58 protein-coding genes are annotated in these 55410 nt (G+C 66.7%); 37 read left to right on the top strand and 21 right to left on the bottom strand.

The window, feature by feature from the left end; translation table 11 throughout:
* Nucleotides 1-118 precede the first annotated feature (118 nt).
* The 4 genes from RCH12_RS13560 to RCH12_RS13545 all read right to left on the bottom strand — a co-directional run bounded on the left by RCH12_RS13560 (nt 119) and on the right by RCH12_RS13545 (nt 2829).
* A complete protein-coding gene (locus tag RCH12_RS13560) occupies nt 119-895 on the bottom strand; it encodes a ribonuclease H-like domain-containing protein (RefSeq protein WP_327017202.1) in 777 nt (258 codons plus the stop codon).
* A complete protein-coding gene (locus RCH12_RS13555; RefSeq protein ID WP_327017201.1) occupies nt 896-1147 on the bottom strand; it encodes a hypothetical protein in 252 nt (83 codons plus the stop codon). It lies immediately after the preceding gene.
* 219 nt (nt 1148-1366) lie between these two features.
* Nucleotides 1367-2035, bottom strand: coding sequence for a hypothetical protein (locus RCH12_RS13550; protein WP_327017200.1), 669 nt, complete (start codon nt 2033-2035; stop codon nt 1367-1369).
* Nucleotides 2035-2829, bottom strand: a complete 795-nt coding sequence (locus RCH12_RS13545) for a hypothetical protein (RefSeq protein WP_327017199.1) — start codon at nt 2827-2829, stop codon at nt 2035-2037. Before RCH12_RS13545 ends, RCH12_RS13550 begins: the two co-directional genes overlap by 1 nt.
* A 621-nt stretch (nt 2830-3450) precedes the next feature.
* Between RCH12_RS13545 and RCH12_RS13540 the strand changes: the two genes are divergently transcribed.
* From RCH12_RS13540 to RCH12_RS13505, 8 genes are all read left to right on the top strand, one after another.
* Nucleotides 3451-6933, top strand: a complete 3483-nt coding sequence (locus RCH12_RS13540) for a hypothetical protein (RefSeq protein ID WP_327017198.1) — start codon at nt 3451-3453, stop codon at nt 6931-6933.
* A 249-nt stretch (nt 6934-7182) separates the two neighbouring features.
* The gene (locus RCH12_RS13535) at nt 7183-7935 is read left to right on the top strand and encodes an RNA polymerase sigma factor (protein WP_327017197.1); all 753 of its coding nucleotides are present in this window, start codon (nt 7183-7185) and stop codon (nt 7933-7935) included.
* Between the two features lie 83 nt (nt 7936-8018).
* Entirely contained in the window at nt 8019-8447 is a 429-nt protein-coding gene (locus tag RCH12_RS13530; protein WP_327017196.1) for a hypothetical protein, read from the top strand.
* A gap of 58 nt (nt 8448-8505) precedes the next feature.
* Complete coding sequence (locus RCH12_RS13525; RefSeq protein ID WP_327017195.1) at nt 8506-8730, top strand: hypothetical protein; 225 nt, start codon at nt 8506-8508, stop codon at nt 8728-8730.
* A 163-nt stretch (nt 8731-8893) separates the two neighbouring features.
* A complete protein-coding gene (locus tag RCH12_RS13520) occupies nt 8894-9037 on the top strand; it encodes a hypothetical protein (RefSeq protein ID WP_327017194.1) in 144 nt (47 codons plus the stop codon).
* A gap of 159 nt (nt 9038-9196) precedes the next feature.
* Nucleotides 9197-9502: a hypothetical protein gene (locus RCH12_RS13515; RefSeq protein WP_327017193.1), complete on the top strand. Its 306-nt coding sequence runs from the start codon at nt 9197-9199 to the stop codon at nt 9500-9502.
* A gap of 168 nt (nt 9503-9670) precedes the next feature.
* Nucleotides 9671-10312 (top strand): hypothetical protein, encoded by a 642-nt coding sequence (locus tag RCH12_RS13510; RefSeq protein WP_327017192.1) that lies wholly within the window; start codon nt 9671-9673, stop codon nt 10310-10312.
* Nucleotides 10313-10338: 26 nt separating this feature from the next.
* Nucleotides 10339-10905, top strand: coding sequence for a hypothetical protein (locus RCH12_RS13505; protein WP_327017191.1), 567 nt, complete (start codon nt 10339-10341; stop codon nt 10903-10905).
* On the opposite strand, the gene RCH12_RS13500 is transcribed toward RCH12_RS13505, so the two are convergent.
* Nucleotides 10902-11129, bottom strand: coding sequence for a hypothetical protein (locus tag RCH12_RS13500; protein WP_327017190.1), 228 nt, complete (start codon nt 11127-11129; stop codon nt 10902-10904). The genes RCH12_RS13505 and RCH12_RS13500 overlap by 4 nt on opposite strands.
* A 387-nt stretch (nt 11130-11516) precedes the next feature.
* Between RCH12_RS13500 and RCH12_RS13495 the strand changes: the two genes are divergently transcribed.
* Together RCH12_RS13495 and RCH12_RS13490 are read left to right on the top strand one after the other, a co-directional pair.
* Nucleotides 11517-12122, top strand: coding sequence for a recombinase family protein (locus RCH12_RS13495; RefSeq protein ID WP_327017189.1), 606 nt, complete (start codon nt 11517-11519; stop codon nt 12120-12122).
* Between the two features lie 9 nt (nt 12123-12131).
* On the top strand, nt 12132-12338 hold the full coding sequence (locus tag RCH12_RS13490) for a hypothetical protein (RefSeq protein WP_327017188.1): 207 nt from the start codon (nt 12132-12134) through the stop codon (nt 12336-12338).
* Here RCH12_RS13490 and RCH12_RS13485 read toward each other — a convergent pair.
* On the bottom strand, nt 12331-13764 hold the full coding sequence (locus RCH12_RS13485; RefSeq protein ID WP_327017187.1) for a recombinase family protein: 1434 nt from the start codon (nt 13762-13764) through the stop codon (nt 12331-12333). The two genes, RCH12_RS13490 and RCH12_RS13485, sit on opposite strands and share 8 nt — an antisense overlap.
* A gap of 183 nt (nt 13765-13947) precedes the next feature.
* Here RCH12_RS13485 and RCH12_RS13480 point away from each other — a divergent pair, with 183 nt between their 5' ends.
* The 7 genes from RCH12_RS13480 (at nt 13948) to RCH12_RS13450 (ending at nt 18863) form a co-directional block, all read left to right on the top strand.
* On the top strand, nt 13948-14133 hold the full coding sequence (locus RCH12_RS13480; protein WP_103432626.1) for a hypothetical protein: 186 nt from the start codon (nt 13948-13950) through the stop codon (nt 14131-14133).
* A gap of 19 nt (nt 14134-14152) precedes the next feature.
* A complete protein-coding gene (locus RCH12_RS13475) occupies nt 14153-14563 on the top strand; it encodes a TadE/TadG family type IV pilus assembly protein (protein ID WP_103432563.1) in 411 nt (136 codons plus the stop codon).
* Complete coding sequence (locus tag RCH12_RS13470; RefSeq protein WP_327017186.1) at nt 14556-15008, top strand: hypothetical protein; 453 nt, start codon at nt 14556-14558, stop codon at nt 15006-15008. The genes RCH12_RS13475 and RCH12_RS13470 overlap by 8 nt, the downstream gene beginning before the upstream one ends.
* A gap of 5 nt (nt 15009-15013) precedes the next feature.
* A complete protein-coding gene (locus tag RCH12_RS13465; RefSeq protein ID WP_327017185.1) occupies nt 15014-15475 on the top strand; it encodes a pilus assembly protein TadG-related protein in 462 nt (153 codons plus the stop codon).
* Nucleotides 15476-15647: 172 nt separating this feature from the next.
* The gene (gene phoA / locus RCH12_RS13460; protein ID WP_327017184.1) at nt 15648-17519 is read left to right on the top strand and encodes an alkaline phosphatase; all 1872 of its coding nucleotides are present in this window, start codon (nt 15648-15650) and stop codon (nt 17517-17519) included.
* Nucleotides 17520-17612: 93 nt separating this feature from the next.
* On the top strand, nt 17613-17897 hold the full coding sequence (locus tag RCH12_RS13455) for a hypothetical protein (protein WP_103432559.1): 285 nt from the start codon (nt 17613-17615) through the stop codon (nt 17895-17897).
* A gap of 81 nt (nt 17898-17978) precedes the next feature.
* A complete protein-coding gene (locus RCH12_RS13450) occupies nt 17979-18863 on the top strand; it encodes an EamA family transporter (RefSeq protein WP_327017183.1) in 885 nt (294 codons plus the stop codon).
* A gap of 328 nt (nt 18864-19191) precedes the next feature.
* Here the strand turns inward: RCH12_RS13450 and rmuC are convergent, their stop codons facing one another.
* Nucleotides 19192-20517, bottom strand: coding sequence for a DNA recombination protein RmuC (gene rmuC, locus RCH12_RS13445; RefSeq protein ID WP_327017182.1), 1326 nt, complete (start codon nt 20515-20517; stop codon nt 19192-19194).
* Nucleotides 20518-20604: 87 nt separating this feature from the next.
* Nucleotides 20605-21222, bottom strand: coding sequence for an exonuclease domain-containing protein (locus RCH12_RS13440; protein WP_134409504.1), 618 nt, complete (start codon nt 21220-21222; stop codon nt 20605-20607).
* A gap of 110 nt (nt 21223-21332) precedes the next feature.
* Here RCH12_RS13440 and ychF point away from each other — a divergent pair, with 110 nt between their 5' ends.
* From ychF to RCH12_RS13405, 7 genes are all read left to right on the top strand, one after another.
* The gene (gene ychF, locus RCH12_RS13435; RefSeq protein WP_088455577.1) at nt 21333-22406 is read left to right on the top strand and encodes a redox-regulated ATPase YchF; all 1074 of its coding nucleotides are present in this window, start codon (nt 21333-21335) and stop codon (nt 22404-22406) included.
* A gap of 194 nt (nt 22407-22600) precedes the next feature.
* A complete protein-coding gene (locus RCH12_RS13430) occupies nt 22601-23458 on the top strand; it encodes a hypothetical protein (protein WP_327017181.1) in 858 nt (285 codons plus the stop codon).
* An 817-nt stretch (nt 23459-24275) separates the two neighbouring features.
* A complete protein-coding gene (locus RCH12_RS13425; protein ID WP_327017180.1) occupies nt 24276-24917 on the top strand; it encodes a hypothetical protein in 642 nt (213 codons plus the stop codon).
* 152 nt (nt 24918-25069) lie between these two features.
* Entirely contained in the window at nt 25070-25564 is a 495-nt protein-coding gene (locus tag RCH12_RS13420) for a hypothetical protein (RefSeq protein ID WP_327017179.1), read from the top strand.
* Nucleotides 25564-26595 (top strand): DUF6545 domain-containing protein, encoded by a 1032-nt coding sequence (locus tag RCH12_RS13415; RefSeq protein WP_327017178.1) that lies wholly within the window; start codon nt 25564-25566, stop codon nt 26593-26595. The genes RCH12_RS13420 and RCH12_RS13415 overlap by 1 nt, the downstream gene beginning before the upstream one ends.
* Complete coding sequence (locus RCH12_RS13410) at nt 26576-27046, top strand: hypothetical protein (RefSeq protein WP_327017177.1); 471 nt, start codon at nt 26576-26578, stop codon at nt 27044-27046. The genes RCH12_RS13415 and RCH12_RS13410 overlap by 20 nt, the downstream gene beginning before the upstream one ends.
* Nucleotides 27047-27381: 335 nt before the next feature.
* Nucleotides 27382-28980, top strand: a complete 1599-nt coding sequence (locus tag RCH12_RS13405; RefSeq protein WP_327017176.1) for a cryptochrome/photolyase family protein — start codon at nt 27382-27384, stop codon at nt 28978-28980.
* A 42-nt stretch (nt 28981-29022) separates the two neighbouring features.
* On the opposite strand, the gene RCH12_RS13400 is transcribed toward RCH12_RS13405, so the two are convergent.
* Complete coding sequence (locus RCH12_RS13400; RefSeq protein ID WP_327017175.1) at nt 29023-29448, bottom strand: VOC family protein; 426 nt, start codon at nt 29446-29448, stop codon at nt 29023-29025.
* A gap of 106 nt (nt 29449-29554) precedes the next feature.
* Between RCH12_RS13400 and RCH12_RS13395 the strand changes: the two genes are divergently transcribed.
* Together RCH12_RS13395 and RCH12_RS13390 are read left to right on the top strand one after the other, a co-directional pair.
* Nucleotides 29555-30541 (top strand): helix-turn-helix transcriptional regulator, encoded by a 987-nt coding sequence (locus tag RCH12_RS13395; protein WP_327017174.1) that lies wholly within the window; start codon nt 29555-29557, stop codon nt 30539-30541.
* A gap of 84 nt (nt 30542-30625) precedes the next feature.
* Nucleotides 30626-31291, top strand: a complete 666-nt coding sequence (locus tag RCH12_RS13390) for a hypothetical protein (RefSeq protein ID WP_327017173.1) — start codon at nt 30626-30628, stop codon at nt 31289-31291.
* A gap of 21 nt (nt 31292-31312) precedes the next feature.
* On the opposite strand, the gene RCH12_RS13385 is transcribed toward RCH12_RS13390, so the two are convergent.
* The 3 genes from RCH12_RS13385 to RCH12_RS13375 all read right to left on the bottom strand — a co-directional run bounded on the left by RCH12_RS13385 (nt 31313) and on the right by RCH12_RS13375 (nt 34214).
* Entirely contained in the window at nt 31313-31888 is a 576-nt protein-coding gene (locus tag RCH12_RS13385; RefSeq protein ID WP_327017172.1) for a GNAT family N-acetyltransferase, read from the bottom strand.
* A 173-nt stretch (nt 31889-32061) separates the two neighbouring features.
* Complete coding sequence (locus RCH12_RS13380; protein WP_327017171.1) at nt 32062-33072, bottom strand: hypothetical protein; 1011 nt, start codon at nt 33070-33072, stop codon at nt 32062-32064.
* 263 nt (nt 33073-33335) lie between these two features.
* Complete coding sequence (locus RCH12_RS13375; RefSeq protein ID WP_327017170.1) at nt 33336-34214, bottom strand: LysR family transcriptional regulator; 879 nt, start codon at nt 34212-34214, stop codon at nt 33336-33338.
* Between the two features lie 141 nt (nt 34215-34355).
* On the opposite strand from RCH12_RS13375, the gene alsS reads away from it, so the two are divergent.
* The 3 genes from alsS to RCH12_RS13360 all read left to right on the top strand — a co-directional run bounded on the left by alsS (nt 34356) and on the right by RCH12_RS13360 (nt 37472).
* Nucleotides 34356-36086, top strand: coding sequence for an acetolactate synthase AlsS (alsS, locus tag RCH12_RS13370; protein WP_327017169.1), 1731 nt, complete (start codon nt 34356-34358; stop codon nt 36084-36086).
* Nucleotides 36083-36814: an acetolactate decarboxylase gene (budA, locus tag RCH12_RS13365; protein WP_240632405.1), complete on the top strand. Its 732-nt coding sequence runs from the start codon at nt 36083-36085 to the stop codon at nt 36812-36814. Before alsS ends, budA begins: the two co-directional genes overlap by 4 nt.
* A gap of 166 nt (nt 36815-36980) precedes the next feature.
* On the top strand, nt 36981-37472 hold the full coding sequence (locus RCH12_RS13360) for a DUF1801 domain-containing protein (RefSeq protein ID WP_327017168.1): 492 nt from the start codon (nt 36981-36983) through the stop codon (nt 37470-37472).
* Nucleotides 37473-37547: 75 nt separating this feature from the next.
* Here RCH12_RS13360 and RCH12_RS13355 read toward each other — a convergent pair whose 3' ends face one another.
* The 4 genes from RCH12_RS13355 to RCH12_RS13340 form a co-directional block, all read right to left on the bottom strand.
* Entirely contained in the window at nt 37548-38177 is a 630-nt protein-coding gene (locus RCH12_RS13355; RefSeq protein ID WP_327017167.1) for an MBL fold metallo-hydrolase, read from the bottom strand.
* Nucleotides 38177-39271, bottom strand: coding sequence for an S-(hydroxymethyl)mycothiol dehydrogenase (locus RCH12_RS13350; protein ID WP_327017166.1), 1095 nt, complete (start codon nt 39269-39271; stop codon nt 38177-38179). Before RCH12_RS13350 ends, RCH12_RS13355 begins: the two co-directional genes overlap by 1 nt.
* 88 nt (nt 39272-39359) lie before the next feature.
* Nucleotides 39360-40388 carry a PHP domain-containing protein gene (locus tag RCH12_RS13345; RefSeq protein ID WP_327017165.1) on the bottom strand — a complete coding sequence of 343 codons (1029 nt, stop codon included), beginning with the start codon at nt 40386-40388 and terminating at the stop codon, nt 39360-39362.
* 58 nt (nt 40389-40446) lie between these two features.
* A complete protein-coding gene (locus RCH12_RS13340; RefSeq protein ID WP_243399296.1) occupies nt 40447-40767 on the bottom strand; it encodes a hypothetical protein in 321 nt (106 codons plus the stop codon).
* A gap of 117 nt (nt 40768-40884) precedes the next feature.
* Between RCH12_RS13340 and RCH12_RS13335 the strand changes: the two genes are divergently transcribed.
* Nucleotides 40885-41478, top strand: coding sequence for an HhH-GPD-type base excision DNA repair protein (locus tag RCH12_RS13335; protein ID WP_327017164.1), 594 nt, complete (start codon nt 40885-40887; stop codon nt 41476-41478).
* A gap of 12 nt (nt 41479-41490) precedes the next feature.
* Here the strand turns inward: RCH12_RS13335 and RCH12_RS13330 are convergent, their stop codons facing one another.
* Nucleotides 41491-42336 carry an alpha/beta hydrolase gene (locus RCH12_RS13330; protein WP_103432538.1) on the bottom strand — a complete coding sequence of 282 codons (846 nt, stop codon included), beginning with the start codon at nt 42334-42336 and terminating at the stop codon, nt 41491-41493.
* Nucleotides 42337-42499: 163 nt separating this feature from the next.
* Between RCH12_RS13330 and RCH12_RS13325 the strand changes: the two genes are divergently transcribed.
* The 3 genes from RCH12_RS13325 (at nt 42500) to RCH12_RS13315 (ending at nt 45204) form a co-directional block, all read left to right on the top strand.
* Nucleotides 42500-43216, top strand: coding sequence for a DUF2461 domain-containing protein (locus RCH12_RS13325; RefSeq protein WP_327017163.1), 717 nt, complete (start codon nt 42500-42502; stop codon nt 43214-43216).
* 92 nt (nt 43217-43308) lie between these two features.
* Nucleotides 43309-43617 carry a hypothetical protein gene (locus RCH12_RS13320; protein ID WP_327017162.1) on the top strand — a complete coding sequence of 103 codons (309 nt, stop codon included), beginning with the start codon at nt 43309-43311 and terminating at the stop codon, nt 43615-43617.
* Nucleotides 43618-43677: 60 nt separating this feature from the next.
* Nucleotides 43678-45204, top strand: a complete 1527-nt coding sequence (locus RCH12_RS13315; RefSeq protein WP_327017161.1) for an AMP-binding protein — start codon at nt 43678-43680, stop codon at nt 45202-45204.
* Here RCH12_RS13315 and RCH12_RS13310 read toward each other — a convergent pair.
* Both RCH12_RS13310 and RCH12_RS13305 read right to left on the bottom strand, forming a co-directional pair.
* A complete protein-coding gene (locus RCH12_RS13310) occupies nt 45165-46838 on the bottom strand; it encodes an FAD-dependent monooxygenase (protein WP_327017160.1) in 1674 nt (557 codons plus the stop codon). The genes RCH12_RS13315 and RCH12_RS13310 overlap by 40 nt on opposite strands.
* 4 nt (nt 46839-46842) lie before the next feature.
* Entirely contained in the window at nt 46843-47139 is a 297-nt protein-coding gene (locus tag RCH12_RS13305) for a toxin-antitoxin system YwqK family antitoxin (RefSeq protein WP_327017159.1), read from the bottom strand.
* Between the two features lie 184 nt (nt 47140-47323).
* Between RCH12_RS13305 and RCH12_RS13300 the strand changes: the two genes are divergently transcribed.
* Complete coding sequence (locus RCH12_RS13300) at nt 47324-48106, top strand: ABC transporter ATP-binding protein (RefSeq protein WP_327017158.1); 783 nt, start codon at nt 47324-47326, stop codon at nt 48104-48106.
* Nucleotides 48103-50610, top strand: coding sequence for an ABC transporter permease (locus RCH12_RS13295; protein WP_327017157.1), 2508 nt, complete (start codon nt 48103-48105; stop codon nt 50608-50610). The genes RCH12_RS13300 and RCH12_RS13295 overlap by 4 nt, the downstream gene beginning before the upstream one ends.
* Nucleotides 50611-50649: 39 nt before the next feature.
* Here RCH12_RS13295 and RCH12_RS13290 read toward each other — a convergent pair whose 3' ends face one another.
* Nucleotides 50650-51375 carry an LON peptidase substrate-binding domain-containing protein gene (locus RCH12_RS13290; RefSeq protein ID WP_327017156.1) on the bottom strand — a complete coding sequence of 242 codons (726 nt, stop codon included), beginning with the start codon at nt 51373-51375 and terminating at the stop codon, nt 50650-50652.
* Between the two features lie 60 nt (nt 51376-51435).
* Nucleotides 51436-51846: a GNAT family acetyltransferase gene (locus RCH12_RS13285; protein ID WP_103432531.1), complete on the bottom strand. Its 411-nt coding sequence runs from the start codon at nt 51844-51846 to the stop codon at nt 51436-51438.
* Nucleotides 51847-52041: 195 nt separating this feature from the next.
* Here RCH12_RS13285 and RCH12_RS13280 point away from each other — a divergent pair, with 195 nt between their 5' ends.
* Together RCH12_RS13280 and RCH12_RS13275 are read left to right on the top strand one after the other, a co-directional pair.
* Complete coding sequence (locus tag RCH12_RS13280) at nt 52042-54666, top strand: hypothetical protein (RefSeq protein WP_327017155.1); 2625 nt, start codon at nt 52042-52044, stop codon at nt 54664-54666.
* A 119-nt stretch (nt 54667-54785) separates the two neighbouring features.
* Nucleotides 54786-55274: a GNAT family N-acetyltransferase gene (locus RCH12_RS13275; RefSeq protein ID WP_103480141.1), complete on the top strand. Its 489-nt coding sequence runs from the start codon at nt 54786-54788 to the stop codon at nt 55272-55274.
* Nucleotides 55275-55410: the final 136 nt, after the last annotated feature.

Raw genomic sequence — 55410 nt, 5'->3', positions numbered from 1 at the left:
TGGGCTGGACATGGTGGGACTTCCTGATTCTCGCCCTACGTCAAACGGCGGACTTGCTCTGAGCTACTGGCCTCAACTCACCCTGACACGTAGGGTGGCGATGCGGTGGGCTGGTGGCCTATGCGGCCTGGCGGTTCTTGATCGGATCGTGCAGCTTCGTGGTGCCGCGGATCGCCGTCCCGCAGTTGCGGCACTTGTACCAGTCGTACGCCTGGTGGAGTGTCCGGTAGAGGCCTGTGTACTCGTGCGGGCCGACCTGCCCACAGCCGGGGCAGGCATCCGGCTTACCGGTCCACATGCCGATGTGCGGGTGACTCCTGATCCAGGGGCGGAGCCGGTCGTAGAGCGCTTCGGTCAGCCTCACGTCCTGGCGGTTGTACCGCTCCATGAGGCGCCACGCTTTGGCGTCGCCGGCCATGCAATCAATCCAGAGCTGGAACCCGGTGTGTGATGTTTTGCCACCGAGGCCGAGCTGGGATGCAACGTGGTCGAGCTTGTTGCTCTGGAACCTGAACTGGCTGCGGGCGACCTGCAGCAGGTCGACCTGCTTGTACGGGCTGGGCGGTGTCAGGCCGGCGAGAACGAACTCGCGGTTGAGGTGCTTGACGTCGAAGTTCTTGCCGTTGTAGTGCACCACGATGTCGGCTTCGTCTAGCAGCTGCCAGGCGGCCAGCACCATGGCGGCATGGCCGTCGGTGTGATCGGAGTGGAAGCGAATCTTTCGCTCGTCGTACCACTTGGCTGCGAACGCGAACACGGAGCCGGGTTCGACCAGCTGGGCGAGCGAGATGTTCTGATCCCAGAGACCCCACGTGTACGCGAGGTTCGGGCGGGTCTCGATGTCGAAGGTCAGGATTTTCACCTGACGTGCAGCCTTGCCGATGATCTCGTACACTTACGCCGCCTTCCGGATTGGAAGTGCGGCGTCGTGTCGGTGCTGCCAGATCGTGGTCAGGCCGGCGCTGAACCCGTTCGCAAGGAGCGCGTCGCGGATGGCGAGTACCGGTGTGGCCGGGTCTGCCATGTAGGCACGCAGCCGGGCAGCTGACTTGGCATCGATCGAATCGATGTAAGCCTCGATTTTGCCTGCGGCCTTGCCTGCGGCCTTGTTGCGTTGGCCGGGTGAAGTAGAAAGGTTTTCGTACATGTCGCTGCCCCCTCCAGAGCGTAGTGCGGCTGGAAGTTCACATGGTGAACCGGCCGCAATTACTCCATGCGTCAGGTTTTTGGAAATGGCCCATGGCAGGTGAAAATAGTTCAAAATTCTCGATGATCGGCTTATTGATGCTTCACCCGTTGCGTGAAGGGAGAAAAGGCCTAGCGGTACTGGCGAAGGGAGTGTGTATTCCCTCCGCCTATTCACAAGCTACGCAGCAGCTAGCAACAGCAGGCCGAGGTCAAGCGGAAGTACGAAACCTGCTTCGTGTGCGAGGCGTGCCCAACCTTCAAGGCCCTTCCACTCAGCCCCACACCCGGCACAGTCGATGAGTGGCGGCCGACCCTCTGGCAGCGTCGCACCCAGCAGGTAACCGTTGCTTGCCTGGCGGAGCTCGTCACAGCTTGGGCAGCGCACGCAAACCTCGATCCGCCGCGGCGGTGCCAGCAGGTAGTGGGACCGGTTCACAAGACCACGGAGACTGCCCGTCATGAAGTCCAGGTCGTCGCCCGTTATGGCACCGGTGGTCGCTTGATTGCTAATCCAGGTGAGCCAGGTGGTGAGCGCGGTCTGCGGGTCGAGGGAGCGCGGTTGTGCTTCGCCCGTCACCTGCTGCATTGCGCTTCGGCCGGCACGCTCCATGGCCTGGTAGAGGTCGAGTGCGGAGGCGTTCGCGGGTGACCGGAGATGCGGTGCGCTGCTGCCCGTGGCATCACCTGAGGAGGCACCACCGGCCGCCTCGTGCACCTGAGTGATGAGGCAGGACTGGCGGCCGTCCGGCTGAGTTAGGGCGCCTACGGTGGCGCTGAGCGCGGCCAGTGCACGGTCGGTGGTGTGCTGCTCGAACGTCTTGTCCGGGTTGTAGATGTAAGTCTTCATTACGCTGCGACCTGCCCGTCGTGGTCGGCGCTGTCGAGGAAACCGCGGAGTGCGGGAGACGCTGCCGCGAGGGCAGCTTCCGCTCGCTTTACTGCTTTGGCGGCTGCACGGACGGTCATCCCACGTGCCAGCGCCAGGTCCTTCACGCTGCGCGGTGCGCCGCCTTCCAACCCGTAGTGATCCACCAGTAGCCCCCGATGAAACTCGGAAATCTTCGACAGCTCAACAGCCACAACTGACTGCTTCTCGCCGTCAGAAGCTTCCTCACCAGGCCAGCAGTCAACACCAGGAAGCACGTCGCCGATCGTCAGACCATCGTCGCCGATCGGCGTACTCAACGATGTGGGCCGGGCGATCGGGAGTTTCATTTTTACTGCGTAGCGCCGCTGCTTCTGATTGAGCTCGTCAGCCGGCATCCCTGCTACGGCGACCGCCTCACCGTCAATGGCGGCGGCTGCGCGGAGGTATGAGTGTAGAGGCACGTTTGTGGTCGGGTCGTAGCCGCCGATCACCTCGACGCATGCCATGAGCGCCTGACCTGCACGGTCATCGGATCCCTGCAGGCCCTTCCGGCCGAACGTTGCTTGGTCGGTGATCCATGGGGTGTACGCGGTGAGAAGAGTATTGCGGGCAGTGCGGGCGACGGCATTGGCAGTGTCAGTTGCGGTGATCCGGCTGCCGGCTGCCATCTGCATGATCAGGAGCGAGTGAGTCGCCTGGTCGAGATCAACACCTTTTGGTGCCGGGTGGATCTGGTTGGTGGTTGGTACTGGTCTCGCTGTCTTGATGTCCATTGTTCTTCCTCAGGTGGCGCGGACCCGGAACGGGTAGAGCAGGTGCTCACTGAGGTAGTGGTGGAAGTTGGCTTCGAAACGCAACACGTACTGAGAATTCGGTCGCATATATAGGCACGCGCGCGTGCGCGCGGGTGAAGCCGAAAACGGAGGCGGCTGGTGGCGGATCACCTAGCTGCGGCTCTGGCCACGTTCTGGCCATGCTGCCCGGCACTGCCCAGCAATTGGCCAGGAGCTGCCCAGGGCCAGTTCCGCTCTATGACCGGGATGCAGACCTATTAATAGATATATGACCAGTTAAATGTAGATAGATAGGCATCTCTGAGCTTTTCTGCCTCTATACGCCTCCACTGCTCACCTACTCTGCATCTCTCTCCGATTTCCGTCTTCCGGCCATTTTGTCCTCAGCACCCCCGCATCCCAGTCATAGCGCCGATCTGCTTCTGGGCAGGCTGTGGCCAGAGCTGGCCAATCGGCCATTTTCGCTGTGATCTCTGGCCAGAGCGGAAAAGTTTTCGCCGCACACGTTGCGTTACACCAGCGCCTTCCACCACTACCTCACGAGCAGATCAGCTCCCGGTCATAGCCGGCACCGATGCAGTAGCCCGAGAGGCACACCAAATGAGCACCACCAACTTGAACAAGACCGCCTGGCTGGCGCATCACTCCGCCGTCTACGCTCGGCACGCTGAGTCCTACCCTGCCGGCTCCGTAATCAGCATTTGCGCGCGCAGTGCCGGGTCTAGTGTTTTTCGGACCGCCGGCTTCGCCGCTCCTGGCGATGCCGAGGCTGCATGGAAGCTCATTGAGCGCGAGGCGGCCAAGGGTGGAGACGCTTGGGTCTCAGTCGGAATCATGGACGCGGCCGCCGCTTCTGTCGGCGGCCGGGGGAAGAAAGCCGATGTGCTGGGGCTCGTTGCGCTGGTCGTTGACATTGACACGGACGACGGGGAGCACCGGGTAACGGGCAACCCCACCCGCGCCGAGGTGGCGGAGTGGCTCACCGAGGTCCCAACCCCGACCGTCTCCGTGGACTCGTCCGGCGGCTTCCACTGGTGGTTCGCGCTTGAAACGCCAGTCGACCCGCACACCGCCGAAGGCGCAGAGCTCATCGCACGTCACAAAGCTTTCTGGCTCGCTTTCGGAGCCAGCCACGGACGTAACATCGACGCCGGCCCGCTTGCCGCGCTCACGCAGGTGCTCCGGCCGGCCGGCACAGTCAACGCCAAGGGTGAGCAACTAAAGGACGTCGAGCTCGTCTCAGCCAGCGGTCCGATGTACAGCCACCAGGATCTGCTGAACATCTACCCGCCTATCCCGGTGAAGACCGCAGCAGCTGTTCGCAACCGGACGTTCGTAGGTTCATCGGCTGCGTCAGCTCCGCGTGACCCGAACGCTGAACCTCGTCCTGGTGACCTGTTCGCCGCCGCGTTCCCTGTCGATAGCTTCCTGCAGGAGGTGTTCGGAGCCGAGCTGCACGGATCCGGTGTCTCCATGCCGGACGCCGCCGGTGATGTTGCAGACCGGGATTCGGGTCGCTTCTTCGAAACGGATGATGTACAGCGGGTCACCTTCTTCTCCTCGACCGCCCAGGCTGCTTTCGGACTCGAGGATGACGCGCACTCACACAGCAGCTTCGACGTCCTGGCACATTCGGTGGGCGGGTACAAGCAGGCAGCTGCACTCATCCGTCCTTTCGACGGCGAGTGGGTCAACTCTGACCTGGTTGATGCAGTGCTTGCCGCCATGCTCCCGGAGGTCGCTGCAGCATTCGGTGTGGTCACACCTATACCATCCATGAGTCAGCTCATCCCAGCAGCAGCAGCAGCAGCAGCAGCAGCAGCTCCGGCAGCCCACGCACCCGCCTCGTATGATGGCATTCCATACTCCGACCAGCCGCCGTACGACCCGGAGTACGGCGACCTGCCCACCGCAGCCGTTCCCACCGTGGCGCCGGAACCGCTCGTGATCTACCCGCCAACCGCAGCCGGCGACCAGGCCACCCTCGATGCTCTACTTGCCACCGCAAGGACCAAGCCCACTCAGGCCGGCACAGTCATCGTGCTTCCACCGGAAACCCCGACAGCCCGTCCAGCGTCAAGCCTTCCCCGCCTGCCGGCAAAGGTGGAGCTGACCGTTGCCGCGGCCATGGAGACGCAGACTCCGTCGATCTTCAAGCTTTCCAACAATGTCGAGGTTCGCCTGTGGAAGGACGGGCACGGAGTCTACGAGACCGTCAAGACCGTCGACGATCAGGGCAATGAGGTATGGAAGGCGCGCCAGATCTGCAACTGGGTACCGTGGCGATCAATGGTCGTGTCTCGCGCCGCAATTAAGAATGGTGTCCCGGTTGAAAGCGGTGACAGGACGGTCACCGTCACGATTGCACGAGCCGATCGCGTTGTCCATTCTGCGCAAGGCTTCTCGCCGGAGGATGCAACCAGCCCGTCCGCCGTAGTTCAGCGCCTCGACATGGGGGTGGCTCTGCCGATCGGCAGCACCAAGAAGGAGCATCTCTCCAACGTGCTGCGTGAGCTCGGCTCCGACGACACCGCTACACGGATCCAGGAGCTGACGACGATGGGCTGGCTGGCAGGTGAGACGGGGGTTCGCACCGGTGTCACATACGCTGCACCCGGCGGCTCGGTCAACGGGCGGGGCCCCGTTGAAGGTCTCGCGGTCGGTGTGCCGGCAAAATCAGATATCGATGCGCTGACCCCGACGCACGAAGCGCACGGGTGGCGCGAAATTGCCACGACCCCTGCCGAGCTTCGTGAAGGTGCGCTGGCGCTGGCCAGTTTCATTCAGCTCAGCCCGAATGCCGAAGCGCCCGTTGCTCTGGCTGGGTTCGGCATGATGGCGAGCGCCCCGCTCAGCCTTAGCCGCCGGGCCACACTGATGATCGCGAGCCCGCCGGACATGGGGAAGACGCTCCTGCTGAGTGCGACGCAGTCATTCCTCACGCCGGCCTGGCGTGCGGGATGGACGGGCGGCACCCTGATCTCATCGTCAGCGGCCGGCTGCGGCGTCCTCTCCTCGTACCTCTCCTCGGCCACTGGGTTCTGGGATGACTACCGGGTTCCGGAGACTCCGTCGGACGCCGCGCGCGTCAAGGCTGCGCTGGCCAGGGTTCTGCAAGCCTCGTATACCGCAGTTTCAGGCGAGGCCAAGGGAACTCAGAACGGTGGCCTCCGAGGCTCCTCAGACGCGTCGACGACGTCAATTGTCTCCGGCGAGGCCCTCAGCGAGGAGCAGGGGATCGCCTCCCGAGTCGTGTCCATCGCGCTGGAGGAAGGCCGTGGCGACATCGCGATGCTTCCGATGGGTGATGCGCCTATCGACCAGTGGAGGAAGACCAGCCCAGCAGCCGCCAACCGATTGTTCGGTGCGTACATCTCATGGCTCGCCCGGAAGATTGACAAACTCCCTCGCGGTCTGTCGGGCTGGACCACCGCCAACGACGAGCTCAAGGCTTCGTTGATGCCTAAGACCGGTGGCCGATCGGCTGAGACGGCTGTAGTGATCGCCACAGGCTGGGCGCGGTTCTTGGAATTCGCTGAGGAGGCAGGTATCGCCGAACTTCTGCCGAAGATGGCAGACGTCAACGTGGTGGTTGCCCGCCTAGCCGAGTCTTCGGGAGAGCGGGCCCGGAGCACGAACCCAGCCAGCACCTTGGTTCGTGCTGTCCGTGACGCGATCGCCGCAGGATCCGTGTACCTCGAGCTTGCCAACGGTGGCGTTCCGGTTGTCGATGAGGCCCGTCGTCTCGGCTGGACCGTTCGGCCCGATCACTTCGGCCTCCTCGAGACGGTCCCGTCCAGGACGGCCGCCGGTCTCATCTCGATGGATGGGAAGTACGTCCTCATCTACAGCGCCGCGCTCAAGGACCTGAAAAGGTTCACGACTGTTGCCACTGTACCGATGGGCCAGGTCGACGCGGGGTTCTCGTCGGTTGTCGTTTCCGGCACTGAGCCGGGAGGCAAGAGCCCTGTCCCGCTCGGGCTGAACCGCAAGCGTGGCTATGTCGTTGCCGCCGACCTGTTGGATCTACCTGGCACAGCCCTAATGGCGATGCAGGGCCCGGAAGCAGAGCAGAACTTCTAGAGCAGCAACACACGAACGGCCTGTCTACATCACCAGTAGACAGGCCGTTTTTTTCGTTGCCGCATGCCTTTTTGGTAGTGGCACCGTCTAACCGCCACCAGTCTCCGCAAATGTTACCCCCAGTACAGGGGTGATTTCTGATATTGGCGGTTTTTCGTCCCTTTTTAAGTCTTTCTCAAGCTCTCAACCCCGTGTTTCGCCGCATGTCTCCCTTCTGAAGCCGTCAACCCCGGCTCAAAGGGACAAGCAATGTCGAACACAATCCTCACCGCAGAGCATGCAGTGGAGCTCTCCGTACGAATTCAGGCCGCTGGCCCTTTCGAGACGGCCAAACAGCGCTCAGCTCGTGAAGACCGCAACACCGCACGCACTGATGGAGGCCGCGAGCCGGCATCAGCTATCCCGCCGGCAGCCTGGGAGCTGGCTTCTTTCGCTGAGGGTTCCATGAAGAGGATCGCCGCCAACTGGGCGGCAGCTAACCCGCAGCTGGTCTGGGATGACCTGCTCCAAGCCGCCCAGTTAGGAGCAGTGGCGGCAGCACTAACTTTCGCACCAGAGAAAGGCGCGTTCGTCAGCTACGCCAAACACGACATTGCCGGCGCCATTCGTGAGTATGCGTCGGAAATGCACGAGCACGCTTCCGTCCCACCCGACATGGTGGCTTCAAATCAGCGTGGCTCCGAAGCCACGAAAGCGGCCGCCGCTTCCTGGTCCAAGAGCATATCCCTCGACAACGACAGTGCCGACTCCGAAACCGCACCACTTCGCGATCGCATCGGTGCGCCTGAGGCCGGCCTGTCAGTCGAGGAGAAGCTGAGCGTCCAGGCTGCGGTCAAGAGCCTCAGCGTCCGGGCTCAGCAGGTTCTTGCCCTGGTCATCGACGCCGACTTGACGTCCGGTGAAGCGGCCAAAATCCTTCAAGTATCCGAGCAGGCAGTCCGTGCCAACCGCCAGCGTGCCCTGTCAGCTCTGGAGCCGATTCTCAAAGAAATCTTTGCGTGATGTTGCGTTTGGGCAGCCATTTCCTCCACTACTACCTGAGGCAGCGACCGTCTTCCTCGCAAACGAAGCAGAAGGAACAGAACATGAACCACGAAATCATCTCCGCCGAAAGGCTTGAAGCTGTCGAGAACGATGTCGCGGCGAGAACAGCCACAGGCACTCCTGTAACGCTCTGCGCCAAGGTCTCCCTGGTCCATGGTGCCAACCGCCAGGTTGGCATGATCCGGATCGGTGTGGTCGGAAGCCGGGTGGGGTGCAAAGCCCAGGTCACTTCTGACGATTTCATCGACGGGGAGTTCAGCCTCACCGCTGTCTACGACGCACTCAACCTGATCGTATACGGCATCGGCGACCTGTTCGGACTTGACGTTTTCTACGCACCGCAGCGAGGTGTCAACAACCTTTCTTGGACGCTGACGTCCGAAGCCGCCGACCACTCCGACCTCCGTTCTCGCCTTGACCTTGAAGGCGAGTCTCCCGAGAACCGCGAACGCGCCTTCGAGCTCAACTAACCACAAACCACCAACCACGCACCACCACCGGCTGAGTGGCCGGAGAAAAGAGATCCAAATGCCTGAGACCACCACCACCACCACCCCGCTCGACCTGACCACCGCCGAGTCCGTCGAAGAGGCTCTCGTCTCGCTCTTCCCGGCTCTCGCCGGAGTTGACGCGGCTGCCAGCCGTTACGCGGCAGAGCTTGCTGGCTTCGATGCCGCAACACGGACCACGATCCGCCTGAGCTTCCACTTGGCTGCGCAGACCGCGTTGATTGAGCGCCTGCTCTCCAAGTAGAACCACAAACCCACACCAACCACCTGCACCACTCACTTTCCTTGGAGGGGAAGAAAATGAACACCACGAACAACAGCAGCAGCAACCACTTCACAGTCGCAAACTTCGGCAGCGCGCAAACCCGGGTCGCCTTCGCGCTCGCTCAGCTCAAGGCTCGCGCCTGATGGGCATCATGCAGGACGCCGATTTCTTCAAGCCAACCGGCACCTACGCCGAGAAGGCAGCGGACTACGCCTCGATCCCGCCAGTATCAGCCGTTTGGTCCGCGGCGACCGTCGCGCGAGCTCTAGTCGACGGCCGCCGCTGATCTGAGGGGCGGCTCGGATCATCTAACCGAGATCCGAGCCGCCCTGAAAAGATTTTCAAAGTATTTTCCCAAAACACCCCCATTTTTGCGCAAGCGGCCACTTCTATGTGGTGAAGGTCAGAAGGCCTCTCAGACAACTACGAACAACTAGGAATAAAAATGTCGAACACCACCACCACCACCACCACCACCACCGCATTCATCAGCGCCGAAAGCATCAGCGACCAGGAAGCCGAGACGTACCGATTCTTCGGCACGATCGTGCTGACGGTCAATGATGCAGACGCCGAGCTCGAAGTCGAATGGCCGGCCGGTGACCACGACGAAGCCACCCTCGACCAGGTGGCAGCGGCCGCCGCTGCCAAGCTCGGCTGGGTCCTGGAGAACGCCAGCGCAGATGACGGGGTCGACAGCTACGAAGGCCGCGAGTTCACACGCCGCGAGTACACGGCCACACGGGCGTAACGGTCCAACTAAGCCCCGCGTACCAGTTAGGTGCGCGGGGCTTTCTTGTGCCTAGAAAAGATTCTCAAAGTATTTTCCGGAAATAGCCCGATTTTTGCGCATGCGGCCACTTCTATGTGTCGAACCAGTCATACGGCCGGTTCACCACCAGAAAACAGAAGGAACCAAATGAACATCCTCAACCTCACAGTCACCGCTACGGTCCACGCCGCGATCCTCGACCAGATCTCTTCCATCGGCTCTGCCGAACTGGTCGCATCGTTCAGCACCGCGAAGGTGACACCCGGTTCGACCGTCGAGCTGTGGTGCGAAGGCGCCGGCCAGGCGCCGGTGTCACTTGCCGAGCTGGCGTTCGACGAGCTGGAGGCCATCTTCTACGGCCGGCTGGCTCAGGAAGATGTTGACCTTGACTTCGCAGCCGGCTTCGGAGCTGACGCTGCAGTGGCTGTTGACGCCGCGGTCCTTGCTTGGGCTGAGGCAAGCGAGTTGAGCGTAGAGGTGGGGGAGTGCGACGCGGACGGGCAGCTTCACTACCCGGTGACAGTGGCCGAAGTCGACCGGATCACGTTCACCGACCACGGCGTCACACTGCCGCATTCCCTGGTCACCGTGACCGTAGACGGCCGCGCCACCACGTACACGGCCCGCGAGCTCAAAGCCGACCTGGACGCTTCCGGCCGCGACCGCACCGACGGCGTCTACATGCTGCCGGTTATGTGTGCCTGGTTCTTCCTGGACACCCTCGATTACAAGACGGTCACCGTGCCCGGCGACGCCGGCGGCATCAACTACACGATCACCGCAGCGTAGGCGTCGGGGATTAGGGGAGACTGACGATGGACACCACGACGATGACACCGGCTTACCTGGCCGCCGAGAACTACCGGATTGGCTCAGAGCACGAGGCGGCTCATGCCCTCGCCTATATGGTGCACGGCCTGAGCTTCGACCACATCACCTTGGACGACGCCGGAACCGGCCTGGTCCAACCGCCGCCGCGCATGATCAGCAACGACGTTGCCGCACGTGTCGCTCTTGCCGGACAGGTCATGGACTTGAACTGGCACCGCCAGCACAACGGAGACGAGGCGCTGTGTGACATCATGGACTATTGGGATTGCGCTGCCGACGATGAGGACGCGCACGACATCCACAACGTCCGACAGGGTACGGGGTTCGCCGGTCTCATCTGGGCTTTCGCCTTTGCCGATGCGAACGCTGAGCTGATTGCTCAAGCCGGCCGAAGCCTGGTAAAGGCCGGCGGGTTCATGACCGGCTCGGAGTTCGCGGAGGCCGTCAATGAGATGCCAGTTGAACCGTCGCACCTGTTGCGGTCGTCCTATGTCGCGCTGGTCGAGCCGTACATGGTGCGGCTGATGGAGATCGAGCAGAAGAATGTTTAGTCGTCCAGCCTGAGGTCCTCAGCCGTCAACCAGTCGACCTCGCCGACCACCATCTCGAATATGACGAGCGGAAGGATGTGGCCGATGTAGTTCTGGTGCGGTCCAAGGATGCCGGCGCGTGATCGCTGGATGCCTCCGGTGATCGCGCCGTCACGGTGCAGCCGTATTTTTAGGATCTCGAGCTGGGTGACCGCGAGGTACTCGAAACCCCGTGGCGAGGCCAAGTCCACCCGTTCAGGTCCCAGCCCATCACCTGTCATGGCACCGGCACGAATACCGAGTCGGCTACCTGCGCGACGGAGAGGACACGGCCGCCGGTGTAGCTGCCGCCACCGGCCCACTGGACGACTGCCGGTTCATTTAACTCGAAGGCGCATCCGACCGATGCTGTCCTCGGGGTGGTGTCACCAATGGAGGCTTCGGAGTAAGCGGTAGTCCGGCTCCGGAAGAAGGTGATTGGGTCGGTGCTGGTCGTAATGAGAAAAGTGGAGAAGGTGCTGAGGTCCGGTTCGGTGGGCATGGTGAGTACATGCGCGGGCGTTCCAATAACGGTCGATTCTGAGAAATCGGTAGCCCGTGTCAGAGGTACCGCGCATGGTGTCTCAGAACCCGTGACCGAAACCGTTTCGTCTCAGAACCTGCGGGCTACCTTTCTGGAGCATCGAATGGCGAACATCGGGTACATCCGGGTTAGCACCTCCGAACAGAATCCGGCTCTGCAATCCGACGCTCTAGAAGCGGCCGGCGTCACGAAGATCTACTCCGACCTAGGAGTGTCAGGTTCACTTGCCAACCGCCCTCAACTCGACGCGCTGCTCAAGTACGTCCGGGACGGCGATGTCGTGGTCGTCTGGAAGCTCGACCGCTTCGGCCGGAACACACGCCATACCCTCACTCTGCTCGCAACGCTCGCCGAACGCGGTGTGGGTTTTCGGTCGATCACCGAGGGCCTCGATTCGGCTGGCCCGATGGGACGCGCCATGATTACAATCATCGCGGCGTTCGCCGAGCTGGAGCGTGACACGATCCGTGAGCGCACTGTCGCTGGCCTCGCCGCGGCGAAGGCACGCGGCCGTGTTGGCGGCCGGCCGCGTGCGTTATCACCAGCGAAAATCGAGTTTGCCCAGACACTCCGGGCTAAGGGTCAGGGCGCCCAGACGATCGCCGACGAGCTTGGCGTGAGCCGGGCCTCGGTCTATAGGGCGCTCGCCAGCTAGGCTGCGGCTATGACACCCCAGAAGCGAGAATGCCCGTCCTGCACGTTGCAGCAGAGCTGGCTACCAGAAGAGAACCGCTTCGCCTCGCATTTCTTCTATGGCCGGATGGACTGGTGCTCGGGCGGCAAGAGGCCGACCAGTAAGGAGAAGAGCGACCGCAAGTCGGGCAAGCGTGGGCATTCCATCCGTGCGGTAAATGGCGGTCTCCCTAGCTGAGCTCCCGCCATTTGACCACTACTAGATCCGGGTCGAACCGCGCACCGGACCCGGCGCGCATGATCGTGACAGCCAGCAGGTCCGTGATTACTTCGCGCTGTGCGTCGATCGGCATAGCTATCCACTTTGCCCTAACCTCTCCTCCGGCTAGAGCCGTTAGGTGTGTGCGGGGTCTGGCTCCATCGAGGTCGCGCTCAGCATCCGCTCGCTTCCGGCGGAGGGTTTCGGTGATCCGCTTGAACTGCGCGTGTGTCACCGCGTCTTCGGCGAAGTCGTCGGCGGCTCGCGCAAGCTTCGCGTCGGCCGCCTCGATCGCGACCTGTGCATCTTTCGCCTTCTCGCTGTCGCCGGTCTTGTAGAGGCCCGCCGCATCCTCCTGAGAGAGCCGAGCAATCACAAGTTCGACGACCAGCTCGTCGACGGCCTCCTGGTTGCGGCGCACCTTGTAGCAGGCTGCGCAGCTGTACGATGCCGGCTGGCGTTTGGTGGCTCCGGTCGTCTTGCTCACGACTGTGCGCCCGATCTGGCGGCGCATCGGACCGCCGCACAAACCGCAAATGGCGAGGCCGCTGAGCAGGTACTTGAAGCTGGACCCGGAGAAATTGCTCTTACGGCTGGGATCGTTCAGTAGTGCCACCAGACGGTCATGCGTCGGCACGTCATACAACGGCTGGGTCGTTGACAGCCCGAGCACCTTGCCTTGGTATTGGCGTAGCCCCGCGTTCGTCGGCCGCAGGAGTATCTGCCGGAGGATCGTCGAGTTCCACTGCTTGGCCTTTGGCCCGTGGATGCTGCGCTTGTTGTAGTCGGTGACGATCGAACGGAGAGATTCGCCAGAAAGAGTTCGGCGCGCGGCCTCGCGTACCACATCACCGTGCTCGGGGTGGATCACGTCACGCTTTACCCTTCCAGTCGGTTGACCGTCAGTGCCGACAGGCAGGATGCGGGTATATCCGTATGGGCTAAAACCGTGCGGTTCGCCGAGTTCAGCCTTCTCCAAGAACTTTCGCTGAAGCCGCACCCCCATTTTTCCTGTCTCAAAGGCGGCGAAGGCTCCCATCGTACGTGCCATCATCCGACCTTCTTGGGTTGAAAGATCCATGAAACCGGCAACAGTAGCTAGCGCCAAGCTGTACTCGTCTGCAAATTTGATTACGGTCTCGAGCTCAGACGGTTTGCGAGTGAGACGGTCGATGCTGTAAACCACGAGCGCCTCGATGTGCCCCGATCGCACGTCGGCGAGCATCCGCTCGTACTCAGGCCTCACCTTCGACCTTGTCGCGCTGACGTCGTTGTCGACGTACTCTTCGACAACGTCCCATCCGCGCTCAGCGGCTTCCTTGGTGCAGTCCTTCTTCTGCCTACCCACACCCAACTTCTCGCCCGCAGAATCCTGGCTGATCCGGGCGTAAATTCCAGCTCTCATGGTCAACATCTTAGTCCAGACACGAGCCCGCTGGTGTTCCTGATCCTGCCGATGACCATTCTTTTCGCGATCTTTCCCGGCTTGTTCGTGCTGCAGGCCGGTTTTTAGACGTCGTTGACCAACACCGTTCCAGCGGCATCGACCCGCACCATCCGTGCATCACCCGAGAGAAAGCAGGACACCGTGAGCCTCACCACCCAGTTACAGAACCGTATCCGCATTGGGCTGCACGACGAGAGGGGTGACGTACCGGGCTGGGTGTTGATCACCCTGATGACAGCCGGGCTGGTCATGATCATCTGGGGTCTGGCCGGACCCGCGCTCAGCGGCATCTTCGAGCAGGCCATCGAACGGGTCAGCGGCATCTAGCGGATGCCCTGATGCCGACATGATCCGCAGGTGGCGGTGTGCGCACGGCGACGCCGAGCGTGGCACGGCGGTGGCCGAATTCGTGATGGTGTCGGCGCTGCTCACCGCTCTCACGTTGGCGGTCCTGCAGCTCGCACTCGCCCTGCACATCCGTAACACGGTGCTGGATGCGGCAGCGGAAGGCGCCCGATACGCCGCGTTGGCCGACAGCGGCCTCGAGCGGGGCGCCGCACGCAGCCGCGACCTGATCACGGCGGCGCTCGGACCGGTCTACGCCGCCGATGTCACGGCCAGCTACGCCGATGTCGCCGGGCAGACCGGTGTGCAGGTGCGGGTGGTGGCCCCGCTGCCGATGTTCGGTCTGTTGGGTGTGGACCGTGGCCTGGAGGTGAGGGGACATGCGGCCGTGGAGGGATTGGAAATTGAGTGACCGGTGGTGGCTGCCGACCGGCGAGCGCGGGTCAGCCTCGCTCGAGTTCATCACCGCCGGGCTGATCCTGCTGGTGCCGCTGGTCTACCTGGTTCTGACGATGTCCGTGGTGCAGGGCGGGGCGTTCGCGGTGGAGGGTGCGGCCCGACAGGCGGCCCGGGTGTACGTTCAGGCGCCCACCGCCGGCGACGCCGAGGCCCGCGCCGAGCGTGCCGTGCTGGTGGGGCTCGCCGACTACGGCATCGACGCGGCCGACGCCGAGGTGAGCATCACCTGCCCGGGGTCCGCCGTGTGTCTGTCCCGTCGCAGCGTGGTGACGGTGACGGTGCGGGTGGTCGTCCATCTGCCCTTGGTTCCCGCCGTCATCACGCAGTCGCACGGCGGCAGCATCCCGCTGCAAGCGTCGGCCACCCAGACGGTGTCCAGATTCTGGCACGAGGGGTGACCCCGATGGCGCACTGGACCGGCGTCGGCACCGGCCGCAGCACCCGGGGCGAGGACGGTTCAACCCTGCTGCTCACCATCTTCTACGGCTTTCTGGCGCTGCTGGTGGTGCTGATCGTGGTCGCCGCTACGAGCCTCTACCTCGAGCGCAAAAGGCTGTTCACACTGGCGGATGGGGCGGCGCTCGCCGCGGCGGAATCGTTCACCCTCGACTCGGTCGCGATAGAGGCCGGTGAACTGCATGCGGCCCTGACGACCGGCGAGATCCGGGCCGCGGCGACGGCGTACCTGGCCGTCGCGGAACAGCCGGGGATCGACAGCCTGGTGCTGGCCCGCGCCGACACGGCGGACGGCCAGAGCGCCACGATCACTCTGCAGGCCTGGTGGCGACCGCCCGTGCTCACCCTGTTCGTGCCCGATGGCCTGCCCGTGGAAGTGACGGCGGTGGCCCGGTCGGTGTTTCACTGACCCGCGCCACGGGTCCCTGCCGTTCACCGGAGGTTCACCACCGCTCTGCGCTGCCCGGTTAGCCTCGTCGCGTCGGTCCGGGTCCAGGGCCAACCCACACACTAATTCCAGGGGGAACACCGTGTACCGTGCGTCCAAGTCATCCATTCGACGGCCAGGGCGCAGCGCGCTCATGGTCGCAGCGACCGGCCTCATCGCCGGCGCCAGCATCCTCGCTCCGCTCGGCGCACACGCTGCCACCGACGACCACGGCGGGGCTGCCCGCAACACCACCGACAAGACCGCCGCCATCCGCGAATCGATCATCGACGGGCCGGCCAAGAACGTCATTCTTCTGATCGGCGACGGCATGGGCGACAGTGAGATCACGGTGGCCCGCAACTACGCCGAAGGCGCCGCCGGCGCGTTCGCCGGAATCGACGCGCTGCCGCTGACCGGCCAGTACACGACCTACGCGCTCAACAAGGACGGCACCCCGAACTACGCGTCGGAGTCGGCCTCCACCGCCAGCGGCTGGTCAACCGGCACCAAGACCAACAACGGTGCGCTTTCGGTCGACATCGCCGGCACCCCCCAGTCGACACTGCTGGAACTGGCCAAGGCCAACGGGCTGCGCACCGGCAACGTGTCGACTGCCGAAATCCAGGATGCCACCCCGGGCGCGCAGGTCGCCCACATCTCCGCTCGCGGCTGCTACGGACCGGTGAAGACCACGGCGAACTGTGCCTCGGAGGCTCTCGAGAACGGTGGGTTGGGCTCCATTTCCGAGCAACTGCTCACCCTGCGCCCCGATGTAGTGCTCGGCGGCGGTTCGGCCACCTTCAACGAGAGGGCCGCCGCCGGTGACTGGGCCGGGCAGACTCTCTTCGAGCAGGCCACCGACCGCGGCTATCAGCTGGTGAACGACGCAGCGGGCCTGGCCTCGGTCGCCGCGGCCGACCAGAGCGCCCCGGTTCTCGGACTCTTCACCCCGGGCAACTTCCCCACCCGCTGGATCGGCCCGGACGCCATCGTCGGTGGTGCCGACCTCGCCCCGGTCTCCTGCACAGCGAACCCCGCACGACTGGACACCGGCCTGTCCCTGGCCTCTCTGACCGACAAGGCCATCGACCTGTTGTCCGCCGACAGCGAGCAGGGCTTCTTCCTGCAGGTCGAGGGTGCCAGCATCGACAAGCGCGACCACGCCGCGGATGCCTGCGGCCAGATCGGCGAGACCGTCGACCTCGATGAGGCCGTGCAGTCTGCACTCGCCTTCGCCAAAGCCGACGGCAACACCCTCGTCGTGGTGACCGCCGACCACGCCCACACCAGCCAGATCGTCGGATCCACCCCGCCCGGACTCAGCGTCGCGCTGACCACCGAGGAGGGCTCGCCCATGCTCGTGAGCTACGGCACCGCCGAAGCCGGCGAGTCACAGCAGCACACCGGATCCCAGGTGCGTATCGCCGGTTACGGCCCCGGCGCGGCCAACGTGCTCGGACTCACCGACCAGACGGACCTATTCTTCACCTCGTCCAACGCTCTCGCCCTGAACACTGACCTCAGGTCCCTCAGCGCCGCCGCCACGCTCACTCTCGACAAGGCCGCTGTCACCCCCGGCGCGGACTTCACCGCGACGGGCGCTGGGCTCGCCGCCAACTGGCGCGCCACCAGCGAGGTGAGCACCGCCGCTTCGGTTGACCCGCTGGGCGTCGCCGACGTGATCGATGGTCAGGCCGTGTTCACCGGCACCGCGCCGACCGCCCCGGGCCGGTACACCGTCACCCTCACCGGTGCCCAGACCGGCGTCTCCGCGTCGGCCACGCTCACCGTCGCCGCGGCCGGCGTGACCCCGGCGCCGACTGTTGATCCGCCGGCCGGAGCGGTCTCAGGTGCCGGTCCCACAAAAACTGTGGCGGCAGGCGTCGCCTCGGCCATCGGCGGCGTTCTCGCAGCCACCGGCGCACAGGTCGGCCCGCTGGTGGGCGCAGCCGCGCTGCTGCTGGCTGCGGGCGGGGTGTTCCTGGCGGTTCGTCGTCGCCGTAACGGCCTCCTCCAGCCGTAGACCGTTCGGGCCGGCTGCCTGAAATGCCGGTGACGGCCGCTCCTGTCGGGGCGGCCTTCACTGGTGGCAGCGAGGCTCGGTAGAGTTCCAGACATGAAACGCATTGACTACTACGGCAGAAGCTTCACCGTCTCGGACCGCTTCGCTGACGCTCTCGTGAGCTACCTCAACGACGCCGTGACCTCTGGCAAGCCGTTGGGGGAGTTCTTCGACATGCGCTGCTACACCACCGACCCCGGTCAGACGGTTGACGTCACCATCCAGGTGGTGGCTGGCGTGCCGCTGCTGGTCTACCCGGCCGATGCGGTCTTCGACGGGGTCGCCGAGATCGAGGACGACCCGGCCGCCGTTGGCCGGTTGGGCTACCGGCGCAGCTGACCCGGCGCACCGCGTGGCCAGGCTGCGGTGGCTGGCCGGTAGTGTCGTCGGAGTGCCGCATCCGCTCGGCGGGGGAGAACAGTGACAGCCAAGCGTGACCGCCTCACCGGCGCCGGAGCCCAACTCGTCACCGAGGTGACGATCAACTACGGCTCGTCGTTGGCCGGGCTGCTCATCCCCGTGGTCGGTTCGCCCGTCGTCGTGGCGGTGCGCCAGCTCGTGATGGCGATCACCGTGCTGCCGTTCTACCGGCCCAAGTTCGTCACCTTCACCTGGGCACGGCTGTGGCCGGCACTGATGCTGGGCGTTGTACTCGCGGTGATGAATCTCACCTTCTACGAGTCGGTCGACCGGCTCGGCCTGGGCGTGGCCGCGACCATCGAGTTCCTCGGCCCGTTCGCCGTGGCGCTGGCCGCGTCCCGCCGAGCACTCGACTTCGTCTGCGCGGCCGCTGCCGCCGGCGGGGTATTCCTGCTCACCTGGTCGGATGGCACACTCGACCCGTTCGGAATCGCCCTGGCGCTCACCGCCGCGGCCGCCTGGGCCGGCTACATCCTGCTCACCCGCCGGGTGGCCACCCAGCTGCCCGGCCTGGAGGGCATCACCATCGCCAGCCTGGTCAGCCTGGTGCTGCTCGTTCCGCTGGCGCTGGTCACCGTGGACTACTCGAAGCTGAACTGGGGCGTGATCGGCCTGCTCGTCGCCGTGGGCGTGCTGTCTTCGGCGTTCCCCTACACGCTCGACACCTTCATCCTGCGCCGGATCACCCCGCGGCTCTACGCGATCATCACGAGCTTCGGTCCGGTCGTCGCGGCGGTGTTCGGCGTGCTGGTGCTCGGGGAGACCCTGCTTCTGCAGCAGCAGGTCGCCATCGTCGTGGTCTGCGCCGCGGCCGGCGCGGCGATCGCCACCCAGCGCGAGCAGCCGGTGTCCGACCTCGAGCGCACCGCCCGCGCCATTCCGTAGCGGTGCCCCAAGGCCCATCCGGTCACGCCGGCCCACCCCCGCCGACGTGCCGCAAAAACATCGTTCCGGGGTACTGAAGGGGCGCCTTGCGGCACCTCGTGGAGGCACCCCATATCGACTTGCCGCAGAAGTACCCCTCGCGGGCTCTGAAGGGGCACTGTGCGGCATCTCGGCGGGCGGGCGGCCCGGCGAGTGGCCACTTCACGCCCCTTCCGGGTGCCCGTGGGGGCCTGAACCGGCACCTCAGGTGCGAAGCGGCCGGCGAGATCGCAGTCGGTGCCCCTTCAGAGTTCTTGACGGGGCCCCAACTGGCAACGTGTCTGCGAGCTCAGTCGCGGGTGGGGATCGCTTCCAGGGCATCGGTCTCGAGCGCGGCCACGAACTCGTAGGCCACCAGCTCGCGGGGGGTCTCCTCGATGCCCCCGAGCGGGGCCAGCACCTTCGACTCGTCGAGGGCGTTGAGCTTGCGGGCGGTGGGCAGCACCTGGCGCTCCATCGAGCCGACGAAACCGTTGTAGTCCTTCACGGTGCGCTCGATCGCTCTGCCGAGCTTCTCGATGTGGGTGGCGGTGGTGGCCAGCCGGGAATACAGCTCACGGCTGAGGTCGAAGAGCACCTGGGCGTCGTGGGTGAGCACATCCTGCTGCCAGCTGAACGCCACGGTCTTCAGCACCGACCACAGGGTGACGGGGGAGGCCAGTGCGACGCGCTTGCTGAACGCGAACTCCATCAGCGACGGGTCGGCCTCCAGCGCCGACGACACCAACGATTCGCTGGGGATGAACGCGATCACGAGCTCGGGGGAGGCCGCCAGGCCCTGCCAGTAGGCCTTGCTGCCCAGCGCCGTGACGTGGTCGCGCACGGCCTTCACGTGCGCCTTCATGAACACGGCGCGCTGGGCGCCATCCGCACCGGTCGCCGTCGCCGGAATCTGGCTGGCCTCGAGGAACGCGGTGAAGGGAACCTTGGCGTCCACGGCGATGTTCTTGCCGCCGGGCAGGTGCACGACCATGTCAGGCCGGCCGGCGCCGGCATCCGAGGTGATGCTGGACTGCACGTCGAAATCGACCCGTTCGATGAGCCCGGCGGCCTCGACCACGCTGCGCAGCTGGGTCTCACCCCAAACACCCCGGGTGTTGTTGGCGCGCAGGGCCGAGGCCAGGGATTCGGCGGTGCTGCGCAGACGCTCCTCGGACTCTGTGGCCGAGCGCAGCTGTTCGGTGAGCTCGCCGTGCTGCAGACTGCGCTGCTGCTCGAGCTCGGCGACCTTCTGCTGCATGTTCGCCAGGCTGTCTTTCACGGGGGCCAGGGCCTGCAGCACCTGGCTCTCCTGCCGGTCCCGTTCGGTGCGTGCAGCCTGGTCGTCGCGCTGCCGGTCGACGATCTCGCGGTACTGCCGTCGCTGGTCGGCGATCTGGTCGCGCAGGCCGTCGGCGGTGGCCTGCATCGAGGCGAGCTCCTCCCGCAGCAGCGACTGCACACCGGCCTCCCTGGCGCGGGTGTCGGCGAGCACCACCTGATGCCGGGCCTCGAGCACGGCCGGATCCTCGACTGCAGGGCCGGCCGACCGGCGCCGCTGGAAAAACACGGCGCTCACGAGGGCACCGAGCAGCACACCGAGAAGCAGGCCGAAGAGAAGCGCGAGGAAATCCATGCGGCCAGTCTGACAGCGGCCACCGACACCGCCGGGAGCCGGGACGCGCGTCGCGCGGCCGGAGCTGCCCGGGGCAGTCGGTGCCGGCTAGTTCAGGGCCATCGGGCCGTGCGTGGCCCGGTGTTCCAGGGTGGCGACCGGGCCGATCACGCCGACGTTGACGCCGCAGATGCGGGCCAGGTCTTCGATGGTGTCGGCGCCGTGCCGGTCGGCGGCGTGGATCATGATCGCGGCGCAGGCCTCGGAGTCGGCGAGGGCGTTGTGGTGCGAGAAGTCCTCGAAACCGGCGGCCATCGCCGCGACCGGCAGCCGGTAGGAGTCGAGGTGGTAGGTCTTTCGGGCCACCTGCAGGCTGCACACGTAGCGGAAATCGGGCACCGTCATGCCCGTGATCGCGGATGCGGTCTTGATGACACCCAGGTCGAAGCCGGCGTTGTGTGCCACGAGCACGTCGCCGTCGGCGAAGTCGACGAGGTCGGGCAGCTGCTGCGACCAGCTCAGCGCCGCGGCCACGTGCTCGGGGCGAATGCCATGGATTTTGATGTTCCACTCCTGGAACAGGTCGTGGCCCAGCGGGGGCTTGATGAACCAGCCGATCTTGTCGACGACGACACCGTCGCGCACCTTCACCAACCCCACCGAGCAGGCCGAGGCGGCCGAGGAGTTGGCGGTTTCGAAATCGATGGCGGTGAAGTTGACGGGCACGCCTCATGGTCTCACGCGCCACCGACGCTGCCGCGCCGCGGGCATCCGCTGGTCGGGGCTTGGTGTGGAGGGGCGCGTCCGAACGGGCTGAGCCGGTACCATGGACTCTCGTGGCTCTTACTATTGCAATCGTCGGACTGCCCAATGTCGGCAAGTCCACCCTCTTCAACGCGTTGACCAAGAACAACGTGCTCGCGGCGAACTACCCGTTCGCCACCATCGAGCCGAACGTTGGCATCGTCAACCTGCCCGACCACCGCCTGGCGAAGCTGGCCAAGGTGTTCGGCAGCGAGCGTCTGCTGCCGGCCCCGGTGTCGTTCGTCGACATCGCCGGAATCGTGCGCGGCGCCAGCGAGGGCGAGGGCCTGGGCAACAAGTTCCTGGCCAACATCCGCGAAGCCGACGCCATCGCGCAGGTCATCCGTGGCTTCGCCGACCCCGACGTGGTGCACGTCGACGGTGCGGTCAACCCGGCCGGTGACATGGAGACCATCAACACCGAGCTCGTTCTCGCCGACCTGCAGACCCTCGAAAAGGCGATCGTTCGGTACGAGAAGGAGACCAAGGGTCGCAAGCTCGACCCGAGCGTGCTCAAGACAGCGCTCGAAGCGCAGACCTTCCTGGACACCGGCAAGCCGCTGTCGGCGTCGAAGATCGACGTTGAGCCCATCCGCGAACTCGGCCTGCTCACCACCAAGCCGTTCATCTACGTCTTCAACGTCGACGAGGCCGTGCTGCAGGATGCCGAGAAGCTGGCCACGCTGGCCGCCCTCGTCGCTCCGGCCAACGCCGTGTTCCTCGACGCCAAGCTTGAATCCGAGCTCGCCGAACTCGACGAAGAGGATGCCGCCGAGATGCTGGCCTCCACCGGCCAGGAGGAGAGCGGGCTCAACCAGCTCGCCCGCATCGGCTTCGACACTCTGGGCCTGCAGACCTACCTCACCGCCGGCCCCAAGGAAACGCGGGCCTGGACCATCCACAAGGGGTGGACCGCCCCGCAGGCCGCCGGAGTCATCCACACCGACTTCCAGAAGGGCTTCATCAAGGCCGAGGTCTTCGCATTCCAGGACCTCATCGACGCCGGCTCCGTGGTGGAAGCCCGCGCCAAGGGCAAGGCCCGCATCGAGGGCAAGGAATATGTCATGCAGGACGGCGACGTCGTGGAATTCAGGTTCAACGTCTAGTTCCATCCCGGCAGCATTTCGGCCCCGCCCCGGTTCTTCCGCGGTGGGGCTTTGCTGTACCTCCAGGACAGGAGCAGCGGTGCTGAGCTCGCCTTTCGCCCGCGCCAGCGCAAACCGCGACCGCGGGGAGGTGATCTTGGCTGCCGTGGATGCGGCTTGCCCTGCCCTAGCCTTGTGTACATGGGGGTACTGCTGTGCTGAAGAAAATTGACCAGTGGGACGCGCGGATCCTGCACGCCGGGATGATTGCTCTGATGCTGGCGGTGTTCGTGTGGTTTGCCGGCGACCGTCTCCTTGAGGCATCAGTGTTCCTTTCGGTAGGGGCGGTCTACGCATTTCTCCTGGTTCGCGTCGTCTCACGATCATTCCGGGCGTTCACGGTGATGCTCTGGTCGTTCCTCCTGAACTACTGGATGTTGATCTCGCTCGACGTCGATGGCGCCCTGGACATCCCCGCGGCGGGGCCGTGGTTCATCGGGTTCATGGTCGGCTCGATCGCCGGCGGATACATCTGGTCGGGACCGGGCGCCGGGCGAGAGCGCACGCAAACCCGCCCGCGCCGGCCCGACGCCGACGGCAAGTTCTCCGGCGGGTGGCGCCTGGCACTGATCAATGCAGCCTGCGCGCTGGTGCTGTTCGGCATCGGGACAGCCCAACTGGTTCTCCTGTCACCGACAGCGCCTGCTGTTGCAGTGCTTGTTGTCGCTGTCATCGCAGGCTGGGCATTGTTCCGCTTACCGCTGCCGCTGGAAATTAGAAACGGCCTCCTTAGCCTCGGCCTACCCGTTGTGTGGTTTGCCTTGGCGTTCGTGGGTGGTGCCACCGACCAGATGGCCCTTCCGCATGCGTCGGCTTATGGCGCCCTCGCCGGGATTTTGATAGGCGGACGGTACTGGAGCGGCCCCCAGTTCGGCGCGCCCCGGCCACCCTTCAACGGCCAGGGACGGCGGCGCCGGCGACGGAAACGCCGGCCGAAGCAGCAGAAGCAAACACAAAGGCGCTCAAGACCAGCTGTAGCCGCCGCCCGTGAGAAGCAAGCCAAGGACCGTTGAATCTTTCAGGGAGGACGGCAAGCTAGCATTGGGGCTGCTCTGGCCATACGGCGTGCGTGGGATTGGGGGTGATCCGAATGAAAATGCATGGTGCTGGAAAAACAATCGGTCTCGCCCTACTGGCCTTGCTCACGCTGACGGGCTGCGATGAGCGGCCATTCACCCGTACCGACGCCGTCGCCACTCCGAACTCCGCCATTCAGGTCGGCGGGTATCGGGACAGGACCTGGGAGTACGTGGACGGGGCCGGCACGACGAGGGAACTCAATCGGTGTGAAGACACGAGCCCATGGAACGTTGCTTACAGCTGCACCTCACCCGATAGGAGCGTCGAGTTGACTTTCAACCTCTCAAAATACGGAATAAGGAACCCCACCCTCCACGTCGGTGACGAGGAGGTGCCGCTCTACTGCATCAACGACGGATTTTGGGGCGGCGGGCTGAGATTCTGCCTCCCGGAGACGGCGCCTGCCGTTCCGACATCTCGGCGCAATGCTTAGAAAGAGCTGTTGATGAGCCGTGACGTCCAGAGCGTCGTTCCTCCCGCCGTCGCCGAGGCGAAGCCATGACCCGCGACTCGACCCCCCAGCCCACAGCGGAGGGTCAGCAGCACCAAGATTCCGAGATTGGCGGGGCCGCTGCGGGGACCGTGCCGGGAAGTACCCTTCCGGTCGTGGCCGGCGGGCCTCCGTCCCACTGGCTGTTTTGGTCCTACCTGTGGCGGTATTCTCTGCTTTTTGTCGTTCTGATCGGTGGCTGGGGAACGTACTGGGGGATTGTGGGAGGCGCCGGCAACCCCGCATATACCGATCAGGCCATGGTCGTCGACATGGCCGTCACCGGCTTCATGTTCGGAGCCCTGGGCCAGGTTATTGCCTTCGCCGTGGCTCTTACCCTCTTCATCCGCTCGATGCCTGCCCGTCGGCGGTGGGCAGCACACCGGGAGGCCGGTTGGACGACGGCGCAGTGCAGGGCCGATGACGCTCGCCGGTCGGGTGTGGAGCACACGCGGATGCTTAATGCCCGTCTACGCAAACTCGGGCTCCGCCCGGTTCCGCCCCCCACTCCGTGGACGCCTCCGCCGCCCAAGAAACCGACCATAATGAGCCGATTGTCGGTCGTGCTGTTCCTCGTCATGCTCGTCGTCGCGGCCGTCATCTTTGCCAGTCCGTGGTTGGACACGAGGGTTGTCCAGTCCATTCAGTGCGAGGTGGTGTCCGCCGAGCCGAGAACGACCTCAAGCGGATCGAGAGGGTCAGTGACGACCGTGTCCGTTCTGGTGAAGACACAGGACTGCGGTCCGCTCGCAATTCACTGGGGCGTGACCGGCGATAACCAGGACGAGATCGCAGCCAGCTTCATACCCGGGGCGACCTATGAGTTCGACGTCGGCTGGTTCAGCCGCACGTTCATCAAGAACGGAATTCAGTCGGCGCGGGATTATCGGCTCATCGGGTAACCCGCCTGAGCCCTGCGGGCGCCACCGGCGCTGGCTCGTGGCTATCATGGAGACCTTGAGTAATCCCATGCTGACGGCAGTCATCCATGTCTCAGATGCGCTGGATCCGGCTAGGGGAGACGCAGCGGATCGACACGAGAATCGGATCCACAGTGAACTACGCAGCACGGCAACTACGCGCTCAGCAACTGGTGCAGGAGATAGACCTCCCGCGCCCCCTGAACCCGGAAATCCTGCACCACCATATGGAGCAGATCCGCACGAAGAAGATCGTCGTCGTGCAGGCGCCTCAGGGAATGCTCGACAGTGGAATCTGCGCGCTCTGGCTCGAGGTGGCCGGTGAAGAATTCGAGCGGATCTACTGCGCGCCAACAGACTCGGCCGTCCACCGGCAGCAGTTCGTGAATCATGAGTTCGGTCACATGATCCTCAACCACAAGAAGATGATCATGCCGGCCGACAGGGTCGCGCTTCTCGCACCCCTCATCCCGATGAACGCCATTGTCGCGGCGCTGTCCCGAAACAGCTTCACCGATGAGGAAGAGGCAATGGCGGAGGCTATCGGGGACGAACTTGCGATGATCCTTCGGAAGGACGCCTCACGAAGCAGACGCGGAGCCGAGACCGGATTCGGGCAGGTTCTCTGATGTTCGCTCTGATCGAATACGCGGTGCTCGCGGCTCTCTGGGGCACGACCCTTCTCCTCGTGCCGAGCGCCCTCCGCGGCAAACGGCGTTTGCTTTTCTGGTTCATGGTGGCCTTCGCGGTCACCATGTCGCTGATCACCGACGGCCCGTATGCATTCGTCGACGGACTCTTGGGCGGAGTCGACCTGACCTATTTCATCTTCCACGCGACAGCGATCGTCTGTGTGGCCCTGTTCGACTGCCTCATTCAGACGGCTGTCTCAAAGGACGGGCTCACCTCAACCCGAAAGCGCTTTGCGTTGTGGGGAGTGACCGGACTCATCCTCGTTCAGGCTGCCCTCTTCTTCACCAGCGGCTGGGAGATTGACAACATCCAGTTCATCGGTCCTGGCAACTGGAGTCAGCTGGTCTACAGCTTCACGACCTGGATTGCGCTGATCGTCCTTGCGATCTCGACAATGGTCGCGTGCTCCACGGACTACAAACGCCAGTCGGACACAACGCTCAAGACGGCACTGGTGATCATCTTTGCCGGGTGCGCAGTCGTATCGCTCTACGTCGTCGTTCAGATGGGTGTGGCGATCAACAGGGCGGCAGGTGGCACCCACGTCAGTGTGATAGTTGATTCCCTGTCTGTGGCTTGCCCGCTCCTTGCGCCCGTTCTGCTCTCGGTCGGTCTCGGTCTCCGTCTGCTGGTCGGAGTTTTCAGGAACCTGAGCGACGCAGGCACAAGCCGTCGGCTGCTGTGGAAGGTCACCCCGCTGTGGGAGCGGCTGCTGGCTGACCGACCTGAGCTCAGCATCGAAGCACCGACGTCACGGCTAGCGCTCTGTTTTCGGGGGAGCCACGCCTTACACCTCCACCGCCGCTACGTCGAGGTTCGTGACTGTCTCCTTCTGCACCCCGACCAGTCACTGTCGGCTCGCGAAGTGAAGCTCATCCAGAGGATCGAACAGCATATCCGTCAGGCATCAGATGCATCTCGCGGGACTACACACGACTCGAGGACCGATGAGTACCAAAACGCCTGACGAAGCGGGTGGGACAGGGACTCCGCTGCCCACTCCGCAACGGGAACTGGCACGCAAGCTGAACCTGCTGCTCGACGTGGTGGTGGCCGAAGGAAACACCCCGTACACCTACCGCGAGATCGCCGCAGGTCTCAAAGCCAAGAAGGTTTCGCTCTCGAGGGCTCGATGGCAGTACATGGTCAGGGGGGAGGGCCCACTGGTCAGCGACGTCCTGCTTCTCACCGAGATCGCAAATTTCTTTGGGATTGCACCCGAATACCTGCTCGGGTCCGACGATGATCTCCCGGAGCGTATCGACTCTCAGTTGGAGTTGGTCCGCATGATCCGAGTCAAGCGAGTAATCAACTTCGCGGCCCGAACCCTCGGGGATACGTCACCAGATGCACTTCGCGAGATCACGAAGCTTCTCGAGGACGGGTTGTCCGCCGGCTCAGACCTGACAGACGAATAGCACCAACACCGTTCCGATAGAGGTAGGGTTAGACATGTCCAAGGGGGGACAAGGGCAGAGGTGCGCCGGGAGCCAGGGGACGGGATTCTTGGGGGGCCGGCGCGCTTGTGACGGGTTTGAGGTGGATCACCTTCCATCCAAAAACGTCCCGCCGCGTGGGGGGACGCGGCGGGACGCACCGTGACCATCGGGGTGGGGGGACGCCTCAGGTCACGTACCAATTCTACGGGCGACCGCAGAAGCCTGTGGCCCAACCTCGTCGCCGTGCAGCGCTGAGAGCCTTCGGGATTCCGGAGCTCGCGTGAATCCTGCCGCCGCCGCTCTATCGTTGGGATATGAGATCCGGCCCGTCTGTGCGCCTCGTCCTGCCGCACCAGCTCTTCGACCAGCACTTCGAGGCGGTCGAAGGGACCCTCTTCGTGCTCATCGAGCATGACCTGCTCTTTCGCCAGTACCGGTTCCACTCCCACAAGCTGGTCCTACATCGTGCGTCGCTGGCTCGCTTCGCAGCCCGACTGCGCGAGCACGGGTACGAGGTTGTCGTTCTTCCAAGCGATACCGAGCGAAGCTCCCACGACCAACTGGCGGAGTTCATTCGGACGCGCGAGCCGGAGCAGGTGACCTGGTTCGACGTTGTCGATGACTGGCTCGAGCAGGATCTGTTCGCCGGCCTCGCCGACGGCGGCTACCGGATGCGCCAGGGCGACGTGCTGGAGACGCCGAACTTCCTCACCGACCGGGTGCAGATCGATGACTGGTTCTCCCACAACGGCTCTCGCATGCAGGACTTCTACGTGTGGCAACGCCGCCGACTGGACATCCTGCTCGAGAACGGCAAACCGGTCGGCGGGAAGTGGTCCTACGACGCCGACAACCGCAAGAAGCTGCCGCGCGGGTACACGCCCCACCCCGTCGGCCGTTTCGCCGGCCATCCCGTGCTTCAGCGGGAGGGCGCCTTCGACTTCGACGCGCTGGTGGACGAGCAGGACACGGTCGAGGTGCCGACCGAGGTCGACGCAGCGATCGCCTGGGTCAGCGCCGAATTCCCGGATGCCCCGGGTGACCCGCACCTGTTCGCCTGGCCGACCAGCGCAGACGAAGCCCGGGAGCACCTGCAGGAGTTCGTCCGTGACCGCCTGAACGACTTCGGCCCGTACGAGGATGCGATCTCCGCCACGCATCCGTTCATCAATCACGGCCTGCTGACCGGCGCGTTGAACATCGGGCTGCTGGACCCGCGAGACGTCATTGACGCGGTGCTCGAGGGCGCCGATCACGGCACTCCGCTCGCGTCCCTGGAGGGATTCGTGCGGCAGGTGATCGGCTGGCGGGAGTACATGCGCGCCACCTACCGAACCCGCGGTCGCGAAATGCGGACCTCGAACCGGCTCGACCACCGGAGGGCCCTTGGCGACGGGTGGTGGGATGCGACCACCGGTCTCGCTCCCGTCGACCTGGTCATCTCGCGGGTGCTCGACACCGGGTATGCCCACCACATCGAGCGGCTGATGGTGCTCGGCAACGCGATGTCGCTGCTGCGCATCCACCCCGACGCGGTCTACGAATGGTTCATGGAGATGTTCATCGACGCCTACGACTGGGTGATGGTGCCCAACGTCTACGCGATGAGCCAATTCGCCGCGGGCGACGAGATCACCACCAAGCCCTATGTGTCGGGCAGCAACTACCTGCGAAAAATGTCAGACCTGCCCGCCGGCGACTGGATGGCCGATTGGGACGGCCTGTACTGGACGTTCATCGACGACCATCGCGAGGTCTTTGCAGCGAACCCGCGCACGCGAATGGTCGTCTCCCTGCTGGGCAAAATGGACCCGGGCACCTGGGACGGCCATCGGCGCCGCGCTCAGGCGCTGCTCGGCCTCGGGCACGACACGGCGTTGCTGAAGGCGATCGTCGGAGGTACGTCCCGGTAGGGGCGGGGCGAGCGCATCCACCCGCCCCGCCGGATGGTCAGATCAGGCCGCGTCCCACGCCACCTCCACATCGAGAACCCAGGTGACCCCGAAGCGGTCGGTGAGCATCCCGTACAGCGGTGACCACTGCGACGTCGCGAGGGGCTCGACGACGGTGGCGCCTTCGGCAAGCCGCTCCCAGTAGTCGGTGATCTCCGCCGCGTCCGTGCCGCGGACGGAGACGAACACGGGAATCGTGCCCGGCGCGTAGTCCTTGGCGGACGGCACGTCGTACGCCATGATGCGGAAGCCGTCGTGGGAGGTGACCGAGCCGAAGAGGATCTGGTCGGCCTCGGCGGGGGAGGTCGCCCGGTGGGCATCCGCGTAGCTGATGGCGACCAGCTGGCCACCGAAGACACCCTGGTAGAACCCCAGAGCTGCTCGGGCGTCGCCGCGGAAGTTGAGGTGAGGGGTCGTGTGAATGGTCATGTCTGCTCCTGGATTCGAGGGGGTTCGCCGGGCTCGTCCCGGATACCTGCCATGGTCACAGCAGTAGAGGACAGATTTGGTCCTCTACGCGCCTAGAGTGAAAAACATGACGTCGACCACTTCACGACTGCTGCTGTTGCTCTCGCTGCTCCAAACCCGGCGGGACTGGCCCGGCGCCCTCCTCGCCGATCGGCTCGAGATCAGCCACCGCACGGTGCGCCGGGACGTCAACCGCCTGCGGGAGATGGGCTACAGCATCCACGCCATGAAGGGGCCGGACGGCGGCTACAGGCTGGACGCCGGCACCGAACTGCCACCGCTCCTGTTCGACGATGACCAGGTCATCGCCCTGACCGTGGCGCTGCAGGCCGCCACCGTGACCGGGGCCGGCATCGAAGAGGCCGCCGTGCGAGCGCTGACCACGATGCGGCAGGTGATGCCCGCCCGCCTGCGTCACCGTCTGGACGCCCTCACCTTCACGACCATCCCCACCCGCGCCGGGGACGCCGTCACCGACCCGGTGTCCCCGGCTGTGCTCATCGCACTGTCCACCGCCATCCGTGCCCGTGAGGTGCTTCGTTTCGACTACGCGAGCCGGCAGCCCGGAGACACAGAGCCGACGCCGACACCGCCGCGCCGGGTCGAACCCCATCACCTCGTCTCCTCCAGCGGGCGCTGGTATCTCGTCGCCTGGGACCTCGACCGGGGTGATTGGCGGATCTTCCGCGCCGACCGGGTTGCTCCACGCACGCCCTCCGGGCCCCGGTTCACCCCGCGTGAGCTTCCCGGGGGAAACGTGCGCGATTACGTTTCGGCCCGATTCACGGGCTCGGATCGGGCGAACAGTTGGCCCTGCCGGGGCACTGTGATCCTGGGGCTGCCCGCCACCGCGGTGCTGCCGTTCGCCGGCGACGGCATCGTCGAAGACCTCGGACCCGACCGCTGCCGCTATGAGGTCGGCTCCTGGTCGTGGGTCGCGCTGGCCGCATCGTTGGGCCGGTTCGACACCACCATCGAGGTCGTGGGCCCGCCGGAGCTTTCCGCAGCCTTCGGCCACCTCGCTGAGCGCTATGCCGTCACAGCTTCGGCATGAGGGCGCCGAGAAGTTCCCTGCGATCTGGTATTTCAGGTGGTCTAGGGAGTACGCTCATGGGCATCGACATCCGGGGGGATAGACATGAACAGCAGAGCATCGGTGCTCCACAGGCATGGCACGATTGCGGCACTCGCCGTTGGCGTGCTGCTCGTAGGGGGATGTGCCGGCGAGTCCGCCGGCGAACAACCGGCCGGCGAGAAACCGGCAGCCGGGGCGGCATCCACCGCTCCCACCGAGACGCCGGTGCCGTCTGCCACGCCGGCGCCGGCCGAGCCGAACCTGGATGATCCGGGCTCATGGCTCATCGACTACACAGCCATCGGACCGCTGACCCTGCACGGGCAGCTGGCCGACCAGGCCGCCTCGACGACCGCGTTCACCACCACGATCCAGGATGGCTGCCCGTGGGTGACCGCCCTCGACAAGACCGACTTCCCGAGCATCTGGCTCCCCGACCCTGCGGGCACCGGAGTCACGGACCAGATCGTGCTGCAGGCCTGGGGGTCCGAGGCAACGGTCGCCGCCAATTCGCCGCAGACCAGCGCGGGAATCGGAATCGGTGCCACCCTGGACCAGGTCACGGCCGCCTACCCTGATATCGAGCAAAACGACGGCACCTACGCCCCGTACTACTCCCTGCCCGACGGCAGCGGACACTGGATCAACTTCGGGTTGAGCTCCGCCGGGCTGGTGGACACTATCGTCGTGCGCGACACTGCTCAAATGGACAGCGAGTACTGCGGCTAGCCGGAGCAGGTCGCCGGGGCGTCAGTCGAGCATCAGCCGCATGAGGATGCGGGGGAACCCGCCGGCTACGGAGTCGGTGTCGGCCGCCTTCGTGAAGCCGGCGCGCTCGAACATGGTTCTGGTGCCGACGTAGGCCATGGTGAGGTCCACCCGCTGTCCGTCGTTGTCCACGGGGTAACTCTCGACGCACGGTGCGCCGGATGCTCGTGCGTAGTCGACGGCGCCGGCGATCAGCGCCGGCGTGACGCCCTGTTTGCGGTACCCCGGGCGCACTCGGAGGCACCACAGCGACCACACCGGCAGGTCGTCCAGGTGCGGGATCTTGCGTGAGGTGGCGAACGGGTGCAGCTCGGATCGCGGGGCGATGCCGGCCCAGCCGGCTACCTCACCGTCGAGGTGGGCGAGCACACCGGGGGCGAGCTTCCGCGCGCAGAGCTCCCGCACCTTGTCTGCTCTGGCGGCGCCGGTGAGCGCGCGGTTCTGCTTCGAGTCCTGCCGCCAGGAGAGGCACCAGCAGACCGAGGATTCGGGCTTCTTCGGCGCGAACATGGTCGCCATCTCGTCGAAGTCGTGGGCCGGGCGCACGTCGATCGTCATGGTCCCCTCGTTCCTCGCTCCTCGTGTTGATGCTCAACGTTGACCCATCGTGGCAACTGTTACCGCTGCGGACAACTGGTCCCGGTGTGCCGGGTGCATTTGTCCGCACCGGCGGCAGTTAGGGGCAGAACGGGCGGGCAACCACCGCGTGACGACTCCGGGCGAACTCGGCTCTAGCGCAGGCTCGGGTCCAGCTCGGGCTCGATGGCGTCGATCTGCAGTGCTCCGTCGCCGGTGGACAGGGTCCATGCGGCGCTGATGTGCTCGATCGCCGTCAGGTCGCCGGTGGCGAAGCCCACAAGGAAGCCGCCGGCCAGCACGAGTCCTTCGTCGTCTGAACCGTCGAACAGGGTGGGTGTGCTCGCCCGCAGGCTGTCCTCGCTCAGGCTCGTGGTCCCGCGCTCGTCACGGATGGCCGCTTCCACGATGGCCGCATCGGTGGCGGCATAGTCGACGGTGACGTTCGTACGGACCACAAGCAAGGGAGTCTGTTGGTCCACGCTCAGGGTGCCGAAGATCTTGTCGACGCCGACGACCGTGTTGGTGGCACGCGGACCGCCGTCCCGGGTGAGCGGCGATGGCAGACTCTGGGACACGATGACACCGGCCTCACTGAGCCCGAAGCTTGCCACCTGGGGCGCCAGGGCGGTGTGGCCCGCAGGCGTGAACCACGGCGAGGCGTTTTCGAACCAGGTGGCGTCGGCGATCGCGGAGTCGTCCAGAAGGGCTGAGTCCAGCCCTGCTTCCGTCACGTAGATGAGCGCCGCACGCTGTGCGGCCTCGGCCTCCTCGATGGTGAAGCCGTACGTCGCCAACGAGTCGAGATCCACGACCGCGGGGTCGAATCGGGCGCCGGCTGACGCCGGGTCGAGGGTCGTGTGGCAGTAGCTGCCGGCGGCATTCGTGACCTGTTCCTTGGCGATGACATCGCCCCAGGGCCCCTGTCCGTCGGACTCCGGGCAGGCGCCGACGGCGGTGGGCGCCGGTGTGGCCGGGGACGGGGCGGCACTGGACGGAGCCTCCGCGGCGGGCGCCGCACCGGCGCAGCCGGTGAGGACCAGGACCGCCGAGACGAGGAGCGCGCCCGCGGCCGCTCGGTACTGAGCGCGAGGGGCGCCCACCCTCAGCACACCGGAATTCTGCTGGTACGCGTTGTCCCCGGTCAGATGGCGAAAAGTTTTCATCAATGTTCCCCCTTACGCGAAGTCTAGCGAGGGTGCGCGGCAGGGGCGTTCAGCCGGCCGGCAGGTCGTCCCGGTCCGCGGGCACACCGCATCACGCCGGTCACCACGAGTGGGCGAGCGCGCTTCAACTGTTGCCCGTGCGGACATGTGCGCCCGGTGCGCCGGGCGCAGATGTCCGCTTCGGGAACAGTTGGTGGGCCGGGCCTCGGTGGGCGGGGCGGGCGGGGTGGGTCGGGCGGGCTTCGGCGGGTCGGGCGGCGGGGCTACTCGCCGGAGAGGGCCAGGTTGACGAAGGCGCGCACGGCCGCGGAGGCCCGGCGCTTGCGGGAGGCAGCGAGGTAGACGGTGAAGTCGGGCACGTGCGCCACCGGGATGCGGCGCACGTTGAGCGCATCGTGTGCGGCGAACTCGGGCAGCAGCGCCACACCGAGGCCGTTGGTCACGTATTCGGCGGCGGTGCCGATGTCGGAGACCTCGATCATCACCCGCCGCTCCACCCCGGCGGCGACAAAGGCGTCGTCCACGATCTGCCGGCTCGCGTAGCCCGGCGGCAGATCGATGAACTCCTCGTCGCCGACGTCGGCCAGGTCCACGCCGGCGGCTCCGGCCAGCGGATGCCCCGCGGGCACCACGAGGACCATCGGGGAGGACGCGATCGGTACCGCCGACAGTGTCGCGGGCACCGCTCCGCTGAGCGCCAGGAAGGCCAGGTCCAGCTCGCCGGTGGCCAGTTCCTCGACGAGATCGGCCGAGCCGCGCCGCGCCGCGCGCAGCCGCACGCCCACGCCCGGGTGCCCGGTGCGGTAGAGCCCGAGCAGCCGGGGCACGTTCACGAGCGTCACCGAGGTCATCAGGCCGATCACGATGGAGCCGGTGATGGCTTGGGTGGACTGCTGGGCGACATCCCGCACCTCGTTGACGGCGTCGAGGGCGCCACGCGCCTTCGGCAGCAGCAGCTCACCGGTGGAGGTGAGTCGGATCTGACGGCGGCTGCGGTCGAACAGTTCCACGCCGAGCTCGCTCTCGAGCGAACGCACGCCGGCCGACACCGCGGACTGCGCGATGGTAAGCAGCTCGGCCGCCCGGGTAAAGTTGAGCTCACCGGCGACGGCGCTGAAGAATTCAAGCTGCCTGAGATCCATGCCACCCATCCTCCCACGTCTCATCTGATAAGCAGATGATTGGTATCCGGTATCGGCGTTGTTCTATATCGGTCGAGCGGGCAGGCTGGAACAAGACGCCGGTTCACACCGAGGCGTCACCCGCACTACAGGAGGCACGGCATGGCTCAGAATTCATCGGTCCAGGACGAGACGGTCGGCGGCACCGCCTTCGGCTCCGCAGCACTCGGCTCGCCCCGCCGGGCCGGCGACCGCGTCGTCGAATGCCTCGAGGCCTACGGCGTCAAGTGGATCTTCGGCGTCCCCGGCGCGAAGATCGACCCCGTCTACGACGCCCTCCTCGACGGCGGTCCGCAGCTGATCGTGGTGCGCCACGAACAGAACGCCGCCTTCATGGCCGCCGCCGTCGGCCGGCTCACCGGCGAACCCGGCGTCGCGCTGGTCACGAGCGGACCCGGCACCGCCAACCTCGCCACGGGCCTGCTCACCGCCACCACCGAGGGTGACCCCCTGGTCGCGATCTGCGGCGCGGTTTCCCGCGGCGACAGGCTCAAGCGCACCCACCAGTCGATGGATGCCGTCGGCATGCTCTCCGCCGTCACCAAGTCCGCCGGCGAGGTGAGCGTCGCCGACAACGTGCCGGAGGCCATCGCCAACGCGTTCCGCCAAGCCACCCAGGAGCCCAAAGGCGCCGCGGCCGTGGTGTTGCCCTACGACGTACTCACCGACTCCACCACAGTGTCGATGACCACCCCGCACTGGGTCCCGCAGCTCGGCGCGGCCCCGGCCGCGAGCATCAGCCAGGCCGCCCAGCTACTCAAGGACGCCCAGTTCCCGGTGATCCTCGCCGGTGCCCGCGCCGGCTCCGACCGGGCCGTCGCCGCGCTGCACCGTCTACTCGGCGCCGCCGCGCTGCCGGTCGTGGAGACCTTCCAGGCCGCCGGCGTGATCTCCCACGACCTCGAGGAGCACTACCTCGGCCGGGTCGGCCTGTTCCGCAACCAGCCCGGCGACGTTCTGCTGCACAAGGCCGACCTGATCCTGGCCATCGGCTACGACTTCGTCGAATACGAACCCTCCAAGTGGAACAAGGACCACCTGCGCCGCATCATCCACCTCGACGAACTGTCGGCCGACCTTGACGACTATTACCGGCCCACCATCGAACTGCGCGGTGACGTGGCCGAGACGATGGATGCGCTCGCCGGCCAGATCGACGGCCTCACCCTGTCGGCATCCGCCTCGGCGGTCGTCGCCACCGAGCGCGCCCGCCTGGCCGAGGCCGACCAGCCCGTCCACCGTGACGACGAGTCGGAGGGCGTGCACCCCGCCGAGCTGACCCTGGCGATGCGGGCCCTGCTGCCCGACGACACCACGGTGCTCTGCGATGTGGGTTCGCACTACATCTACATGGCCCGGCACTTCCGCACCTACCACCCGCGCACCCTGCTGTTCTCGAACGGCCAGCAGACTCTCGGTGTGGCACTGCCCTGGGCGATCGCCGCAACGCTGGTGCGCCCCGGCACTCCGGTGGTCTCGGTGTCCGGCGACGGAGGGTTCCTCTACTCCGCCATGGAGCTGGAGACCGCGGTGCGGCTCGGCTCCAAATTCACCCACATCATCTTCAACGACGGCACCTACGACATGGTCGCCTTCCAGCAGCAGGGCAAGTACGGCCGCACCTCCGGCGTGCAGCTCGGCGACTACGACGCCGTGAAGTACGCCGAGTCGTTCGGCGCCCACGGTTACCGGGTCACCCACCTCGACGACTTCGCCGCCGTGCTCGAGCAGGCCATGAACGACGACGGCCCCAGCATCATCGACGTGCGGGTGGACTATCGCAACAACCGCGATGAACTGATGGCCGACCTGGAAAGCGACGTGCTGCTGTGACCAACATCACCGTGTCCAGGCACGAAATCTTCCAGACCAGCCTGATGAGCGCGCTGCTCGACGGCGTCTACGAGGGTGAGATGACGGTGCGCGACCTACTCGGCCACGGCAGCTTCGGCATCGGCACCTTCAACGGCCTCGACGGGGAGATGCTCATCGTCGACGGCAAGTGCTATCAACTGCGCGCCGACGGCGGGGTGACCAAGCCCGACCTGGGCGCGTACACCCCCTACGCCGTGGTGACGAACTTCGTGCCGCACATCGAGAGCCGGCTGCCCGACAATATCGTGCGCGCCGAGGCATCCGCGTTCATCGACCACATGACGGCATCCGAGAACTACATGTACGCGCTGCGCATCGACGGCGACTTCGAGTGGATCCGGATGCGCACCGTCGTGAAGCAGCAGAAGCCGTACCGGCCGATGGTGGAGGCGACCGACGAAGACGCCATCGTCGAGCTGCACAACGTGTCCGGCTCCCTCGTCGGCTTCCGCACGCCGCTCTACGAGCAGGGCATCGGCGTGCCCGGCTGCCACACCCACTTCATCACCGACGACCGCACCGGCGGCGGCCACGTGCTCGACTTCAAGCTCAAGAGCGGCAGCGCGGCACTCTGCCTGGGCACCGACCTGCGCCTGCAGCTGCCGCTGACGGATGCGTTCCGGGACGCCAACCTGTCGCCGGACGATCTCGCCCGGCAACTGGCCAAGACCGAGCAGCACGCCTGACAGGTACGTCGCATAGCTCGCCGGGGTCGCTCCAGAGGCCCCGGCGCAGGCGTCTCGGTGGCGGGAATCGAACCCCGCGTAGACAGCTTTGCAGGCTCCTCCCTGGCACCTGGCACCTGGCACCTGGCACCTGTCCCTGTCGGTGGCCCGGCGCTACCGTAGGGGCATGGCAACAGGAACCCCAGCCGACCGCACCGACCACCAGGCCGCCGACGACGAGGTGCGCGCCTTCGTCGACGCCGTCCCCGGCGCCACCCGGCGGCGGGATGCCGAGACCCTCCTGACGATGTTCGGGCGCATCACGGGGGAGCCGGCACGGCTGTGGTACTCGTCGATCATCGGCTTCGGTCAGTACCACTACAAGTACGAGAGCGGGCGGGAGGGCGACGCGGGCGCGGCGGGCTTCTCACCGCGCAAGGCGTCGATGTCGATCTACTTTCCCGACGGACTGGGCGCCTACACCGAGGAGCTCGCTCGGCTCGGACCGCACAAGGCCGCACTGAGCTGCCTGTATGTCACCAACCTCGACAAGGTCGACCTGGACGTGCTCGAGCAGATGGTCACGACGTCGTATCGCGCGGTAACCGCAGGCGAGTACTTCGGGCACCGGGCTCGGGAGTCGGAGGGCGGCCGCGCCGACCCGCACCGGCCGGAGTAGCCCGCTCGCCGCGAGATGCCGAAAAATGCCCCTGAGGACGCATCCAAGGGGCATTTCGCGGTAACTCGCTGGCTGTCAGTGGCCGCGGGCGAGCCAGGCGGGCAGGTCGGGAGCCTCGGCGCCGATCGAGGTCGACTCGCCGTGGCCGGTGTTCACGACCGTCCCGGCGGGCAGGGTGAGCAACCGGCCGGTGATCGACTCGATGATGGTCGGGAAGTCGCTGTACGACCGTCCGGTCGCACCCGGCCCGCCGTGGAAGAGGGTGTCCCCGCTGAACAGAGTGTCGAACGCGGGCGCGTAGAAGCACACCGAGCCGGGGGAGTGACCCGGCGTGTGGATGACCTGCAGCTCGATCCCGGCCACCTCGATGGTGTCGCCGTCGGCGAGCTCGCGGTTCGGCGCGGCATCCGGGTAGACGACGTCCCAGAGCATCCGGTCGTTCGGGTTCAGGTAGACCGGTGCGTCCGTGGCTGCAGCCACTGCACCGGCCGCGCCGATGTGGTCGTTGTGCGCGTGGGTGCTCAGGATGCCCAGCAGCCGACGCTCGCCGACCGCCGCGAGGATCGCCTCGGCGTTGTGGGCGGCGTCGATGACGACACACTCGGTGTCGTCGCCGACGATCCAGACGTTGTTCTCCAACGCCCAGCTGCCGCCGTCCAGGTCGAAGGTGCCCGCGGTGACGAGGTGCTCGATGCGCGCGCCCATCAGAGCACCACCACCGAGCGCAGCACGTCGCCGGACGCCATCTTGGCGAACGCCGCCTCGATCTCGTCGATGCGGATGCGTTCGCTGACGAATTCCGCCAGCGGCAGACGCCCCTGCAGGTAGAGCTCGGTGAGCATCGGGAAGTCCCGCTCCGGCAGGCAGTCGCCGTACCAGGAGGACTTCAGCGAGCCACCGCGGCCGAAGACATCGGCGAGGGGGATCTCGAGCATCATCTCCGGAGTCGGCACGCCGACCAGCACCACGGTGCCGGCCAGGTCGCGGGCGTAGAACGCCTGCCGCCAGGTCTCCGGGCGACCGACGGCGTCGATGACGACATCGGCGCCGAAGCCGCCGGTGAGCGCCTGCACTGCCGCGACCACGCCGTCCTCGTCGAGCCCGGCGGAGTCGATGGTGTGGGTGGCGCCGAACTCGGTGGCCTTGGCCAGCTTCTTGGCGTCCCGGTCGATCGCGATGATGGTGCCCGCGCCGGCCAGCTTTGCGCCGACCACAGCGGCGTCGCCGACACCGCCGCAGCCGATCACGGCCACGGAATCGCCGGCGGCGACGTTGCCGGTGTTCATGGCGGCTCCGATGCCGGCCATGATGCCGCAGCCCAGCAGCCCGACCGCGGCGGGGTCCGCCTCCGGGTTGACCTTGGTGCACTGACGCTCGTGCACGAGGGTCTTCTCGGCGAACGCGCCGATACCCAGCGCCGGGCTGAGCTCGGTGCCGTCGACCAGGGTCATCTTCTGGCTGGCGTTGAAGGTGTTGAAGCAGTACCAGGGTTCGGCGCGCTTGCAGGCCCGGCAGTCGCCGCAGACGGCCCGCCAGTTGAGCACCACGAAGTCGCCGACGGCCACGTGGGTGACGCCGGCGCCGATGATGCTCACCCGGCCGGCGGCCTCATGGCCGAGCAGAAACGGGAAGTCGTCGTTGATGCCGCCCTCCTTGTAGTGGAAGTCGGTGTGACAGACGCCGCAGGTCTCGATGTCGACGACGACCTCGCCGGGTCCGGGGTCGGGGATGACGATGTCGGTGAGCTCCACGGGAGCCCCCTTCGAGCGGGCGATCGCGCCTTGAACGGTGATGGGCATGGAGCTCCTCGTGTGTTGCCGGGGCAGCCGATGTGGCAGACCTCCAACCTAGCGAAGCATCCTGACCGGGCGCTGGCGGGCGGGTCCCTCAGCGGGCGGCCCGCGACCAGTCCAGCAGTTTCTCGACCGGCCACGTGTTGACGATCCGCTCGGCGGGCACCCCGTTCGCCGCGGCGCGTTCGGCGCCGTAGGCCAGGAAATCCAGATGCCCGGGCGCATGGGCGTCGCTGTCGATGCTGAATAGGCAGCCGGCCGCGAGGGCCTGAGTCATAAGGTCGTCCGGCGGGTCCTGCCGTTCCGGCCGGGAGTTGATCTCGACCGCTACGGCGCTCTCGGCGCACGCGGCGAACACCCGCTCGGTGTCGAAGCTCGACGGCGGCCGGGTGCCGCGCGACCCTGTCACGAGACGACCGGTGCAGTGGCCGAGCACGTTGGTGTGCGGGTTGCGGATGCCGGCGAGCATCCGCGGGGTCATGCTCAGCGAGTCGGCGCGCAGCTTGGAGTGCACGCTGGCGACGACGACATCCAGCCTGGCCAGCAGCGCCGGGTCCTGGTCGAGCTCGCCGTTCTCGAGGATGTCGACCTCGATGCCGCTGAGCAGCCTGACCGGGTCGGGTGAGGATGCCGCATCCGCGTTGATGTCGGCGACCACACCGAGCTGCTGCATCAGCCGGTCGGCGCTCAGGCCGTGCGCGACCGTGAGGCTCGGCGAATGGTCGGTCAGCGTCAGGTACTCCCGGCCCAGCATCCGCGCCGTGGCTACCATGAGTTCGATGGACGTGGTGCCGTCCGACCAGTCACTGTGCGTGTGCAGGTCGCCGCGCACCACCGCGAGCAGCTCGCGGCCGCCGGTGGCCACAGGGTCTGCGCCGCTCCGCCGCAGGTTGTCCAGGTAGTCGGGCAGGCCGTACAGCGACTGGGAGATGACCTCGGCCGTGCGGCCGCCGATACCCTTCATCGCCCGAAGCCGGCCGTCGTGGACACGATCGGCGAGCTCCGCCGGGTCGAGGTCGCTGATGAGCGAGGCGGCCCGTCGGAACGCCTGCACCTTGAAGGTCGGGGCGAGGCCTCGTTCCAGCCAGAAGGCGATCTCGCTGAGGGCATCCACGGCATCCATGCAGCCATGATCGGCCCGAACCGGCAGAAACGGGAGCCCGCCCGGCGACGAACCGGAGTCAGACCACGTCGAAGTGGGCCACGGTGAGTTCGCGGTCGATGAGGAAGGCGTCGTCCTGCGGATAAAAGACCGCCAGCTCGATGTCCTCGCCGGCGAAGGCGACGATATCGGCGTACGCGCGCCAGAACGAGATCGTGCGCACCTCGCACCGACCGTCGCGCAGCTCGCGGAATACCATCGCGGCGCCGAGATTGCCCGGGGTCGACCTGTAGTCGGCGAGACCGGTGCGTTCCATATAGGCCGTGTACGAGGCGCGGTCGGACGGTCTGATCCACCCGGTCCAACTGCGCATCACGCTGCCAGCGGGGATATCGAACATGACGGCTCCTGTCCGCCGGATTCGCGCCGGCTATCGCCATGCTGGCAGCGCGAACTGCCGCTGCCAACCCGTGTCGGCCGCCCAGCGAATGTGTGTCGACGGTGCGAGAATGCTCTGATGACGCTGCACATCACCGGCGATACCGCCGCAGACGCCCTACTCAGTGACGACCCGTTCGCGCTCCTGCTCGGCATGTTGCTCGATCAGCAGATCGCCATGGAGGCAGCCTTTGCGGGACCGGCGAAGATTCGGGACCGGATCGGCACCCTCGACCCGTCGGTGATCGCCGGATACGACCCCGATGAATTCGCCGCGATCTTCAAGCAGACCCCGGCCGTGCACCGTTTCCCGGGCTCCATGGCCACCCGGGTGCAGACGATAGCGGGGGTCGTCGCCCAAGACTGGAACGGTGACGCCGCCGCCATCTGGACCGCCCCCGATTCCCACGGGGCCGCGCCCGACGGCGCCGAGGTGCTGCGCCGCCTCAAGGCACTGCCCGGCTTCGGTGAGCAGAAGGCCAAGATCTTCCTGGCGCTGCTCGGCAAACGGCTCGGCGTCACCGCCGCCGGCTGGCGCGAGGCATCAGCCCCGTACGGCGAGGACGGCTCGCTGCGGTCGGTGGCCGACATCGTCGACCCGGAATCGCTCGCCAGGGTGCGCGAGAGCAAACGGGCCGCGAAGGCCGCAGCGAAGGAATCCGCGGGCAGGTAGCAGGGCCGGCCGTCAGGCCAGCTCCGCACGACGGATGTGTGCGGTGCTGGCGTGCGTCACCGCCCAGTCCAGAGCATAGTCGGCGACGGCCTCCCAGCCGGGTTCCCCGCAGGTCCAGTGCGACCGACCGGGAAACTCGTGGAACTCGGTCAGCGCCGCGGACTTGCGGTAGTGGTCGGCGTTGGACTTGTTCACCGACGCCGGCATGATGTGGTCCGCGCCGCCGGCGATGAACAGCAGCGGGGCCCGGTCGTCGAACGTGTAGTCCACCCAGGTTTCCTGCTTGCCCGGCTTGTAGTTGGCGATCAGCCCGTATGCCCACACCCAGTTGCCCGGTGCGGGGATGTGGTAGCGCTCGTACACGGCGTCGGAGTCGTCCCGGCTGAGCGTGTTGGCGAACACGTAGTGGAACTGCTCCGCCGTGTACCCGACCGCTCGGTGGTAGTTGGCCGGGTTGCTGAGGATCGGGAAGAGAGACCGGATCTGAGACGGCGGGGTCATCCGGATGCCCTCGGTTGGCGCGGAGTTGATGGCGACGGATGCCGCGCCCAAGCCCCGGGCGGTGAGGAGCTGGGTGAGGGTGCCGCCGAACGAGTGGCCCATGATGATCGGCGGAGTGTCGAGGGCGCCGATGACGTCGGCGAGGTGGTCGACGGTCTCGGGCACGGTCAGGTCGGCGATGACCGCGGGGTTCTCCCGCAGGGCCTCGACCTCGATCTCGAAGCCCGGATAGCCGGGGGTGATCACGCGATAGCCCTTGGCCTCGTAGTAGGGAACCCAGTGTTCCCAGCTGCGGGGCGTCATCCAGAGCCCGTGGATGAGCACGATGGTGTCGGGGGTTGCCGGTTCGCTGGTCATGATTGTCCCTTCGGGAGCCGATTGAGGTGGGGCCGGAGGTGCCAGATGGCGCGGATGGAGTGAATCTAGTCCGGTGGGCCGGGGCGTTCAAGGCGGCCCGCACAAGAACGGGCTCGGAGGTGGCCGCGAGACAATGGACTGACGTGATCGAAGGAGCGTGCAGGTGGGTCCCCATTTCAGCGAGCAGGCGTTCGACTTTCTCGAGGAGCTCGAACACCGCAACAACCGTGAGTGGTTCGAGGAGTACAAGGGCGTCTACGAGACCGAGCTGAAGGCCCGGATGCTCGCGGTGATCGAGGCGATCAACCTGCAGTTGGCGGGGGTCGCGCCCGACTATCTGCGGCCGGCGCCGAAGGCGATGCTGCGGATCTACCGCGACGTGCGGTTCTCGAACGACAAGACCCCGTACAAGACCCATCTGGCGGCGAACTGGCCCCGGCAGGGCCTGGAGAAGGCCGGCGGTGCCGGATTCTTCGTGCAGGTGGGGGTGCACGGCGTGATGATTGCCGCCGGCGCCTACTCGCCGGGCTCGCCCCAGTTGCACGCGATTCGCGAGTACCTGCTCGACCACCATGACGAGATGCGCAGCCTGCTCGCCGACGAGTCGCTGACCCGGCTGGCGGAGCCGTTGGCCGGCCGGCCGCTCATTCGCGGCCCCAAGGGTTTTCCCGCCGAGCATCCGGCCGCCGACCTGCTTCGCGTGCGCAGTTGGGCGCTTTTCGCACAGCTGCCCGGGCAGTCTGCCCTCACCGACGGCTTCGTCGATACCGTCGTCGAACGGTTCAGGGTGCTGGCGCCCCTGGTCGACTTCCTCAACATTCCGCTGGCGAGGGTCACCCCCCTGGAGCTGGAGGCGGCAGCCGGACGACGCCGCGGCTGATTGTCGTCCACCGGCGCATCGGATGCACGAGAATGGGAGCGATGAGTGGTCGCGGCCGAACCGGTCCAACGGACCCTCGAAGGAGCTCCACAGTGAACGATCCCCGAGCCAAGATGGACGGCAACCGCCTCCTCGCCATGGGCGCCCCTCGGGCGGACTGGACGAAGGCGCCCGGCCGGGTACCCGGCTTCTGGGCTGCCCTGCTCGGTCTCGTCGTCGCCGTGGTGTACCCGATTCCGGCCTTCGTCATCGGCGCCGTCGGCCTCTACTTCACCATGCAGGCCTACAGGGTCATTCCCGCGGGAGCCAGAGGTCGGGGTCTCACCGTCGCGGCACTGGCGCTGGCCGGAGCGACGCTCGTTGTCGTGGCGCTGCGGATCGTCCTCGCCCTGCTGCGCTGACCGCCCTGTTGCTGTGGCCGGCCCCTATGCCGGGTGGCCGAGCAGGAGTTCTATGGGGGCATGACGGCAGGATCAAACGCCTCAGACCCCGCGCCGGCGCGGCCCCCGCTTGACACAGACTCCGCGTCCTTCGTGGTGCGGCCGACTCTGGTCGACTACGGGCGGGTCTATGTGGAGTTCAGCTGGGACCGGGTGCGACAGGTGCTGTCGGGGCTGCCGGACGGCCGGGGTGTCAACATCGCCCACGAAGCCGTGGACCGCCACGCTGCCGGAGCGCTCGCCGGACACGATGCGCTGCGGTTCGTGCGCACGGACGGCACAGCTCACCCGCTCAGCTACGCCGAGCTCGCCGAACAAACCGGACGCTTCGCCAGTGTGCTGCAGCGGTTGGGAATCGAGCGGGCGGACAGGGTCTTCTCCCTCTGCGGACGCATACCCGAACTCTTCGTGGCCGCCTTGGGCACTCTCAAGAACGGCAGCGTGTTCTGCCCGATGTTCTCCGGCTTCGACCCCGAGCAGGGGCGGCAGAGACTTAAACGCGGCTCTGGGCGGGCGCTCGTGACCACCCGCGAGCTGTACCGAGAAACCGTCGCGCCGGTGCGGGCAGAACTGCCCGAGCTGGTGCAGGTCCTCCTCATCGATGCCGACGGAGAACCGGACCCGGGAACCGTCGACCTGGTCGCGCTGATGCGCGATGCCCCGCCGTACGGCGACATCGTGGCGATGCAGTCGGAGGACATGGCCATGCTGCACTTCACCAGCGGCACGACGGGTCCGCCCAAAGGTGTGGTGCACGTGCATGATGCCGTCGCCTCGCTCTTTGTCGCCGGCCTCTACGCCCTCGACCTGCACCAGAAGGACGTCTACTGGAGCACTGCGGACCCCGGCTGGGTCAGCGGCAATTCGCATGGCGTGATCACGCCGTTGGTCCACGGGGCGACAGTCTTGATCGTGGAGGGAGAGCCCGACGCCGAGCGTACCTACAGTGTGCTCGCCGACCAGCGGGTGACGGTGTGGTACACCACACCGTCAGTGCTACGGATGCTCATGGCGGCCGGCCCCGCGCTCGCGGCCACGTACGACCTCAGGGCGTTGCGCCACGTGGCCAGCGGTGGCGAACCGCTCCCTTCGGAGGTCTTCGCCTGGGCCCAGGAGACGTTCGGGCGGCCGGTGCACGACACCTGGCGGCAGACCGAGACCGGTGGCATCATGCTCGCGAATTTCCCGGGCAGTCCGATCCGGCCCGGCGCGCTCGGCCGGCCGCTACCCGGGGTGCAGGCCGCCGTGCTGCTCACCGACGCCGACGGGCGGTTCGTGCGCGGGGACGACGGAGGGGTGGTCCTGCTCACCGAACCGGATGCCATCGGCGAGCTCGCCTTTCGCGCCGACTGGCCGTCGATGTTCCGCGGCTACCTGCGGGACGACGCCCGGTACCGGCGACGCTTCGTCGGAGGCTGGTACCTCACGGGCGACCTGGTGCGGCGGGACGCCGACGGCTACTACTGGTTCATCGGTCGAGGAGCAGACCCCGCCGAGCCCGCCCCCGGTCACGGCGGGAGTGGTCGAGCGCCGATCCCCAGCAGGTAGGCCTCGGCGCCGTCAAGGTCAGCGCCGGCTGCGCGGTAGCCGACGTAGCCGTCCCAGCGCACCAGATACTGGTCGGGGGCGGATCGTCGGCGCGAGATGTCGGCGACGCGCGGAGCGGCCGACCAGCGGGATCGCGGTGCGGACGGGGTCAGTTCCACGGTGAGCAGGTGCACCCAGCGGGCCTGAAACTCCCGCACCCGGGCATCGGGCCACTCAGTGGCCGGCCCGCAGAGCAGCATCCGGAACACCGGCGGGCCCGGTGCCGCGCCGTGATCGGCGGCTGCGGTCCTGACGGAAGACACCGGAGCCGCGCCCATCCCGGGCTGCGGGAATCTCTCGCCCGGCCGCGGCCCCCGGTCGAGGCTGGGGACCCCGTCCACCGACAGCGAGCTGCGCCGGTAATGGATGCCCAGTTCGGAGATCAGCCGAAAGCCGGTGCGGCGTGCCGTCCGGCTGCGTAGCAGCAATGTGGCCACCGGCACGGCCGGGCCGGCCCGCAGGCCACGCAGCACCGGATGCTGGCCGGTCGCCACCGTGAAGGCACGGTTGGTGCCGGCCAGCACCGAGCGGGCCACCGGCAGCCGTTCCTGTTCGTAGCTCCCGAGCAGTGCAGGGTCGGCGGCGCCCCGGCAGACCAGGGCGAGTTTCCAGCCGAGGTTCACGGCATCCTGGATGCCGGTGTTCATGCCCTGGGCGCCGGCCGGGCTGTGGATGTGGGCCGCATCGCCGGCCAGGAATACCCGGCCCCGCGCGAAGGTATCAGCGAGCCGACTGCTGATGGTGAATTCGGTGAGCCAGACCGGGTGATGCAGCACGATGGTGTCCCGGGTGTACCGGGTGACGGCTGCCTGAGCGAGGGCCAGGGTGACGGGGCCGGTGCGGCTGCCCGGCGGCAGCATCACCAGCAGCCGCCAGCCGGCCGGCGAGCCGAGAGGAAACAGGAAGAGCGGACCGGCTCCGGACAGGTAGACGTGCACCCGGCCTGGTTCCAGACCGTCGGCCTCCAGATCGGCGAGGAGGAAGCGCTGGGGGAAGGCTCGACCGGAGAAACCGATGCCGGCCAGGTGCCGCGTCGCGCTGTGCGCGCCGTCACAGCCCACCAGATAGCGGGTGCGTACCGTCCTGGGCGGTACGCCGGGGGATTCGAGGGTGCAGGTGACCCCGTCATCGTCCTGGCTCAGGCCCGTCAGGGTGAGACCCCGGCGGATGCCGACGCCCGCGCTGGCCAGGCGGTCGACGAGCACTCGTTCGGTGCCGGCCTGGGAGAGGAACAGGAGGAACGGGAAGCGCGTGTCACCGAATGCCTCGTCGAACAGGGACACGGCGTGAGCGGGCGCAGCGCTCAGGCTGCCTCGGCGGCGGCGGTCGCGCCCGTGCAGCAGCAGCGTCCCGGTCGGGTTGCCGGCGCTCACGAGGTCGTCCGCAAGGCCGTTGCGGGCGAGGACCTCGAGGGTGCGCGCCTGGATAGCCAGCGCGCGGGACTCGTGCGCGGCATCCGCTGCCCTGTCGACGATCATCGCGGTGACCCCGTGGGTGTGCAGCTCTCGGGCGAGGGCGAGCCCGGTGGGCCCGGCGCCCACGATCAAGACATCGGCATCGAATGTTGTGCCGGTGCCGATCCGGTTGCCGGCCATGTCATCACCGGGTAGCAGGGTCCGCGGGGCTGGTGCCCGGGGTGGACGGGCCGAACGAGGTCTCCTTCACGAGGCGCCCGGTGCGGTCCCAGGTGCGCCACAAGCCCACCTGGTGACCCAGGTCGAACTCACCGGAACGCAACAGCGAACCGTCGAGGCGGAACCATTCCCAGTGTCCGTGGAGTTTGCCGTCGAGTTCAAAGCCGCTGGCCTTGACCGACCCATCAGGGAAACGGTCGTGGCGGGGGATCGGGAAGCCGACTGACCGTGAGGACGAGGGAGAGGACGCTGGAGAGGGCATGCCCCCATGCTGCCCCGGAATGCTCCAGCGCTCAACGGCGCTCAACGGCGCTCAACAGTGCTCGACAGCGGTAAACCGCAGGTGGCAACGGGCGTAGTGTTGTAACCCAAACGGGGGCTGTGCCAGTGGGGGCACCCTGACGGAAGCACACCCCTGAGTGTCGTTATCACGCGGGGGACATGCAATGACTGGATCTCACAGCACGGGCGACAACGCGGTTGCGGCCAGGGCGCTGCGCAAGACCTACGGTCGAGGGGAATCGGCGATCGCCGCCCTCGACGATGTCTCCGTGGATTTTCCCCGAGGCCAGTTCGCGGCCGTGATGGGACCGTCGGGGTCGGGCAAGTCCACCCTGATGCACTGCCTGGCCGGGCTCGATACCGCCAGCAGCGGAACCGTCTGGATCGACGGCACCCCGATCACCGGGTTGCGTGATCGCGGGCTCACCAAACTTCGCCGGGACAAGATCGGATTTGTCTTTCAGGCCTACAACCTCGTACCCACACTCACCGCCAGGCAGAACATCGTTCTTCCGCTGGGGCTGGCGCGGCGCAGGGTGGACAAGGCCTGGTTCGAAGAGGTCGTGCAGACCCTTGGCCTCACCGGCCGGTTGAAGCATCGCCCGCACGAACTCTCCGGCGGGCAACAGCAGCGGGTGGCGGTCGCTCGGGCGCTGCTGAGCCGGCCGGCCGTGATCTTCGCCGACGAGCCCACCGGCAATCTCGATTCCGTGGCCGGCGCCGAGGTGCTCGCGCTCCTGCGCACAAGTGTCACCCAGTGGGGCCAGACCGTCATCATGGTCACCCACGATGCCGTCGCGGCCGCGGCCTCCGACCGTGTTGTGCTCCTCGGCGACGGGCGCCTCGCGGGCGAGCTGCCCGCTCCGACGGTGGACTCCGTGCTCTCTGCGCTGCACGGTGTTGCGCTGCACGGTGCAGGCCACGCGGCCGTCCGGTCGACCCCGTGATCAGGGTCCTTTTCTCGGGCCTGCGCGCCACCCTGGCCCGGCTGCTGGCGACCGGCCTGGCCGTGGCGCTCTCGGTGGGATTCGTCGTGGCGACGCTCACCCTCTCGGCCACCTTCACTCGCACGACCGAGGAGTCCCTCGCCGCGAGCATGGCCAGGGCCGACGTCCTGGTCACCCAGACGGTGGCCGAGATGGCCAGCTCCGATCCGCGCACCTCCACCGATGTGCTGCTCACCCTCCTCCCGGCGGTGCAGGCGGCCCCCGGGGTGGCCGCTGCCGACGTGGAACGGCTGGCCTATGTGGACCTCAGGTTCGGCGAGACCCGCAGCGTGGGGCAGATCAGCGCGGTGCTCGACGAGTCGGTGCGTTGGCAGACGCTCACCGCTGGCCGCTGGCCCCAGGCGCTCACCGAGGCCACCCTCGACCGGGCGACCGCCGAATCGGTGGGGGTGGCCGAGGGGGATACCCTGACCGTCGCCGCCGTCGGTTCCGGGGTCAGCCCCACCGCGGTGACTGTCGTGGGCATCACCGCGCAGCAGGCCGCCGGTGTGGGTGCCGGCGGACCCACCCTCCTGATGCAGGGCGAAGCTCTCACCGATCCGGACCTGTTCAGCCTGTCGACGTCGATCCTCGTCGCCGGCGGCGATGCCGGGCCGGATGCCGTCGCGGCGTCGGTCTCCGCAGCCGTGGCCGGAGCATCGGGCATCGTGGTGCAGACCAGGGCCGAGGCCGTCGACGACCAGACCGCGCAGCTCTCCGGCAGCGCCACCGTGCTCACGAGCATCCTGCTGGCCTTCGCCGCCATCGCCCTGTTCGTGGCCGCCATCGTGATCGCGAATACCTTCCAGGTGCTGGTCAGCCAGCGCACCAGGGAGCTGGCCCTGCTGCGGTGTGTCGGCGCCGGTGCCGGCCAGGTGCGCCGGCTGATCCTGGGCGAAGCGCTGATCCTGGGCTTGGCGGCCTCCGCGCTCGGGGTGGGAATCGGCGTGGCCAGGGCGCACATCCTGGCGGAACTCAGCCGTGACGGCGCATCCGGAGTGCACCTCGGCCGGCTCGTGATCGACCCGGTCCTGTTGGCCGCCGGGTTTGGAATCGGGGTGCTGCTCACCCTCGCCTCTGCGTTGTCACCGGCCCACCGGGCCACCCGGGTGCGACCGGTCGCAGCCCTCCGCGCCATCGCTGCTCCGGTCGGCATGCGCCAGGAACTCGTCGGCGCGGTCGTCGCCCTGGCCCTCATCGGGCTCGGCGGCACAGGTTTGTTCGTCGGGGCCACCCGGTCCGGTCTGACCCTGGCGGTCGTGTCGGGCGTGATCAGTTTTCTGGGAATCCTGCTGGCGTCGGCCCTGTTCATCCCGTGGATCGTACGGATCGTCGGATCGACGATCGGCTGGACGTCGGTGCCGGCCCGGCTTGCCGCTCTCAACGCCACCCGTAACCCGGCCCGCACGGCGTCGACGGCTGCGGCCCTGCTGGTCGGGGTGACCCTGGTGACGATGATGGTCGTCGGTGTCACGTCGGTGCGGACCTCGATCGGCGACAAGATCGATGAGAAACGGCCGGTCGACCTCACCGTTCAGTCGGTGGACCCGGCGGGCATCACGGCGGAGCAGATCGACGGCATCAGTGCGATGCCCGACGTTGAGGACGCGACAGCGGTGGCTTCGGCCCGGGTCACCATCTCCCCGGCCGCCGGAACACCCGTGCTGATGCAGGCTCGAGGCATCGACTCGGCGCGGGCGCAGCAGGTGGCGCGCTCGAGCGTTGTCGTGCCGGAGCCCGGCCAGCTGCTGCTCAATCCCGCCGACGCGGGAGCTCTGCAGACCGGCGACAGCGTAACGGTGGCCGGAGACGTCGGCAGCGCCGAACTGACGGTGACGCTCGAGGAAAGCGCTGCGCGCAAGCAAGCGACCCTGACCCACACCGACCTCCTCATCCTGGTGGCAGCGCCGGTCACCGGGCAGGTGCAGCTGAGGCTGGGCGACGGGATCACCAGCGGCCAGGTTCAGCAGCTGAGCACCGACATCCTCTCGGTGAGCGATAAGTTCACCGTGGGCGGTGGCGCGCCTGAGCGCACCTATTACGAGCAGATACTCGATGTGATGCTGCTCATCGTGCTGGCCCTGCTCACGATGGCGGTGGTCATCGCCTGCGTGGGGGTGGCCAACACGATGGCGTTGTCGGTGTACGAGCGGCGGCGCGAGTCCGCGTTATTGCGTGCCCTCGGCCTGACCCGCGGGCAGCTTCGAACCACGCTGGGTATCGAGGTGACGCTGATCACGGTGGTAGCCGCAGCGTGCGGCATCGGGTTGGGGATTGTGTACGCCGGGGCCGGCTTGACGGCCGTGTCGTTGCAGGCCCAGAAACTCGCGTTGACCGTGCACCTGCCCTGGACCCAACTCGCCATGGTGCTGCTCGGGGCGCTGGTGGCCGGATTGCTCGCCACGGTCGTGCCGGCCGGTGGGGCGGCGCGGCGCTCGCCGGTGGAGAGCCTCACCCGCGAGTAGCCGCCCTGATGGCGAGCCGGCCGCGGTTGCTCGTAAGGGTCAGGCCTTCGGGTCGTCCGGATCCAGGTCGTCAGGGTCCAGGTCATCCGTGTTCAAGTCGTCCGCGTCCATCTCACCGGGGCCGGGCACCCGGTACGCGTCGGCGGCCGCTTCGGTGTGGTCGAAGATCGCCCGAAGCAGGCCGGCCATGCTGGTGGACCGCAACATGGCGACCTGGTCGAGCGGACCCACCGGGGCGATGCCGGCCAGCTGCCAGGCGGCCTCGACGGGGTCCTCCGACAGGGCGACGTTGGCCGACCAGGCGTCGTCGGTGAACTCGCTGGCCAGCGACAGGGTGCGACGCACGGTCTGCTCGGCGAGCACCCGCAGCGGGGTGAGGGCGTCGTCCCAGACCAGGGCGGGCAGCTCCCGCACCACGGCCTGCGGGTACGGGGCGTCCTGGCGCCATTCGATCACTTCGATGCGCCGGTCTCCCTGCGCGACGAGGCCGACGAACCCCTCAGGCGCCACCAGCTCGAGCACCTGCGCCACTGTCCCGGTACTGAATGGGTGCTCGCCACCGCCCACTTCCTGGCCGCGTTCGATGAGGACTACCCCGAATTCGGCGGGCTCCGATTCGAGGATGCTCGCCAGCATCATGAGGTAGCGCTCTTCGAACACCCTCAGCTGCAACGGCATGTAGGGGAAGAGCACCGACCCGAGCGGGAACATCGGCAGGCCGGTGGCGCCGACGGGCTCGTCGGGTGAGTTCCCCTGATTCGACATGACCCCAGCGAATCACGCTCCCGGTGGAAAACCAAGCACCCCGGCTGCCGGGGAGTGAGATCAGTCCAGCCGTTTCGCGAGGACGCGCACGTCGGCATCCGCATAGCCGAGCCGGTCGTAGAAACCGGTGACGGCGGTGTTGCTCTCTCGCACCATGAGCTGCAGCTTGACGGCGCCGCGTTCCACCAGCCAGGCTTCGGCGGCCTGCATCAGCCGGCGACCGAGACCCATGCCGCGCTCGGGCGCGGCGACGGCCAGGTAGTAGACCCAGCCGCGGTGGCCATCGTGGCCGACCATCACGGTGCCGACCAGTCTGCCGTCGCGAAAGGCGCCGAGCACAGTTGATGTCGATCCGTCCAGCGCGCGATGGAGGTCGGTGGCGGGCGGATTCCACGGGCGGGTGAGGCCGGCTTCCTCCCAGAGGGTGGTCACGGCATCAAGATCGGCGGGGGTGACGTCCGTGATGTGCATTGGTCCATTGTGCCGGTGCAGAGTGGTGTGTTCCGATCGTTACACGGGGAACGGACTTGGCCGCTGGCCAGCTATTTTTTTGCGATACGCTTCGAAACGATAACTGGGGGAAGCATGAATAATTTACAATTGGGTGGGAATCCCGATTCCGGAGACGATTCCGGAACGGGCACAGACAATACAGACCAAAGCGCGGTGGCCACTGAGCCGCCCGCTGCAGCAGAACCGGCAGCAGATCCGGCAGCAGATCCGGCCGCTGCGCCGCCCGCGCCGGCTGATCCGGTCGCGGCTCCGTACGGTACTCCGGGTGCCACGCTGCCGACCATACCGGCGCCGACCGGACCGACCGTCGGCACCCGCGTCGCCTCGATGGTGCGGGGTATCCCGGCCGAACGGTTCATCGCCGCCGCGGTCGCCCCGGTAGTCGTCTACGCCGCCACCTGGCTGTTGGCGCTGGTGTTCACCCTGCTGGTGTTCGTCGCCGCCGCTGACGCATCCCTCGATTGGGGACTGGCCTTCCAGGCGCCCGCTCAGATCGTGGGCTTGGCCGTCGCCGGCACGCTCACCATCGGCGCCACGGTGATGGGGATCTCGGCCGCCGTCTCCGTGCTCTGGCTTCCGCTGCTGGTCACCGCCTTCCTGATCATCGCCACCGCATTCGTGGCCCGCAGGGACGAACGGATCGCGCCGAGCCGGACGCGCGGCATCCGCTGGTTGCTGTCGGCGCTCAGCGGTGTGATGCTGGCGATTCTTGTCGTCATTGTCGCGGCCGTCACACCGCTCACCTATGTCCTCGGTGACGGTTCCGAAAGCTACTTGGGATTCACGACCGCCACCGGGACCGCAACGTCAGCGTCATTCACGGCCTTCCTGGGCGCTCTCGTTCTGGGCACCCTCGCGTCGTATGTCGCCCGGGCCCGGGTGGCCCGCGCAGCCGCCGGCATCACGCCTGCCGTCGTGGCACCGGCCGCCACCACCGTGTTCGCATCCGTGCGGTCGACGCTGCCGGTCGTCGGGCTGCACCTCGGTGTGCTCGCCGTTCTGGTCACCGTGGGACTGCTGGTCTGGTCCGTGATCAACGGCGGCGTCAACGCTCTCCTGACCGCGTTCTTCTGGCTTCCGACCGCTGTGGTCGACGGCCTCGGCTTCGTGAACCTCGCACCGCTCACGTTCGGTGGTTCTCTGGCCGCCCTGGGTGGGCTGACCGGTTCGTCGAACAGCTTCTGGATGCCCGCTGAGCTGCCCGGCTGGGCCACAGTGCTGATCCTGGTGGTCAACCTACTGCTCATCCTGGTCACGGGTACCGTGTTGCGTCTTCGTCGCGGGCAGCTGAGGTTGTCTGCGGCCATGTCGTGGGTGACCACGGTGGTGTCGTTCGCTGTCGCGGGCATCGTCATCTCGACTGTGGGTGGCATCGGCGGCTGGACGAGTGTCGACACGGCCGGCGCAGGCGAGAGCCTCGACGGTCTTCTCGCGGGTGCCGGTTCCCTGATCGAAGGGGCTGCTGCTGCCTCCGGCGTCGTCGGACTGGCCGCGTGGACATTCATCGTCTTCGCCGCGCTGGGCGCCCTCGTCGAGGTCGTCGCGGTCTTCGCGGCCCCGACCGTGGTGCAGCTCCTCCCCGCCGCCGTCCTCACCCGGTCGGCCAAGATCACCGGACTGGTCGGCGTGCCGTTCGCCGTGCCCGGTACGTATGTGCTGCCGGAGCCGACCAAGGTTTCCGTCGCCAGCGCCGCTCCCGGCGCGACCGGAGTGCCCGTCGGCTCTGGAGAGCCCGCCGTGGTCCCGCCCCAGCATGCTGGTGTTGCCGCGACCGTGCCGATGACCCCGGAGAAGAAGCGCCGGGTCAAGATCGTGCTCGCCGCCGTCGGGGCCGGTGTCGTCGTGGTGCTCGGCGCATCCATCGCCGTTTCGATCGTCAATCAGATGGTCTACAGCCCACAGAACCAGGTGGAAAGCTACCTGGACGCGCTCGTGGCCGGTGACGCATCGGCTGCCGTGGCGATCGGTGATGTCGACGGCTCCGGGGAGCAGGGGGTGCTGCTCACCGACAAGGTGCTGAAGGCGACCGAGGGCCGGATCACCGGATTCACGATCACCGACGTCAGCACCACAGGCGATACCGCCACGGTGACTGCCGACGTCGACCTGGACGGGGTCAAGGAGGATGCGAGCTACACGTTGACGAAGTCCGGGAAGACGGCCCTGTTCTTCGATAACTGGACCCTGGACCCGGTCTGGCTGCCGACGGTGTCGGTCTCCGTCGCGCCGGGTATCGAATCGGTCGATGTCAACGGCACCGTCATTCAGCTGACCAGTGAAGTCCAGGAGTCCGGTTATCTGGAGGTTCTCGCCTTCGCCGGAGATTATGTCATCGGCAGCGCAGGGGACGCCGAGTGGCTTGCAGCCGAGCCGCAGACGGTCCAGGTCGGAATGGTTGTGTCATCAGGTAGTGCGCAGTTGAAGCTCGAACCGACGGCGAAGTTCACCTCGTCCATTGATGAGCAGGTGGCGGAATATCTCGCCGGCTGCGTGGCGCAGAAGGTGCTGAATGCCGACGACTGCCCGATTTATGTGTTCGATTACGGCACTATCACCGATGTCGTCTGGACCATCGACGAGCCGGCCGTGACGTCATTGGGCAGCTCGTACAAGAACGAGTGGTACCTCGCCACGGAAGATCGTGGCTCGGCGACCGTGACCTACACGAACACTGACTATCGGGGCCAGGCGTCGCCGGAAACGGCAACCATGAATTTCTCGGTCAATGGGACCGTGAAGATGGTCGACGGCGCTCCGGTCTTCTCGAACAGCTACTAACCGGCCGAGGCATCGGCACACGCCCGGATCGCCGCCGCCCACCTGTCGTGGGCGGCGGCGGTCCGGGCGTGCGGCATTTCGGGCCCGCGCAGACAAACGTGCACTGGCATGCTGGATGGATGACTGAGGCAGTTTTCGACCTACCAGGCGGACCATTCACCCTGCGACGGGCGCTCGCCGAGGACGTGCCCGCGATCATCGGCCTGCTCGCCGACGACCACCTGCGATCCGCTGAGGAATCCACCGCGGCGCAGGATCTGGCGCCCTACCTGGCTGCCTTCACCGCGATCGACGAAGCGGCAGACCAACTGCTCGTTGTCGTCGACGATCCCGCCGGGAAGGTGGTGGCCACTCAACAGCTCACGGTGCTGCCCGGGCTCGCCCGGTCCGGGGCGACTCGGTTGCAGATCGAGGCGGTGCGCGTGAGCGCCGCCCTGCGCGGCAACGGCCTCGGCAGCGAGATGCTGACCTGGGCGGTTGAGTACGGGCGCGGACGCGGATGTCGGCTGGTACAGCTCACCTCCGACGCCTCCCGTCTCGACGCTCACCGCTTCTACGAGCGCCTCGGCTTCGCCTCCTCCCACGTGGGTTTCAAGCTGCTCCTGTAGCCTCGTTGGCTGCTCCTCCAGCTTCTAGAACGGCGGGTTCCCGGGCACCGGCGGGGTCGGCTGCCGGGTCGGCCGCGGCCGGGGCATCAGGTAGCTCTCGTCGTCGGGCCGCCTCCGGGTCTTCGGCCCCATCACC

This window comes from Cryobacterium sp. MP_3.1 (genome assembly GCF_035984795.1).
In the GTDB taxonomy this organism is placed as follows: domain Bacteria; phylum Actinomycetota; class Actinomycetes; order Actinomycetales; family Microbacteriaceae; genus Cryobacterium; species Cryobacterium zongtaii.
The sequence above is the reverse complement of the archived record's forward strand: the minus strand, read 5'-3'. Positions and strand labels throughout refer to the sequence as shown.

Coding starts and splice junctions, on each gene's coding strand:
- RCH12_RS13490 (WP_327017188.1), top strand. CDS start 12,132: ATGACACCCCAGAAGCGAGAATGCCCGTCCTGCACGTTGCAGCAGAGC.
- RCH12_RS13515 (WP_327017193.1), top strand. CDS start 9,197: ATGTCGAACACCACCACCACCACCACCACCACCACCGCATTCATCAGC.
- RCH12_RS13375 (WP_327017170.1), bottom strand. CDS start 34,214: ATGGATCTCAGGCAGCTTGAATTCTTCAGCGCCGTCGCCGGTGAGCTC.
- RCH12_RS13360 (WP_327017168.1), top strand. CDS start 36,981: ATGGCAACAGGAACCCCAGCCGACCGCACCGACCACCAGGCCGCCGAC.
- RCH12_RS13315 (WP_327017161.1), top strand. CDS start 43,678: ATGACGGCAGGATCAAACGCCTCAGACCCCGCGCCGGCGCGGCCCCCG.
- RCH12_RS13455 (WP_103432559.1), top strand. CDS start 17,613: ATGAAACGCATTGACTACTACGGCAGAAGCTTCACCGTCTCGGACCGC.
- RCH12_RS13330 (WP_103432538.1), bottom strand. CDS start 42,336: ATGACCAGCGAACCGGCAACCCCCGACACCATCGTGCTCATCCACGGG.
- RCH12_RS13355 (WP_327017167.1), bottom strand. CDS start 38,177: ATGGGCGCGCGCATCGAGCACCTCGTCACCGCGGGCACCTTCGACCTG.
- RCH12_RS13555 (WP_327017201.1), bottom strand. CDS start 1,147: ATGTACGAAAACCTTTCTACTTCACCCGGCCAACGCAACAAGGCCGCA.
- RCH12_RS13485 (WP_327017187.1), bottom strand. CDS start 13,764: ATGAGAGCTGGAATTTACGCCCGGATCAGCCAGGATTCTGCGGGCGAG.
- RCH12_RS13510 (WP_327017192.1), top strand. CDS start 9,671: ATGAACATCCTCAACCTCACAGTCACCGCTACGGTCCACGCCGCGATC.
- RCH12_RS13380 (WP_327017171.1), bottom strand. CDS start 33,072: ATGAAAACTTTTCGCCATCTGACCGGGGACAACGCGTACCAGCAGAAT.
- RCH12_RS13290 (WP_327017156.1), bottom strand. CDS start 51,375: ATGTCGAATCAGGGGAACTCACCCGACGAGCCCGTCGGCGCCACCGGC.
- RCH12_RS13405 (WP_327017176.1), top strand. CDS start 27,382: ATGAGATCCGGCCCGTCTGTGCGCCTCGTCCTGCCGCACCAGCTCTTC.
- RCH12_RS13335 (WP_327017164.1), top strand. CDS start 40,885: ATGACGCTGCACATCACCGGCGATACCGCCGCAGACGCCCTACTCAGT.
- RCH12_RS13345 (WP_327017165.1), bottom strand. CDS start 40,388: ATGGATGCCGTGGATGCCCTCAGCGAGATCGCCTTCTGGCTGGAACGA.
- RCH12_RS13395 (WP_327017174.1), top strand. CDS start 29,555: ATGACGTCGACCACTTCACGACTGCTGCTGTTGCTCTCGCTGCTCCAA.
- RCH12_RS13390 (WP_327017173.1), top strand. CDS start 30,626: ATGAACAGCAGAGCATCGGTGCTCCACAGGCATGGCACGATTGCGGCA.
- RCH12_RS13415 (WP_327017178.1), top strand. CDS start 25,564: ATGTTCGCTCTGATCGAATACGCGGTGCTCGCGGCTCTCTGGGGCACG.
- RCH12_RS13465 (WP_327017185.1), top strand. CDS start 15,014: ATGGCGCACTGGACCGGCGTCGGCACCGGCCGCAGCACCCGGGGCGAG.
- RCH12_RS13275 (WP_103480141.1), top strand. CDS start 54,786: ATGACTGAGGCAGTTTTCGACCTACCAGGCGGACCATTCACCCTGCGA.
- RCH12_RS13505 (WP_327017191.1), top strand. CDS start 10,339: ATGGACACCACGACGATGACACCGGCTTACCTGGCCGCCGAGAACTAC.
- phoA (WP_327017184.1), top strand. CDS start 15,648: ATGGTCGCAGCGACCGGCCTCATCGCCGGCGCCAGCATCCTCGCTCCG.
- rmuC (WP_327017182.1), bottom strand. CDS start 20,517: ATGGATTTCCTCGCGCTTCTCTTCGGCCTGCTTCTCGGTGTGCTGCTC.
- RCH12_RS13400 (WP_327017175.1), bottom strand. CDS start 29,448: ATGACCATTCACACGACCCCTCACCTCAACTTCCGCGGCGACGCCCGA.
- RCH12_RS13410 (WP_327017177.1), top strand. CDS start 26,576: ATGAGTACCAAAACGCCTGACGAAGCGGGTGGGACAGGGACTCCGCTG.
- RCH12_RS13520 (WP_327017194.1), top strand. CDS start 8,894: ATGGGCATCATGCAGGACGCCGATTTCTTCAAGCCAACCGGCACCTAC.
- alsS (WP_327017169.1), top strand. CDS start 34,356: ATGGCTCAGAATTCATCGGTCCAGGACGAGACGGTCGGCGGCACCGCC.
- RCH12_RS13285 (WP_103432531.1), bottom strand. CDS start 51,846: ATGCACATCACGGACGTCACCCCCGCCGATCTTGATGCCGTGACCACC.
- RCH12_RS13540 (WP_327017198.1), top strand. CDS start 3,451: ATGAGCACCACCAACTTGAACAAGACCGCCTGGCTGGCGCATCACTCC.
- RCH12_RS13300 (WP_327017158.1), top strand. CDS start 47,324: ATGACTGGATCTCACAGCACGGGCGACAACGCGGTTGCGGCCAGGGCG.
- RCH12_RS13525 (WP_327017195.1), top strand. CDS start 8,506: ATGCCTGAGACCACCACCACCACCACCCCGCTCGACCTGACCACCGCC.
- RCH12_RS13530 (WP_327017196.1), top strand. CDS start 8,019: ATGAACCACGAAATCATCTCCGCCGAAAGGCTTGAAGCTGTCGAGAAC.
- RCH12_RS13305 (WP_327017159.1), bottom strand. CDS start 47,139: ATGCCCTCTCCAGCGTCCTCTCCCTCGTCCTCACGGTCAGTCGGCTTC.
- RCH12_RS13310 (WP_327017160.1), bottom strand. CDS start 46,838: ATGGCCGGCAACCGGATCGGCACCGGCACAACATTCGATGCCGATGTC.
- RCH12_RS13385 (WP_327017172.1), bottom strand. CDS start 31,888: ATGACGATCGACGTGCGCCCGGCCCACGACTTCGACGAGATGGCGACC.
- RCH12_RS13535 (WP_327017197.1), top strand. CDS start 7,183: ATGTCGAACACAATCCTCACCGCAGAGCATGCAGTGGAGCTCTCCGTA.
- RCH12_RS13475 (WP_103432563.1), top strand. CDS start 14,153: ATGATCCGCAGGTGGCGGTGTGCGCACGGCGACGCCGAGCGTGGCACG.
- RCH12_RS13425 (WP_327017180.1), top strand. CDS start 24,276: ATGGTCGTCGACATGGCCGTCACCGGCTTCATGTTCGGAGCCCTGGGC.
- RCH12_RS13350 (WP_327017166.1), bottom strand. CDS start 39,271: ATGCCCATCACCGTTCAAGGCGCGATCGCCCGCTCGAAGGGGGCTCCC.
- RCH12_RS13550 (WP_327017200.1), bottom strand. CDS start 2,035: ATGAAGACTTACATCTACAACCCGGACAAGACGTTCGAGCAGCACACC.
- RCH12_RS13340 (WP_243399296.1), bottom strand. CDS start 40,767: ATGTTCGATATCCCCGCTGGCAGCGTGATGCGCAGTTGGACCGGGTGG.
- RCH12_RS13545 (WP_327017199.1), bottom strand. CDS start 2,829: ATGGACATCAAGACAGCGAGACCAGTACCAACCACCAACCAGATCCAC.